The organism is Proteus hauseri ATCC 700826, from assembly GCF_001654965.1.
Lineage (GTDB): Bacteria > Pseudomonadota > Gammaproteobacteria > Enterobacterales > Enterobacteriaceae > Proteus > Proteus hauseri.
Genome location: NZ_LXEV01000028.1, coordinates 57672 through 100116, shown reverse-complemented (window position 1 = coordinate 100116; position 42445 = coordinate 57672). Strand labels below are relative to the sequence as shown.

33 protein-coding genes (1 of these 33 running past the window's edge) are annotated in these 42445 nt (G+C 39.6%); 24 read left to right on the top strand and 9 right to left on the bottom strand.

What is annotated here, in order from left to right:
- Positions 1–608: 608 nt before the first annotated feature.
- From hexA to nuoN, 14 genes are all read left to right on the top strand, one after another.
- A complete protein-coding gene (gene hexA, locus M997_RS12630) occupies positions 609–1523 on the top strand; it encodes a transcriptional regulator HexA (RefSeq protein WP_064720465.1) in 915 nt (304 codons plus the stop codon).
- A gap of 815 nt (positions 1524–2338) precedes the next feature.
- Positions 2339–2791, top strand: coding sequence for an NADH-quinone oxidoreductase subunit A (locus M997_RS12625; RefSeq protein WP_064720464.1), 453 nt, complete (start codon positions 2339–2341; stop codon positions 2789–2791).
- A 17-nt stretch (positions 2792–2808) separates the two neighbouring features.
- Entirely contained in the window at positions 2809–3483 is a 675-nt protein-coding gene (locus M997_RS12620) for a NuoB/complex I 20 kDa subunit family protein (RefSeq protein ID WP_064720463.1), read from the top strand.
- 76 nt (positions 3484–3559) lie between these two features.
- Positions 3560–5356, top strand: a complete 1797-nt coding sequence (gene nuoC, locus M997_RS12615) for an NADH-quinone oxidoreductase subunit C/D (RefSeq protein WP_064720462.1) — start codon at positions 3560–3562, stop codon at positions 5354–5356.
- A 2-nt stretch (positions 5357–5358) separates the two neighbouring features.
- Positions 5359–5904: an NADH-quinone oxidoreductase subunit NuoE gene (nuoE, locus tag M997_RS12610; RefSeq protein ID WP_064720461.1), complete on the top strand. Its 546-nt coding sequence runs from the start codon at positions 5359–5361 to the stop codon at positions 5902–5904.
- A complete protein-coding gene (gene nuoF, locus M997_RS12605) occupies positions 5901–7265 on the top strand; it encodes an NADH-quinone oxidoreductase subunit NuoF (protein WP_064720460.1) in 1365 nt (454 codons plus the stop codon). Before nuoE ends, nuoF begins: the two co-directional genes overlap by 4 nt.
- Before the next feature lie 62 nt (positions 7266–7327).
- Complete coding sequence (gene nuoG / locus M997_RS12600; RefSeq protein ID WP_064720459.1) at positions 7328–10051, top strand: NADH-quinone oxidoreductase subunit NuoG; 2724 nt, start codon at positions 7328–7330, stop codon at positions 10049–10051.
- Entirely contained in the window at positions 10051–11028 is a 978-nt protein-coding gene (gene nuoH / locus M997_RS12595) for an NADH-quinone oxidoreductase subunit NuoH (RefSeq protein ID WP_064720458.1), read from the top strand. Before nuoG ends, nuoH begins: the two co-directional genes overlap by 1 nt.
- A gap of 14 nt (positions 11029–11042) precedes the next feature.
- Complete coding sequence (nuoI, locus tag M997_RS12590; protein ID WP_036935576.1) at positions 11043–11585, top strand: NADH-quinone oxidoreductase subunit NuoI; 543 nt, start codon at positions 11043–11045, stop codon at positions 11583–11585.
- 12 nt (positions 11586–11597) lie between these two features.
- The gene (nuoJ, locus tag M997_RS12585; protein ID WP_064720457.1) at positions 11598–12131 is read left to right on the top strand and encodes an NADH-quinone oxidoreductase subunit J; all 534 of its coding nucleotides are present in this window, start codon (positions 11598–11600) and stop codon (positions 12129–12131) included.
- Positions 12128–12430: an NADH-quinone oxidoreductase subunit NuoK gene (nuoK, locus tag M997_RS12580; protein ID WP_064720456.1), complete on the top strand. Its 303-nt coding sequence runs from the start codon at positions 12128–12130 to the stop codon at positions 12428–12430. The genes nuoJ and nuoK overlap by 4 nt, the downstream gene beginning before the upstream one ends.
- Positions 12427–14262 (top strand): NADH-quinone oxidoreductase subunit L, encoded by a 1836-nt coding sequence (gene nuoL / locus M997_RS12575; protein WP_064720455.1) that lies wholly within the window; start codon positions 12427–12429, stop codon positions 14260–14262. Before nuoK ends, nuoL begins: the two co-directional genes overlap by 4 nt.
- Positions 14263–14281: 19 nt before the next feature.
- The gene (nuoM, locus tag M997_RS12570) at positions 14282–15811 is read left to right on the top strand and encodes an NADH-quinone oxidoreductase subunit M (protein WP_064720454.1); all 1530 of its coding nucleotides are present in this window, start codon (positions 14282–14284) and stop codon (positions 15809–15811) included.
- 6 nt (positions 15812–15817) lie between these two features.
- Entirely contained in the window at positions 15818–17287 is a 1470-nt protein-coding gene (nuoN, locus tag M997_RS12565) for an NADH-quinone oxidoreductase subunit NuoN (RefSeq protein WP_064720453.1), read from the top strand.
- Positions 17288–17423: 136 nt separating this feature from the next.
- Here the strand turns inward: nuoN and M997_RS12560 are convergent, their stop codons facing one another.
- Together M997_RS12560 and M997_RS12555 are read right to left on the bottom strand one after the other, a co-directional pair.
- Positions 17424–18431, bottom strand: coding sequence for an alpha-xenorhabdolysin family binary toxin subunit B (locus tag M997_RS12560; RefSeq protein ID WP_064720472.1), 1008 nt, complete (start codon positions 18429–18431; stop codon positions 17424–17426).
- Positions 18432–18444: 13 nt separating this feature from the next.
- Positions 18445–19656, bottom strand: coding sequence for an alpha-xenorhabdolysin family binary toxin subunit A (locus M997_RS12555; protein ID WP_064720452.1), 1212 nt, complete (start codon positions 19654–19656; stop codon positions 18445–18447).
- A 212-nt stretch (positions 19657–19868) separates the two neighbouring features.
- Between M997_RS12555 and M997_RS12550 the strand changes: the two genes are divergently transcribed.
- The 7 genes from M997_RS12550 to M997_RS12520 all read left to right on the top strand — a co-directional run bounded on the left by M997_RS12550 (position 19869) and on the right by M997_RS12520 (position 28214).
- Positions 19869–21200: an isochorismate synthase gene (locus M997_RS12550; protein WP_064720451.1), complete on the top strand. Its 1332-nt coding sequence runs from the start codon at positions 19869–19871 to the stop codon at positions 21198–21200.
- 348 nt (positions 21201–21548) lie between these two features.
- Positions 21549–23243: a 2-succinyl-5-enolpyruvyl-6-hydroxy-3-cyclohexene-1-carboxylic-acid synthase gene (gene menD / locus M997_RS12545; RefSeq protein WP_064720450.1), complete on the top strand. Its 1695-nt coding sequence runs from the start codon at positions 21549–21551 to the stop codon at positions 23241–23243.
- Positions 23218–23985 (top strand): 2-succinyl-6-hydroxy-2,4-cyclohexadiene-1-carboxylate synthase, encoded by a 768-nt coding sequence (gene menH, locus M997_RS12540; RefSeq protein ID WP_064720449.1) that lies wholly within the window; start codon positions 23218–23220, stop codon positions 23983–23985. The genes menD and menH overlap by 26 nt, the downstream gene beginning before the upstream one ends.
- 12 nt (positions 23986–23997) lie before the next feature.
- On the top strand, positions 23998–24855 hold the full coding sequence (menB, locus tag M997_RS12535; RefSeq protein WP_064720448.1) for a 1,4-dihydroxy-2-naphthoyl-CoA synthase: 858 nt from the start codon (positions 23998–24000) through the stop codon (positions 24853–24855).
- Complete coding sequence (gene menC, locus M997_RS12530) at positions 24855–25826, top strand: o-succinylbenzoate synthase (protein ID WP_064720447.1); 972 nt, start codon at positions 24855–24857, stop codon at positions 25824–25826. The genes menB and menC overlap by 1 nt, the downstream gene beginning before the upstream one ends.
- Positions 25814–27256, top strand: a complete 1443-nt coding sequence (menE, locus tag M997_RS12525; RefSeq protein WP_064720446.1) for an o-succinylbenzoate--CoA ligase — start codon at positions 25814–25816, stop codon at positions 27254–27256. The genes menC and menE overlap by 13 nt, the downstream gene beginning before the upstream one ends.
- 76 nt (positions 27257–27332) lie before the next feature.
- Entirely contained in the window at positions 27333–28214 is an 882-nt protein-coding gene (locus M997_RS12520; protein WP_064720445.1) for an AbaSI family restriction endonuclease, read from the top strand.
- 88 nt (positions 28215–28302) lie between these two features.
- Here M997_RS12520 and M997_RS12515 read toward each other — a convergent pair whose 3' ends face one another.
- Entirely contained in the window at positions 28303–29757 is a 1455-nt protein-coding gene (locus tag M997_RS12515; RefSeq protein ID WP_064720444.1) for a catalase, read from the bottom strand.
- A gap of 283 nt (positions 29758–30040) precedes the next feature.
- On the opposite strand from M997_RS12515, the gene M997_RS12510 reads away from it, so the two are divergent.
- Complete coding sequence (locus tag M997_RS12510) at positions 30041–30583, top strand: YfaZ family outer membrane protein (protein WP_064720471.1); 543 nt, start codon at positions 30041–30043, stop codon at positions 30581–30583.
- Between the two features lie 99 nt (positions 30584–30682).
- Here the strand turns inward: M997_RS12510 and tyrP are convergent, their stop codons facing one another.
- From tyrP to ubiG, 6 genes are all read right to left on the bottom strand, one after another.
- Positions 30683–31894, bottom strand: a complete 1212-nt coding sequence (tyrP, locus tag M997_RS12505; RefSeq protein ID WP_064720443.1) for a tyrosine transporter TyrP — start codon at positions 31892–31894, stop codon at positions 30683–30685.
- 182 nt (positions 31895–32076) lie between these two features.
- Complete coding sequence (locus M997_RS12500; protein ID WP_064720442.1) at positions 32077–32310, bottom strand: YgdI/YgdR family lipoprotein; 234 nt, start codon at positions 32308–32310, stop codon at positions 32077–32079.
- A 91-nt stretch (positions 32311–32401) separates the two neighbouring features.
- Complete coding sequence (gene yfaE, locus M997_RS12495; protein WP_064720441.1) at positions 32402–32680, bottom strand: class I ribonucleotide reductase maintenance protein YfaE; 279 nt, start codon at positions 32678–32680, stop codon at positions 32402–32404.
- 29 nt (positions 32681–32709) lie between these two features.
- Entirely contained in the window at positions 32710–33840 is a 1131-nt protein-coding gene (gene nrdB, locus M997_RS12490; RefSeq protein ID WP_064720440.1) for a class Ia ribonucleoside-diphosphate reductase subunit beta, read from the bottom strand.
- Positions 33841–33851: 11 nt separating this feature from the next.
- Positions 33852–36143 (bottom strand): class 1a ribonucleoside-diphosphate reductase subunit alpha, encoded by a 2292-nt coding sequence (nrdA, locus tag M997_RS12485; protein ID WP_064720439.1) that lies wholly within the window; start codon positions 36141–36143, stop codon positions 33852–33854.
- A 348-nt stretch (positions 36144–36491) separates the two neighbouring features.
- The gene (gene ubiG / locus M997_RS12475; protein ID WP_064720438.1) at positions 36492–37229 is read right to left on the bottom strand and encodes a bifunctional 2-polyprenyl-6-hydroxyphenol methylase/3-demethylubiquinol 3-O-methyltransferase UbiG; all 738 of its coding nucleotides are present in this window, start codon (positions 37227–37229) and stop codon (positions 36492–36494) included.
- 172 nt (positions 37230–37401) lie between these two features.
- Here ubiG and gyrA point away from each other — a divergent pair, with 172 nt between their 5' ends.
- Both gyrA and rcsC read left to right on the top strand, forming a co-directional pair.
- Entirely contained in the window at positions 37402–40038 is a 2637-nt protein-coding gene (gene gyrA / locus M997_RS12470) for a DNA topoisomerase (ATP-hydrolyzing) subunit A (RefSeq protein ID WP_064720437.1), read from the top strand.
- A gap of 184 nt (positions 40039–40222) precedes the next feature.
- Positions 40223–42445, top strand: the 5' portion of a protein-coding gene (gene rcsC, locus M997_RS12465) for a two-component system sensor histidine kinase RcsC (RefSeq protein WP_074379360.1). It continues 606 nt past the right edge of the window; only the first 2223 of its 2829 coding nucleotides appear in the window; its start codon is at positions 40223–40225; its stop codon lies off the right edge, out of view.

The window sequence follows — 42445 nt, the reverse complement described above, 5'->3', positions numbered from 1 at the left end:
CTGGTTTTTTTGAAAATATTGAAATATTTATCTGGTGAAAAGAGGGTTTTTAGTGTGCGGTTTGAAAATAATTCAGCGTAATACATAGGTTGATGAAATGTTGCATAATCAATTATTGAATAATTTTATTGAGTTTGTATTATCTGACTTAATATATTAAATTTTCAAATATTATGGTTAAATCTCCTTTATTCTATAGCAATCAAACAGTTTAAGTATAAATTAAATTTAAATCTTAAATTTAATTTATAGGGGAAGATACTTAAATGACGATGCATAGTTAAGATAATTTGAATTATTTTCAAAATGTTAAATTTTCTGGATAGAAAGGCAATATAGTATGATCCAAGTCTAACTTGTGATGACGGCTGATAGTTCTTTCTTGTTAATGCTTAAAATGATAATAAAATTTAATTTGTTACAAAAATATGCAATTCCTTTCTATCTAGGAGGTGTAAACCATAAGAAACAAATGTAAAGTATCCAGTATGTCTTTGCTCTCTTTTTCAGAGTAGAGTACTGTCTAAATCGGAAGTCTCTTTTAGACTTTTGATATAAAACACCAGGTATATGTAATTTAAAAATCAAAAATAAGTGAAGAATAAACAATGATTAATGCAAATCGTCCGATAATGAACCTCGACCTCGATCTGCTAAGAACGTTTGTCGCTGTTGCAGATTTAAACACTTTTGCAGCCGCAGCAGCAGTATGTCGAACTCAATCTGCGGTAAGTCAGCAGATGCAGCGTTTAGAGCAATTAGTGGGCAGAGAACTATTTGCCCGTCATGGTCGTAATAAACTTTTAACAGAACATGGCCTACAACTATTAGGTTATGCTCGTCAAATTCTACGTGCTAACGATGATGCTACGGCTTCATTAACTTATAGTGATGCTGAAGGTGAGTTACGTATTGGCGCTTCAGATGATTCAGTAGATACCTTATTACCATTTCTACTCAATCGTATCGCGTCAGTTTATCCACGTTTAGCAGTTGATGTACGAATCAAGCGTTCTCAGTTTATCGAAACAATGCTTGATAACCATGAAATTGATTTAGCACTGACAACCGCGCGTATTGGTCATCACCCACGTACCGCGTTACGTACCGCACCTGTTTTATGGCATTGTGCACCAGACTACCAAATACAAATGAATGAACCTATCCCATTAGTGGTGATGGATGAAACAAATCCATTCCGCCAATTGGCGACTAACACATTAGATGATGCTGGCATTCAATGGCGTATTGCTTATGAGGCCGCTTCTTTATCTGCGGTTCGTGCAGCAGTCAATGCAGAGGTGGGGATCACTGCGCGTCCACTTGAAATGCAAAATGCGGATCTACGTATTTTAGGTGAAAGTGAAGGTTTACCTCGTTTACCAGAAACACAGTATTGGTTATATCGTAATTTTGATGAGCAAAATGAAGCGGTATTAACCGTATTCAATGCTATCGAAAACAAGAAAACACCGTATACCGTAACAGCAGCAGAAACTGCAAGCTCAACCGAACTTGAGTAATCAATTAATGCCTAAGTGTGATTTTGAATACGAAGGCATAAACCAAGTTTGAAAATGCAGTATAAAGATTAAATAATAGTCAAATAAGACTAAATAGTGATGAATAAGATGAACGGAAATAAGTGCAATATTTTGCATTTGTTTCCGTTTTTTTATGGTCATTTTTTGTGGTAGTAACATAACTTTAATATTTATGTAAATTAATCTATTCATCTTTGTGACATAACTCTCTTTGGACCTCAGTTATATTTGTTAAAAGAATGTATACCGTTTTGCTCGGTTACACGCTTGTAGGATTTGTTAACAAATAAAAGGTTTGTCTAGGTATTCCTAGAATAAACTCACAAATCAAAATGGATATTTGACCTCCACCACATTATTGGAAAGTTAATTTGTTAAAATTTGGATAAAATTTAAACTGTTTATGCATTTTTTCGACTATTTTGTGAGTTTGATCAAGAAAATAAGGCACATTTGCCTATATTGAGTCAGGTTTTTCCTGAGATACTGGTGTAGTAAAATCGAATTATCGGTTAGACTAAGCGTGTTAGCAGAAAATTTGTAGGTTCACTGACACGTTTTAGCATTAGCCAATAATTGGCTGTTAAAATAGAGTGTGAAGTTTGTTAAAAAACGATGGGGAACTGAGTGGTTTGTCGCAAAGTTTTCCAAAAAATAAGAAAGGTTTGAATAGACTGTTATCATTTGTTTAATTAGCAAGTCTGTTCTTTAGGCCTTTTTTTTCGTAATTATAAATGTGGTGTAAACCGCCGGATAAGAGTTGGTTAATTGACACCACCTTTGATGAGTAAGCAATGAGTATGTCTACAACCACTGAAGTTATCGCCCATCATTGGGCATTTGCTGTCTTTCTGTTAGGTGCATTAGGTTTATGTTCGCTCATGTTGCTGGGGGCTCGCTATTTAGGCGGCCGTGCGCAAGCAAGAGCAAAACATGTTCCTTATGAATCAGGCCTTGATTCAGTTGGCAGCGCTCGTCTGCGCATGTCAGCCAAATTCTATTTGGTTGCTATGTTTTTCGTTATTTTCGATGTTGAAGCACTGTTTCTTTATGCCTGGGCTGTTTCCGTTCGTGAAGTAGGCTGGTTAGGCTTTATTGAAGCGGCCGTCTTCATCGCTATCTTATTAGCTGGATTATTCTACTTAGTTCGTATTGGTGCATTAAATTGGACACCTGTTCGCTCTCGTCGTGAAAGCGCAGGAAATACACACGTTAGATTAACCAGCGGCAAACATCCGCAGCAGTAATAAGCGAGGCATTAGAAATGGATTATACGCTCACCCGCATAGATCCGAACGGTGAGAATGACCGTTATCCCCTGCAAACACAGGAAATTGTCAGTGACCCATTAGATGCTCACGTTCATCGCAGTGTGTATATGGGAAAACTGGAACATGCGTTGCATGACGTTGTGAACTGGGGAAGAAAAAACTCTTTATGGCCGTATAACTTCGGTCTTTCCTGTTGTTACGTTGAAATGGTGACGTCATTTACTGCTGTACATGACGTAGCGCGTTTTGGTTCTGAAGTATTGCGTGCTTCCCCCCGTCAAGCCGACTTTATGGTGGTTGCTGGAACTTGCTTCACTAAAATGGCACCCGTTATTCAACGTTTATATGATCAGATGCTAGAGCCAAAATGGGTAATTTCCATGGGGGCTTGTGCTAACTCTGGTGGTATGTACGATATTTATTCAGTCGTTCAGGGTGTTGATAAGTTTATTCCAGTTGATGTGTATATTCCTGGATGTCCACCTCGTCCTGAAGCTTATATGCAGGCATTGATGCTATTACAAGAATCTATTGGTAAAGAGCGTCGCCCATTATCATGGGTTGTCGGCGATCAAGGCGTTTACCGTGCCAATATGCAGTCAGAACGAGAAAGAAAACACGGTGAACGTATCGCAGTGACAAATCTGCGTACACCAGACGAAATTTAAAGGCTTTTGCCTAAGACGTAACCAGAGCAATGTGTTGCGATCATAGTAACCCTGATCAAAGTTGTGGTGAATAGAAATGACCGATCAGATAGCGCAAAAAGGCGCTCGGCCAGCGTGGGAAACAACCGATCATATCGATGATCAGGTTGTTAATGAACTACGTCAAAAATTTGGGCCAGATGCGTTTACATTCCAGCCTACTCGCACTGGCATGCCAGTTGTGTGGGTAAAGCGGGAACAACTCATTGAGGTAATGCTATACCTCAAATCTTTACCAAAACCTTATGTCATGCTGTTTGATATGCATGGCTTTGACGAACGTCTTCGTACGCACCGTCAAGGCTTACCAGCAGCTGATTTTTCCGTTTTCTATCACTTGATATCAATTGACAGAAACAAGGATATCATGCTGAAAGTCGCATTAAGTGAGAACGATCTTAATGTTCCGACTATCACATCGATATTTCCTAACTCAAATTGGTATGAGCGTGAAGTCTGGGATATGTTTGGGATTGTCTTTAATGGCCACCCAAATTTACGCCGCATTATGATGCTTCCTGATTGGGAAGGTCATCCGCTGCGTAAAGATTATCCAGCTCGTGCGACCGAGTTTGATCCTTATGTGCTGACAAAGCAGAAGCAGGATCTGGAAATGGAATCGCTGACATTCAAACCTGAAGAGTGGGGAATGAAACGCGGTACTGAGAATGAGGACTTTATGTTCTTAAACCTCGGTCCTAACCATCCATCCTCTCACGGTGCATTCCGTATTATTCTTCAGCTTGATGGTGAGGAAATCGTCGACTGTGTACCTGATGTGGGTTATCACCATCGTGGTGCGGAAAAAATGGGTGAGCGCCAATCTTGGCACAGCTACATCCCATACACAGACCGAATCGAATACCTCGGCGGATGCGTTAACGAAATGCCTTATGTACTTGCAGTTGAAAAACTTGCCGGTATCGAAGTGCCAGAGCGCGTTAAAGTCATTCGTGTCATGCTGTCAGAGCTATTTCGTATTAATAGCCATCTGCTCTATATCAGTACCTTTATCCAAGACGTTGGTGCAATGACACCGGTGTTCTTTGCCTTTACCGACCGCCAAAAAGTTTACAACATTGTTGAAGCTATTACGGGTTTCCGTATGCACCCAGCATGGTTCCGTATTGGTGGTGTGGCACATGATTTACCGCGTGGTTGGGAGCGTTTATTACGTGAATTCTTAGACTGGATGCCAAAACGTCTAGATTCTTACGTAAAAGCGGCGCTGCAAAACAGTATCTTAAAAGGCCGTACTATCGGCGTTGCCTCTTATAACTCTAAAGAAGCGTTAGAGTGGGGTGTGACTGGTGCGGGTCTTCGTGCAACAGGTGTAGAGTTTGACGTACGTAAATGGCGTCCATACTCAGGTTATGAAAACTTTGAGTTTGAAATACCTGTAGCAAGTAACGGCGACTGTTATGACCGTGTGATGCTTAAAGTTGAAGAGTTACGCCAAAGTTTACGTATTCTTGAACAATGCTATAAAAATATGCCAGAAGGTCCATTTAAAGCAGACCATCCACTGACAACGCCGCCGCCAAAAGAGCGCACGTTGCAGCATATCGAAACCATGATTAACCACTTTTTACAGGTTTCATGGGGTCCGGTTATGCCTGCGAATGAATCATTCCAGATGGTTGAAGCCACAAAAGGGATCAACAGTTACTACTTAACCAGTGATGGCAGTACGATGAGCTATCGTACGCGTATTCGTACGCCAAGCTTTGCTCATTTACAGCAAATTCCAGCGGTTATCCGCGGTAGTCTGGTTTCTGACTTAATTGTTTATCTGGGTAGTATTGATTTTGTAATGTCGGATGTGGATCGTTAATCATGCAAAATGAATTAAACCAAAAAGAGCATGCATCGCAGATTGATATCGTAGATGTCACTCATTCACAGAAAGCGGCTTTTGTCTTAACAGAAGAAGAACGCACTGAAATTGAAAATGAGAAACACCATTACGAAGATCCGCGAGCTGCTTCTATTGAAGCACTGAAAATTGTGCAAAAGAACCGAGGTTGGGTCGAAGACGGTGCAATTTATGCAATTGCCGATGTGCTTGGGATCCCCGCGAGTGATGTTGAAGGCGTTGCTACGTTCTATAGCCAAATTTTCCGCCAACCTGTTGGTCGCCATATTATTCGCTTCTGCGACAGTGTGGTCTGCCATATTACAGGGTATCAAGGTATTCAGGCCGCTATTGAAAAACATTTAAATATCATTCCCGGGCAAACTACACCGGATGGTCGTTTTACATTGCTGCCGACCTGTTGTTTAGGCAACTGTGATAAGGGTCCTACCATGATGGTAGATGACGACACTCACAGCTTTGTCAAACCTGAAAATATTGAACAGTTACTGGAGCAATATCCATGACAGCAATTTCAGGAGTGAAACCGGTTATTCGCAGCGCAGAAACACATCCGCTTACGTGGCGTTTACGCGAAGACCGTCAGCCCGTATGGCTGGATGAATACCGTGCAACAAACGGTTATAAAGCGGCAGAAAAAGCATTAAAAGGTATGTCACCGACTGAGGTGACAAACGAAGTTAAAGATGCTGGCCTAAAAGGGCGTGGTGGTGCGGGATTCTCAACAGGCTTGAAATGGAGCCTGATGCCAAAAGATGAAAGCATGAATATCCGTTACATCCTTTGTAACGCAGATGAAATGGAACCGGGAACTTATAAAGACCGTCTTCTGATGGAAGAACTTCCACATCTGCTGATTGAAGGGATGATCATCGGCGCTCACGCACTGAAAGCTTATCGTGGTTATATCTTCCTGCGTGGTGAATATATCGAAGCAGCAAAGCATCTGCGCCAGGCAATAGAAGAAGCGAAAGCTGCTGGATTTTTAGGTAAAAATATCTTTGGTTCAGGTGTCGATTTCGAATTATTTGTTCATACAGGTGCAGGTCGTTACATCTGTGGTGAAGAAACAGCATTGATTAACTCCCTTGAAGGGCGTCGTGCTAATCCGCGTTCTAAACCACCATTCCCTGCAACATCGGGGGCATGGGGTAAACCAACTTGTGTTAATAACGTTGAAACACTGTGTAACGTGCCAGCAATTATTGAACACGGGAAAGATTGGTATATCGGTTTAAGCGCAGGAAAAAGCCCAGACGCAGGGACAAAGTTGATGGGTTTCTCTGGCCGAGTAAAAAATCCGGGTTTATGGGAACTGCCTTTTGGTACAACGGCACGCGAAATTCTTGAAGATTACGCGGGTGGTATGCGTGATGGCCTTAAGCTAAAAGCGTGGCAGCCAGGCGGTGCGGGTACTGACTTCTTAACTGAAGATCATCTCGATCTCCCAATGGATTTTGGCACGATAGCAAAAGCGGGTAGCCGTTTAGGCACTGCACTCGCTATGGCGGTAGATAATGAAATTAATATGGTTTCATTAACGCGTAACTTAGAAGAGTTTTTTGCTCGTGAATCTTGTGGCTGGTGTACACCATGTCGTGATGGTTTACCTTGGAGTGTCGAAATCTTAAGAGCGATAGAAGAGGGTAAAGGTCGCCCCGGAGATATCGAAACACTCGAGCATTTATGTCGTTCCTTAAGTCCAGGACATACATTCTGTGCTCACGCGCCAGGTGCGGTAGAACCACTACAAAGCGCCATTAAATATTTTCGTGAAGAATTTGAGGCCGGCATCATTCAAGAAGATTATACGAATGCCAACCTTATCAGAGGTATTCAGCCTAACTTGCTGAAAGATCGCTGGTAGTTTTTCACGATACATTCTAGGTTTAACGCCTGCAATGCAGGCCTTTGGGAAGCATGCTGACTATGGCTACGATTCATGTAGACGGCAAAGAATATGAAGTTAACGGGGCTGATAACCTGTTAGAAGCCTGCCTTACCTTGGGGCTCGATATTCCTTATTTTTGCTGGCACCCAGCGCTTGGAAGCGTTGGCGCTTGCCGCCAGTGTGCGGTTAAGCAATATCAAAATGCTGAGGATACTCGCGGTCGTTTGGTGATGTCTTGTATGACACCTGCGACTGATGGCACGTTTATCTCTATTGATGATGAAGAAGCGAAGAAATTTCGTGAAAGCGTTGTTGAATGGTATATGACAAACCATCCTCACGATTGTCCAGTTTGTGAAGAAGGCGGCAACTGCCACCTTCAAGATATGACGGTAATGACAGGTCATACTATGCGTCGCTATCGCTTTACTAAGCGTACACATAGAAACCAAGATCTGGGACCGTTTATTTCTCATGAAATGAACCGTTGTATTGCTTGTTACCGCTGTGTTCGTTATTACAAAGACTATGCTGATGGTACTGACCTTGGCGTCTTTGGTGCGCATAACAACGTTTATTTTGGCCGCGTTGAAGATGGCACCTTAGAGAGCGAATTCTCAGGTAACTTGATTGAGATTTGCCCAACGGGTGTATTTACCGATAAAACGCATTCATCTCGCTACAACCGTAAGTGGGATATGCAATTTGCGCCAAGTATTTGTCAAGGTTGTAGCATGGGTTGTAACACAAGCCCAGGTGAACGTTATGGTGAATTACGTCGCATTGAAAACCGTTATAACGGAACGGTAAACCGCTATTTCCTCTGTGACCGTGGACGTTTTGGCTATGGTTATGTGAATTTAGCAGACAGACCTCGTCAGCCTAAAAAACGTTTGGGTAGCAATTGGTTAGAAATTAATGCACTGCAAGCAACACAAGCCGCAGCAGAGATGCTGAAAAAAGGCCAACGTGTTGTCGGTATCGGTTCACCTCGTGCAAGTATTGAAAGCAACTTTGCACTACGCGAAGTGGTTGGTGTTGAAAACTTCTATAGTGGAATTTCAGCCGCTGAGCAAAAACGTTTAACGCTAATGCTTGATATTTTACAAAAAGGAGGGGTTCGTACGCCTTCTTTACGTGAAATTGAAAATTATGACGCGGTGCTTGTATTAGGTGAAGACCTAACACAAACCGGTGCTCGTATGGCGCTATCTGTTCGCCAAGCGGTGAAAGGTAAAGCACGTGAAATGGCAGCGGCGCAAAAAGTGGCTGATTGGCAAATTGCGGCGATTATGAATATCGGGCAACGTGCTAAATATCCACTGTTTGTCACTCACGTTGATGAAACTCGTCTTGATGATGTGGCTGCGTGGAGCTATTGCGCCCCAGTGGTTGACCAAGCGCGTTTAGGTTTTGCGATAGCAAACGGTATTAACGGTGAAGCGCCTGCGGTTGAAGGCATCGATGAGGCACTGAATAAACATATCGATATGATTGTTCAAGCACTGTCTCAAGCGAAAAAACCATTAATTATTAGTGGTAGCCATGCGGGTAGCGAAGATGTCATCAAAGCTGCTGCGAACATTGCATTTGCATTAAAAGCAAAAGGTAATGATGTTGGCCTTTCTTATGTTGCAGATGATGCAAATAGCATGGGATTGGCAATGATGAATGCGAAACCATTGGATGATGCATTAAAAATCATGCGCAGTGGCCAAGCTGATACCGTTGTTGTGGTAGAAAACGATTTATATCGTCATTTTGACGCTGATGTGATTGATGATGCGTTAGCTAAAGTAGATAACCTGATTGTTATCGACCACCAGCAAACCGATATTATGGCGAAAGCTCACCTTGTTCTTCCTGCCTCTAGTTTCGCTGAAAGCGACGGTACGCTGGTTAGCCAAGAGGGTAGAGCACAACGTTACTTCCAAGTCTTCGAGCCATCATTCTATAACAAAGATATTGTTATGCATGAAAGCTGGCGCTGGCTAAGTGGTGTTGATTCAATGTGGCACGAAAGAAGCTTAGATTGGACTCAGTTAGATCATGTCATTGAACTGTGTGCAGAGCGTCTTCCTCAGTTTGCAGGCATTGTTGATGCAGCACCAAATGCAGCATTCCGTATTCGTGGACAAAAACTGGCGCGTGAACCGCATCGTTATAGTGGTCGTACTTCTATGTTGGCGAATGTTTCTGTTCATGAACAACGTCAGCCAAAAGATATCGACACTGCATTTGCTTTCTCAATGGAAGGTAATAACAGCCCAACAGCGCCTCGTCAGCAAATTCCATTTGCATGGGCTCCGGGTTGGAACTCACCTCAAGCATGGAATAAATTCCAAGCAGAAGTGGGCGGCAGCTTACGCTTTGGTGATCCAGGTGTGCGTTTAATTGAAAGTGATGAAAATACACTTGGCTATTTCACTGAAATTCCAGCGGCATTTAATGTTGAGAAAAATCAGTGGAGGGTTGCACCTTATTATCGTTTATTCGGTAGTGAAGAGTTGTCACAACGCGCTGAAGTTATCCAATCTCGTATGGAAGCCGCTTATTTAACATTGAGTGAATCTGATGCTAAAGCATTAGCCTTAACTCAAGGGCAACAAGCGATGTTTACTTACGAAGGCCGTGAATTTACTTTACCGGTGAAAATCAGTATGCACCTAACTGAAGGTCAAATTGGTTTACCGTTAGGTATGGCGGGTATTTCCCCATCACTGGTTGGTGCATCGGTTCGTCATCTGCGGGGTATTGCATAATGAGCTGGTTATCTCCTGAAGTTACTGAGATTTTACTCACCGTCTTAAAAGCTGTTGTGATCCTTCTTGTTGTGGTCACTTGTGGTGCTTTTATGAGTATGGGGGAACGTCGCTTACTCGGTCTGTTCCAAAACCGTTATGGGCCTAACCGTGTGGGGTATGCAGGTTCTGCACAGCTAATTGCGGATATGATCAAAATGTTCTTTAAAGAGGACTGGATCCCGAAATTTGCTGACCGCTTTATCTTTACTATTGCACCGGTTATCGCGTTTTCTTCTTTATTACTTTCTTTTGCGATAGTCCCTGTTAGCTCAACTTGGGTTGTGGCTGACTTAAACATCGGTATTTTATTCTTCTTGATGGTGGCTGGGCTTGCGGTATATGCCGTGTTGTTCGCTGGTTGGTCAAGTAATAATAAATACTCGCTGTTAGGTGCAATGCGTGCATCAGCACAAACCGTAAGTTATGAGGTGTTTTTAGGACTCTCTATCTTAGGGGTTGTGGCACAAGCAGGGTCATTTAACTTAACTGATATTGTTAACTCACAATCCACTGTTTGGAACGTTATTCCTCAATTCTTTGGCTTTATTACCTTTGCGATAGCGGGTGTTGCGGTATGTCACCGTCACCCATTTGACCAACCAGAAGCCGAACAAGAATTAGCAGATGGTTACCATATTGAATATTCCGGTATGAAATTCGGTCTGTTCTTTGTGGGGGAATATATCGGTATCGTTGCGGTTTCAGGCTTAATCGTGACGCTGTTCTTTGGTGGTTGGCAAGGGCCTTTCTTACCGTCATTTATTTGGTTTGCACTGAAAACAGGATTCTTCATGATGATGTTTATCCTTATTCGTGCATCTTTACCGCGTCCGCGTTATGACCAAGTGATGTCATTCGGTTGGAAAATTTGCTTACCGTTAACTTTAATTAATCTGCTGGTAACTGCTGCAGTGATACTTTACAACGCTCAATAAGGGGTGATTGAACCATGACTTTAAAAGAGTTATTGACTGGTTTCGGCACCCAGGTACGAAGCATTTGGATGATTGGCTTACATGCCTTCGCCAAGCGCGAAACACAGATGTACCCGGAAGAACCTGTCAATGTTGCACCACGTTATCGTGGACGTATTGTATTGACGCGTGATCCTGATGGAGAAGAGCGTTGTGTTGCTTGTAACCTGTGTGCAGCAGTCTGTCCAGTAGGCTGTATTTCATTACAAAAAGCCGAGCACGAAGATGGTCGTTGGTACCCAGAATTTTTCCGTATCAACTTTTCTCGCTGTATCTTTTGTGGGTTATGTGAAGAAGCTTGTCCGACAACAGCATTGCAATTAACACCTGATTTCGAGATGGGTGAGTTCAAGCGTCAGGATCTGGTTTATGAAAAAGACGATCTGTTGATTTCTGGGCCGGGCAAATATCCTGAATATAACTTTTACCGTAAAACAGGTATGGCGATTAACGGCAAAGATAAAGGTGAAGCGGACGACGAAGCTAAACCTATCGATGTCAAAAGCCTGTTACCGTAAGGAGCGATATTCATGGAATTTGCATTTTACATAGCGGGACTGATTTCAATCCTTGCAACACTGAGAGTTATTACGCATACCAACCCAGTACATGCTTTATTGTATTTGGTTATATCGTTGATCGCACTTTCAGTGGTTTTCTTCTCACTTGGTGCTTACTTTGCCGGTGCGTTAGAGATCATCGTTTACGCAGGTGCCATTATGGTGCTGTTTGTTTTCGTGGTGATGATGCTTAACTTAGGCAAAGCCGTTGTTGATCAAGAAAAACAATGGTTACAACCTAAGTATTGGATTGGTCCTGCATTGTTATCTATTGCTTTGTTAGCGGTGCTTATTTATGCGATTAGTAGCGTGACTCATGGTGAGATTAGTGGCGAAGTCATTGGTGCTAAAGAAGTTGGTATTAGTCTGTTCGGACCTTATATTCTGGCCGTTGAGTTAGCGTCAGTACTCTTATTGTCAGGGTTGATTGTTGCTTATCATATTGGTCGCGATCAGAGCCATGATGACCTCGTCGAAAACGAAAATGTAGGGGAGCAAAAATGATACCTCTTCAACATGGTTTGATCTTGGCTGCGGTACTGTTTGTGTTAGGTTTTACCTGCTTAGTACTTCGCCGCAACCTGTTGTTTATGTTGATCGGACTAGAAATAATGATTAATGCAGCTGCACTGGCATTTGTTGTCGGCGGTAGCTTTTGGGGTCAAACCGATGGTCAGATAATGCATATTCTGGCAATCAGCTTGGCAGCGGCAGAGGCAAGTATTGGCTTGGCATTGTTGTTACAACTACATCGCCATCGTCAAAACCTTAATATTGATACAGTTAGTGAGATGCGCGGATGAATATACTCTATTTAACCATTCTGCTACCACTACTGGGATTTTTACTGCTCGCTTTCTCACGTGGTCGTTGGTCAGAAAATGTATCAGCATGGATTGGTACCGGTTCAGTTGGTTTATCAGCATTAACAACGCTTTGGGTTGGCATGGATTTCTTTGCTCAAGGGCAAGAAACTCAAGTACAAACTTTATGGACATGGATGGCAGTTGGGGATTTCAATATCCCATTTACCCTTGTTCTTGATGGTTTGTCACTAACTATGCTGGGTGTTATTACGGGTGTTGGTTTCTTAATTCATATGTATGCCTCTTGGTATATGCGCGGTGAAGAAGGCTATTCTCGCTTCTTTGCTTATACTAACTTATTTATTGCGAGCATGGTTGTATTAGTTCTCGCAGATAATATGTTGCTGATGTATATGGGTTGGGAAGGGGTTGGTCTGTGTAGTTACCTATTAATTGGTTTCTATTACAGCAATCCAGCTAACGGCGCTGCTGCGATGAAAGCATTTATCGTAACGCGTGTAGGTGATGTGTTCTTAGCTATCGGTATGTTTATTCTCTACGATCAGTTAGGTACATTGAGCTTTCGCGAAATGGCGGTGCAAGCTCCATTACTTATGGAGTCAGGCTCGACGGTGATTAACTGGGCAATGTTAATGGTATTAGGTGGTGCAGTGGGTAAATCAGCACAATTACCATTACAAACTTGGTTAGCAGATGCGATGGCAGGCCCTACGCCTGTATCTGCATTAATCCACGCCGCAACGATGGTAACAGCCGGTGTTTACTTAGTCGCGCGTAGCCATGATTTATTCTTAATGGCACCTGAAGTACTGGAATTAGTCGGTATTATTGGTGCAGTAACGCTGGTATTAGCCGGTTTTGCAGCGCTGGTACAAACTGATATCAAACGTATTCTCGCTTATTCAACCATGAGCCAAATTGGTTATATGTTCTTGGCTTTAGGGGCACAAGCATGGGATGCGTCAATTTTCCACTTAATGACACACGCTTTCTTTAAAGCATTACTGTTCTTATCAGCAGGTTCCGTTATTGTTGCCTGCCATCATGAGCAGAATATCTTTAAGATGGGCGGTTTACGTAAGAAGATCCCATTTGTTTATGCTTGCTTCTTAATTGGTGGCGGTGCGTTATCTGCATTACCACTGTTAACGGCAGGGTTCTTCAGTAAAGATGAAATCTTATGGGGTGCGTATTCAAACGGGCATTTTAATATGATGCTTGCAGGGTTGATTGGTGCGTTGTTTACATCACTTTATACCTTCCGTTTGATTTTTATCGTATTCCACGGTGAGACCAAAACCGAAGCACATCAAGTTAAAGGCTTTACTCATACTTTCCCATTAGCGGTACTGGCTGTGTTATCCACCTTTATTGGTGCGTTGATCACTCAACCTTTAGGTGCGGTTTTCCCAGAAAGTACAGCATCACATGATGGTAAGTATGTATTGGAAGCTCTTTCTGGTGTGGTAGCGATTGTGGGTGTTGCCATTGCAGCGTGGTTATATCTGAAACAGCGTCAGTTAGTTTCTCAGGTTGCCAAAACTCGTACGGGTCGTTTCTTCTCAACATGGTGGTTCCATGCTTGGGGATTTGATGCGCTGTATGAAGTGCTGTTTGTCAAACCTTATAAAGGTGCGGCATGGCTTATTCAAAATGATCCTGTTAATCAATTCTTTAATTCTTTCGGCTGCCTGTTTAAAGGGGCCAATAAAGGATTGAGTTTCAGTGAGAATGGATTAGCCCGTTGGTATGCGGCTTCTCTCGGTTTAGGTGCAGTGCTGGTTATCGCTCTGCTGCTTCTGGTTTAATTAAGGGACACATTGCGCCATGTTATTACCCTGGCTAATACTTATTCCCTTCATCGGTGGCCTGCTAAGTTGGCAGGCTGAACGGATCGGCTCGCAAATCCCTCGCTGGGTTGCGTTGCTGACGATGGGATTAACACTCGTTATTTCTGTGCAACTCTGGTTGCAGGGCGATTATCATCTTATCAGTGCGGACGGAGCACCACGTTGGACAGAGTTTTACTTTGTGCCGTGGATCCCTGCGTTAGGGATTAATATCCAGTTTGCACTTGATGGCATGTCATTGCTGATGACTGTATTAACAGCGATTTTGGGTATTCTTGCAGTACTCTCTTCGTGGAATGAAAATCAGCCATCACAAGGGGCTTTCCATTTTAACTTGCTGTGGATTTTAGCAGGTGTAATGGGGGTCTTCTTGGCAACGGATTTATTCTTATTCTTCTTCTTCTGGGAAATGATGTTAATCCCAATGTATTTCCTGATTTCTTTATGGGGACACAAAGGAAGTAGCGATAAGAAACACGTTAGTGCAGCGACTAAGTTCTTTATCTATACACAGGCAAGTGGTCTGTTAATGCTATTGGCAATTATCGGGTTAGCGGTTGCTTTTTACCGCGAAACAGGTATTTGGACCTTTAGCTACGACATATTATTACAAGCACACACTGTATTAGGTTCAGAGCTGCAATTTATCCTGATGTTAGGTTTCTTCGCTGCATTTGCGGTGAAAATGCCTATTGTACCTGTTCATGGCTGGTTAGCTGATGCTCACGCAGAAGCACCAACAGCGGGTTCTGTCGATTTATCAGGTATTTTGCTTAAAACAGCGGCTTATGGTTTATTGCGTTTCAATTTACCACTATTCCCTGAAGCGTCTGCATTACTTGCGCCTGTTGCAATGTGGTTAGGTTTAATTACCATTTTCTACGCGGCACTGTTAGCGTTCCGTCAGACTGATATTAAACGTCTCGCGGCTTACAGTAGTATTTCTCACATGGGCTTTATCGTTATTGCGATTTATGCTGGTTCTGTATTGGCTTATCAAGGTGCGATTATTCAAATGATCACCAATGGTCTGTCAGCTGCAGGTCTGTTTATCATGTGTGGCATGCTGTATGAGCGTTTAGGTACTCGTGATATGAACCAAATGGGTGGATTGTGGAAAAGCATCCGTTTCTTACCTGCATTTTCACTGTTCTTTGCGGTAGCCTCTTTAGGAATGCCAGGGACAGGTAACTTTGTTGGTGAGTTTATGATCTTATTTGGTACTTATGGTCAATTTAAACTGATCACGATTATTTCGGTCTTTGGTTTAGTCTTTGCTTCTGTTTACGCGTTGTGGATGATGCAACAGGCTTACTATGGTTCACCGAAAACCGCTGAAAGAACCTATAAAGGGTTAGATCTGAGAGAATTTATTATCCTGATGTCGTTAGTTGTCATGCTGGTTATTTTGGGCTTCTTCCCGCAACCGGTGTTAGATACTTCAATATCAGCGATGGAAAATCTCCAGACTTGGTATTCCGCTTCTATCTCAACAGTAAGGCCGTAATTCGCCATGACAATAACTCCTCAACAACTGATCGCAATGCTACCGCTGTTGATCGTCGGATTGACGGTGGTGGTTGTGATGCTGGCCATTGCGTGGCGACGCGATCATTTTACTATTGCCACTTTGACAGTCACTGGTTTTATCATTGCGCTAGGATCGCTTTATTACGTTAATGCATTAGGCGTAGTAGATGTTACAACGCTCTATCATGTCGATGGGTATTCCAGTTTCTTCACCGCATTAATTATTATTGCGGGGATTGGAACCATTGCTTTTGCTTATCCTTGGTTAGAAGGTTATCAAGATAACAAAGAAGAGTTTTATATGCTGGTTGCGATAGCGGTAGTGGGGGGGATTTTACTCTCTTCTGCACACCACTTCGCATCGATGTTTATTGGGATTGAGTTACTGACATTACCGTTGTTTGGTCTTATTGGTTACGCATTCCAACAACGTCCATCACTGGAAGCGAGCATAAAATATATGCTGCTTTCAGCGGCGGCATCATCTTTCTTATTATTTGGTATGGCACTTCTTTATGCCGAAGCAGGAAACCTGTCGTTTACTGCAATGGGTCAAAGCTTAAGTGATAGCAATATCCACAAACCTTTAGTATTAGCAGGTTTAGGAATGATGCTGGTGGGAATTGGCTTTAAGTTGTCGTTATTCCCATTCCAACTGTGGACTCCTGATGTTTACCAAGGTGCACCAGCACCAACGGGGGCATTTTTAGCCACGGCAAGTAAGATTGGTATCTTCGCAGTGGTTATGCGTCTATTCCTTGAAGCTCCCGCAGCAGACAGTGAAACGTTACGCATGATCTTAGGTGTAATGGCGATAGCATCTATCCTGTTTGGTAACATCATGGCGCTGACACAGAAAAACGTAAAACGTTTATTGGGTTACTCTTCTGTATCGCACCTTGGTTATCTGTTAGTTGCATTGATTGTGTTGCAATACAGCCCTATACTTGCGCAAGAAACTGCTGAAATTTATTTAGCGGGTTACTTATTTGCTAGCTTAGGTGCATTTGGTGCAATTGCCGTTGCTTCCAGCCCATACCGTGAAGGGGAGCTTGAATTACTCGAAGATTATCGTGGGTTATTCTGGCGTCGTCCGGTTGTTGCGTTGGTAATGTCACTAATGATGTTATCATTAGCGGGTGTACCAATTACGTTAGGCTTTATCGGTAAACTGTATGTCATTATTGCAGGTATCGACTCTAGCTTATGGTGGTTAACAGGCATGGTAGTATTAGGTAGTGCTATTGGTCTGTTCTATTACTTACGTGCTGCCGCGATAGTTTTCTTACGCAAACCAGACAACGACAACACACCTGTCATGACGACAACATCACAAAATATGGCTGCTTTTGTTGCGTTAATTTGTGCGATAATCGTTATTGCGTTAGGTATTTGGCCACAGCCATTAATTGAATTAACTAACTTTTCCATTATTTCACCTACTGTGAATTAATCCATAGTTTAGTTAACTTAAATAAAAGCCTGATTTTTAATCAGGCTTTTTTATATCTAACATTTTCTTTATCCTAACGTATTGTTATTTTCTGCTAAATAATTCAAGTTGTTAAGATAAAATAATTACCCGTTAATTAGTATTCATCTAAAAATTTACCTAAGAATAATAAGTGTGGTTCAATAATATTATTGGTATCTAATATATTGTTTTTTAACTGAGTTAATTGATAAATAAGAGAGCACCAATATTGTTCGAGTAATGTCAGTTGTTCTGCTAATAATTTAAAATAAAATTCAATATTAACTAATGAGTGATAATAGGTCTGAGTAAAAATAATCATGCGTTTTTGATTTTCTAGCACAGACAAATTTTTGATTTCAGCAAGGTAATCATCAATAAGTTGGTGGCGTGTCTCAATGAGATTTTGATATGTAAAACCTTTATCAAGTTGAGAAAGTAGATTATCTAATGAATCTATTAGTAGTTTTAATATGTTTTTTTCTGAAATATCTATATTTAATGATGAAATCGTTTCTTTTGAGGGAATACTGGCATTAAAAATATCAATGATACTCTCATTGTTAATGATATCCTCGCTTTTAGTAATAATGTCAATTTTTTCTTTAAGCTTAAAAATATTTTCTTTATTTAAAAGAATTTTATTGCCTACTTCTTCGGCATGTTTTTCTTCCGTAATAATTAAAGGATCAATATCTTTTTTTAAACTAAACTTACTTAAAAACTCTTTATTATTATTAATAAAAACTTGATAAAAATTGATAATATTAATTGACTCATCAATTTCTTCTTTTAAAATATCTTCAATTATTCTTCGTTCATTACTTAATTTTTTGACTATTTCTAAATTTTGCGATTTTTTTAATATTTCATTATCAATTTCACCAAGGGTACCGATTGCCCCCGTTAATAGTTTCTGTTTTAATCTACTTTTAATAGAAATGGAAAAACTAATAATACTATCTAATATTTTATTATTATTTATATAAATTGAGATAAGTTTATTATTAAGTTCATCATTATTCTTCGATAGATGAATACTAATTTGGCGAATGTTTTTTATAGCATTAAAAAAGACTGAATGTTCGAATTTTTCTTTAGTATCTATATTCATTTTATTCATAACAATTCCTTTGTTATTTAGAGGAATAAAAATCAGATAATGCTTCATCAAATATAGCAATCATCTCTTTTGAATAGCCTATAACCATATACCAAGGTGAAATCATTTTTTCCAAGTAAATACTAAAACGAATAAGTTCCATAGCATTATCTACTTTTTTTAAATTTATCAGTGAGGCATTAATTTCAGTTAATGTTGTCTGCCACATATATTCAAGATGTTCTAGTGCCATATTGGCATCTTCGATATATTGTTCAATCTCTCCTAAATCTGTTTGAAACCTTTGTAAACATAATGAAATATTAGAATGGATTTTTATATTGTTATTTACTTGATTAAGATTTTCAATAATAGCATTTTTTTTCTTGCGTGCTTCCTCTGCTTTAGCACCAAAAATACCACCTGTGATGATAACACCTACAATGCCAAAGGCTAAGCCTGTAAAAGCAAGTTTAACATATTGCTTATATTCTTCTTTTAAAGCTTCAATTTCATTTTCTAAGATACTTTTTTCTTCAATAAATGATGTGTTATTACTGCTAAGGTGTTCATTAATAATTCTTTTTTTATTAATAATGTCGTAGTAAATTGATTGTTGTAAAGCACCATTACTACTTTCGCCACCAGTTATTTTGGCTATAAAGTCACAAACCATATTCTTTATTTTTATTGTTTTTTGATACTCATCATTAATATCATTCTTCATACTTTCTAAAATAGTAATAAGTTGGGTTGTTACTTCTTTATCTTGTTGAGTATATTTAATTGTTGATGTTTCTTTTTCTGAAATGTCTTCTAATTTTATATTTATCTTATCGAGTAACGGCATTTGGCTAATAAATAATAAAATCTGTTCTCCAGTTGTTGTGATTTCTCTTCCTATAATTTCAAGATCTATTGCTTGTTGTTTAATCGCATATTCTATTTTATTCCACCCAAAAGCATGTTCTCTCATTCTTAAAAAAAGAGCTTGAATATTATCTGAAGAAATTTGAGAAATATGAATATCGTCATATCCAAGAAACTCAATTACTGTTTCTTTTTGATAAGGAAGTATTAATATTTTATCGATATAGTTTTTAATTTTTTTAAGATCATAAGAAGTAAAAATACCAGGGCTTCGACCTCCTTCAATATTTTTTCCGAGTATTAAACCTAGCGCAACTTCTGGAAGTTCTGTTTTTTCGATGATTTTATCAACATATTCAAAGATGGTTGTATCCATATAACCTCTCTCTTAGGTATAATAAATATTAATTCTATGGCATGATTTTGAAATAATGCATTTGTTATTTACAGATAGCTGGTTAACTCTTCTACTTTGTAACATGAAAAATACAAAACTTTGATAAATGACAAAGGTTATAATTAATCAGCTCTTTGATAATTCTTATAGAAACGTATAATCTCCTTTTTAATTAGTTGCGGGTATTTGGAGTGGAAAAGGTTAAACCTGTGTTTTCGACACTGTACGAAAAAGTTAAAAATATAAATCTGACAGCACAAGGTAATCTTTTACATCTGAAAGTCGCCTTGGCCTCAGACGTTTCATTTTCACTACTTTCTTGGCTTGCAGCACAAACGTATTACCCTCAGTTTTATTGGCAGCATCGCGATGAATATGAGGAAATCGCAGCTTGCGGACAATTATGTTGTTTTAATCATATTCGTGATGCGCGAGAATTTTTAAGTACTCATAAAAATGAATCTAATACTGATGATGTTCGCATTTGGGGATTAAATGCGTGGGATACCATTATTCCTGGCCGAATTGATCAACAAAGTGGTGATGATGCTTATCTTTTCTTGCCCAGAATTGAAATAAGACGTCAGCAGCAGCAACTCTCTGTGCATATCAATTTACTTGGTGAAAAAGATAGAGATGATGCATTAACTTTTCTAAGTACATTAAATGATGAGCTAGAAATTTCGCCGCTTTCTGTTTCTGTTATTTCAGTAAAACATTCATTAACTCAAGATCAGTGGGTTAACTATCTTGAGCTCGCTTTACATGAGATTGAGCAGGGAACCTTCGAAAAAGTTGTTCCTGCAAGAGCAACGTGTTTAACGCTTGATAATCCGCTTAAAGCTATTCAATTTATGAAAGCAAGTCGTGATGTTAACCATCATTGCTATCATTATATGTTGGCATTTTCTCCTTCAGATGCGTTTATTGGTTCGTCGCCTGAACGCTTGTATTATCGTGATGAAAAACAACTTTATACCGAAGCATTAGCAGGTACTGTAGCAAGTTCTGAGAATGAGCAACAAGCAATGGAACTTGCTGATTGGCTAATGAATGACAAGAAAAATCAGCATGAAAACTTAGTCGTAGTTGATGATATTTGTCAGCGCTTACAAGGTGGAATAGAAGGTATTGATGTTTCGCCTGCTGATGTAATTCGATTACGCAAAGTGCAGCACCTTCGTCGTTATATTCACGGTAAACTTATTGATACAGATGATGTTGATTGTTTAAAACGCTTACAGCCTACAGCGGCTGTGTGTGGCTTACCTCGTACTGTTGCTCGCGCATTTATTCATCAGCATGAACCCTTTAAAAGGCGTTGGTATGCCGGCTCCGCAGGTTATTTAGGATTATCTCATGCTGAATTTGCTGTTAGTTTGCGTTGTGGTGAATTGCATGATGATACATTAACGCTTTATGCTGGTGCGGGGGTTGTTGCCGGATCTTCACCTTTGCAAGAATGGGACGAAATCGAGAATAAAGCCGCAGGGTTACGCACTTTATTACAAGAAAAAAAATAATATTGTGCAGGAATTCCTTGAACGCAGTAGTGCTAATAGAGTGAAACATAATGGGGAGTATTATTTAATGCTGTTATTTAGTGCTACTCTTTAAATAACCTCTGCTATCAGCGAACTAATAAATGCTATTCTTGAGATAATTAGTGCTATTTATTTATACTGTTGACGAAAGAAAAACACATTAACTTAAAATATGTTGAGTACTTAGCCTAAATAATGCACTCCTATGAGTGTTTTCTTTCACTATTTATTTAACGAAAACTTCTGTTCATTGAACTAGGCTAAGGAAAAGTATTTAGGAACAGATATTATAATAGCAATTGTAAGTTTTCGTTGTTGGGATGATCAATGTCTAATAGTTCGTTTAATCGCCAATGGGCTAAAGTTATACTTGAAGCTTTGACTCGTCATGGTTTGCGCCATATCTGTATTGCTCCTGGATCTCGTTCAACACCTTTAACGCTTGCTGCTGCTAATAATAGCAAGTTGATTTGTCATACACATTTTGATGAACGCGGATTGGGGCATTTAGCGTTAGGTTTAGCTAAAGCAACACAAGAGCCTGTCGCTGTTATTGTGACATCAGGCACGGCGGTTGCTAATTTATATCCCGCTCTTATTGAGGCCGGATTAACCGGTGAACGCCTTGTTTTCCTTACTGCGGATAGACCACCTGAACTTATTGATTGTGGCGCGAATCAAGCCATTCGTCAGCAAGGTATTTTCGCAAGTCATCCATCAAAAACACTTTCATTACCAAGGCCAACCTCCGATATTTCAGCAAGTTGGCTTGTTTCTACGGTTGATAATGCCATGAATGAGCTTGTGCATGGTGCTTTGCATGTCAATTGTCCTTTTGCCGAACCTTTATATGGTGATGATGACGCAAATGCTTGCCCGTGGAGTGATGCATTAGGTGAGTGGTGGCAAAATTATCGCCCTTGGTTACAAGAAACAATGACGTTATCGGCAGCAACGCATCCTCAATGGCATAGATTATGCCAGAAAAAAGGCGTCGTTATTGCTGGAAGGATCAGCGCCCAAGAAGGTATTGAAGTTGCTAAATGGGCATCTCAATTAGGTTGGCCTTTATTAAGTGATGTACTTTCTCAAACAGGGCAGCCGTTACCTTGTGCTGATTTATGGCTAAATAATCCTCAAGCAAAATCATTATTAAACCAAGCTGAAATTGTTATTCAATTTGGCTCAAGTTTAACGGGTAAACGATTATTACAGTGGCAAGTTGGCTGCTCGCCAAAAAATTATTGGATAATAGATGCTATTGCGGGGCGTTTAGATCCAGGACATCATCAAGGTGAGAAATTTACCGTACCTCCATTACAATGGTTAGCGGCGCATTCTGCTGTAGATAATTTGCCTTGGGCAACAGCATTAACTGAAATAGCTAAACAGACGTATCAGCAAGTGAAACAAGCCACGCAAAATTTTGGTGAAGCACAAGTAGCTCATAAATTAAGTACATTACTTCCTAAAGATGGACAATTATTTGTTGGCAATAGTCTTATTGTTAGGTTAATTGATGCGTTAGGTGTTTTGCCTCAAGGTTATCCTGTAATGAGTAACCGAGGTGCAAGTGGTATTGATGGTCTACTTTCAACAGCAGCGGGTGTGCATAGAGCAACAGAAAAACCCACTTTAACCATTCTTGGTGATTTATCTGCATTGTATGACTTAAATAGTTTAGCCTTGCATCGTCAAATTTATGCGCCGAATGTTATTATTGTGGTGAATAATAATGGTGGACAGATATTCTCTATGTTGCCAACACCTGCGTTACAACGAGAGCGTTTTTATTGTATGCCTCACTCTCTAAACTTTAAGCACGCAGCCGCTATGTTTGGCCTGAATTATGCCTCACCTACTGATTGGGATGCATTATTTTCTACCGTTCAACAATGTTGGGCTGGTGGCGCAGAAACCACATTAATCGAATTAATTGTTAATGACACTGATGGTGCCCAAACATTAAATCAGCTAGTTAAACAGGTGACAGCTCATGACTTTAGCATGTCGGAGATATAATGCCCATAATGAAGGGCCTTGGTTAGTCTGGTTACATGGGCTATTAGGAGAGGGAGATGAATGGGCGCCAGTGATTGCTGCCTGTCATGAATACCCCTCTTTAGTGATTGATTTACCACGGCATGGTGATTCAGCGTCAATCGGTGCTAAAAACTTTGTTGAGGTGAGTGCATTACTGACTGAAACATTAAAAACTGAAGATATTACGCATTACTGGTTAATTGGTTACTCATTGGGTGGCAGAATTGCGATGTATCACGCATGTTTTGGTGATACTACAGGATTAATGGGACTTATTGTTGAAGGGGGAAACCCCGGCTTATATGATGCCAGTGAACGACAAAATAGAATTGCACATGATATGCGATGGGCTCAGCGATTTCGCGATGAACCAATAACCAAAATATTAGAACAGTGGTATCAGCAGCCCGTATTTGCAGATTTAAATGATGAAAAACGCCAGTTACTCATAGAAAAACGTAGCCGTAATGCAGGTTTTTGTATTGCAGAAAGCCTTGAATGCCTTTCATTAGGTCATCAACCTTGGCTGGTGGCAGAATTGCAGCAACTCACTTTACCTTTTATTTGGCTATGTGGTGAGAAAGATAAGAAATTTCAGACTATAGCGCAGCAGTATTCGCTGCCATTAACGACTATCCCGCACGCTGGCCATAACGCCCATCAGGCTCAGCCTGTTGCTTATGCTGCGGTGATAAACCATATTTTATCCCTCTTTGGTTAAAGGAACCTAATTATGCTTTATCCGAGCGAAGAAAAGCTGTATGCACCGATAGAATGGCAAGATTGTTCAGGCGATTTTGAAGATATTCTTTACCATAAATCGGCTGATGGCATCGCGAAAATTACGATTAACCGCCCACAAGTGCGTAATGCTTTCCGCCCTTTGACTGTCAAAGAGATGATCCAAGCATTAGCCGATGCACGTTATGATGATGGTATTGGTACGATCATTTTAACGGGTGCAGGCGAAAAAGCATTCTGTGCTGGTGGTGACCAAAAAATTCGTGGCGATTACGGTGGATACCGTGATGACAGCGGTACACACCACCTGAATGTATTAGATTTCCAGCGTCAAATACGTACTTGTCCAAAGCCTGTAGTAGCGATGGTGGCGGGGTATTCTATCGGTGGTGGCCACGTTTTACATATGATGTGTGATTTAACCATTGCTGCTGAAAATGCTATTTTTGGTCAGACAGGGCCAAAAGTCGGTTCATTCGATGGCGGCTGGGGTGCTTCTTATATGGCTCGTATCGTGGGGCAGAAAAAAGCGCGTGAAATTTGGTTCTTATGTCGTCAGTACGATGCAAAAGAAGCACTGGAAATGGGCCTAGTTAACACTGTTGTACCTTATGCAGATCTTGAGAAAGAAACGGTGCGTTGGTGTCGTGAAATGCTTGAAAATAGCCCAATGGCATTACGCTGCTTAAAAGCGGCATTAAATGCGGACTGTGATGGCCAAGCAGGTCTTCAAGAATTAGCGGGTAATGCAACTATGCTGTTCTATATGACTGATGAAGGTCAAGAAGGACGTAATGCGTTTAACGAAAAACGCCAACCTGATTTCTCTAAATTTAAACGTAATCCATAATGCGAAACGCAAAACTCTATTCATTCAGCCTGCCTATGGAGGCAGGCGTTGTTCTGCGCTATCAAAGGCTGAAAACCCGTGATGGTTTTCTTGTCTGTTTAGAGCAGGATGGTAAACAAGGCTGGGGCGAAATTGCTCCTCTTCCTGAATTTAGCCGCGAAACGTTACCTGAAGCTCAGGCTTGTGCTATCGCTTGGTTATCTGCATGGTGCAAGGGTGAAAACCCAGCAGAAAGTGAGTTACCTAGTGTTGCATTTGGTATAAGTTGTGCACTAGCTGAATTAGCTGAGACTTTACCTCAAGCAGCAAATTATCGTGCAGCACCATTATGTAATGGTGATCCTGATGACTTAATTTTAAGCCTGAATGAAATGGAAGGCGAAAAAGTAGCTAAAGTCAAAGTGGGTCTGTATGAAGCTGTTCGTGACGGTATTGTGGTAAATCTTCTATTAGAAGCGATCCCTGATTTAAAATTAAGACTTGATGCTAATCGAAGCTGGACCCCAGCTAAAGCAGAAAGTTTTGCTAAATATGTTAATCCACAATGGCGTGATCGTATCGCTTTTTTAGAAGAGCCTTGCAAAACGCCAGCTGAGTCATTGGCATTCTCTCAAGAAACCGGGATTAGCATTGCGTGGGATGAAACAGTACGAGATGACGGTTTTGAAATAAAGCCTCAAGCAGGTGTTACGGCAATTGTTATCAAGCCAACACTGGTTGGCAGCCTTGAACGATGCCAGTCTTTAGTATCACAAGCACATGCTTTGGGGTTAGAGGCTATTATTAGCTCAAGTATTGAAAGCAGTTTTGGTCTTTCTCAATTGGCTCGTATTGCTCAGTGGTTAACACCAAATGCAATTCCAGGGTTAGATACGGTTGATCTGATAAAACAGCAACTTGTTAAACCGTGGCCAAATGTTGATATCCCTCTTATCTCTCTTGAGCAACTTGAGATAACATGGCAGCAGTAGTTCAATTTAAGCTATCGCCGTGGCAATATTGGGCTGAATTATGCCCAAATGAAACGGCGATTATTGCTGACAATCAGCCAATATCGTGGCAGCAATTAGTATGTCATATCAATGTATTAGCACAAAAATTTTATAAACAAGGTGTTCGACCTCAACAAACTATTTTGTTAAGAGGTAAAAACCATATTCATTTTATCTTTGCCTTGTTAGCCGCTTTTCAGTGTGGTGCTAAAGTTTTACCGCTAAATCCCCAATTACCAGAATCATTGCTAGATGATTTACTACCTCATCTTAGTATTGATTTTTATGCTGATTTTAGTCTTCCTCAGCTTCAATTCGATGCAGTATTACTAGATTTAGACGGTATTGCCTATGATGAGAATGCATTTGAGCAGCAAGCAGCAATAACTCCAGCTGTTGAATGGGATGCTAATCGTATGGCAACTCTTATTCTTACCTCGGGTTCATCGGGGTTACCTAAAGCGGCTGTTCACACTTTTAATGCGCACCTTTGCAGTGCCGAAGGTGTTTTATCGTTAATGCCTTTTAATAAAGGTGATCGCTGGTTGCTTTCTTTGCCTCTTTTTCATGTATCAGGGCAAGGAATATTTTGGCGCTGGTTATTGCGCGGTGCCACACTCGTTGTTCGTGCTATGCATCCATTAACTGATGCTTTACAAGGTTGTAGCCATGCTTCTTTAGTACCAACACAGCTTTGGCGCTTATTACACCAAGACAATCATCAAAACAGTCATCAAGATAAGCCCCAACTTATTACCTTAAAATCTGTTTTATTGGGAGGCGCTATGATCCCTATTGAATTAACTCAAGCAGCAGAAAAATGGGGTATTCAATGCTGGTGCGGTTATGGTATGACAGAAATGGCATCGACGGTATGTGCTAAACGCGCTGATGGCAAAGCGGGAGTAGGGCTTCCACTTAAAGGTAAAGCAGTAAGATTAGTAGATAATGAAATTCAAATTAAATCAGATAGTGTTGCTTTAGGCTATTGGTTTGATGGAAAATTAAATCCCTTATCATTAACCGCCGATGATTGGTATTCAACAAGAGACAAAGGATGTTTTAGCGCAGATGAATGGTGTATTTTAGGGCGTTTAGATAACCTTTTCTTTAGTGCTGGTGAAGGTATTCAACCTGAAGATATTGAAAAAATTCTTAATACTCATCCAAAAATAAGTCAATCATTTATTGTACCTATCGATGATGCTGAGTTTGGGCAGCGTCCTGTCGCTGTGATTGATGCTGATATTGATACGGTTAATCAGTTGCCTCAATGGTATCACTCTCGTTTGGCCGGATTTCAACGACCCGTTGTTTGTTTACAACTCCCCGATAGTCTAAAAAATGGGGGAATTAAAATTTCTCGTAAGCAAGTGCAAAAATGGGTAAAAGATAGATTAATTTGTTGATAGATAAATATTATTGATCTTCTTTCAGTGTTGAATATTCTGTTCAATTTATCATAATTATTGGCGTTATAATTATATGAGTAAAACCGATTATATTTTACGTTCTCTTTCAAAAATTAATAAAAAAAGATGGGAACATTATGTTATTAATCGCATATTTCACAAACTAGATGATCTTGAAATTGAGTTTATTTGTCAGCAATGTATTCGAAAAGCAGATTCTTCAGATAAAATATATCTTGCTGATTTATTTTTTCCGCAATTTGATCTGTATTTGGAAATAGATGAAGAGCATCACGATAGTGACGAGGCTAAAAAAGCAGATGCAATGAAGCGATTTGATATTATTGAAGCGACTGGTTTTAGTGAAAAACGGATCTCTGCTAGCAACGTTACTATAGAACAGCTCAATGCCAGTATAGATGAATTTGTTAAGTTGCTTATAGGCACTAAAGAAAAGTTAAAGGCGCAAAAGAAGTTTATACCTTGGGATTATAGCGCACAATATACAGCTGATCGCCATATAAATGCAGGCGTTATGGAAGTTGGGCCACATACTATTTTTCGCTACCATCGCGATGCTTTAGAATGTTTTGGTTATATTAATAAAGGGCATCATCAATCGGGTAGTTGGAAATTACCTGAAAAGGTTGTAAAAGCGATAGGGTTATCTGGCCGTACAATGGTGTGGTTTCCTCGTCTTTATAAAGCCGGTGTTTGGGATAATGAGCTTTCTCTTGATGGTGAATGGATTATTGAGAAGAGTCTTGAAGCCAATAACAATTATGTCGAAGATTGGGATTATCGTATTGTTATGGCTCATTCTCGAGATGAACTTAACCGAGTGTTATATCGGTTTCTAGGGGTTTTTCAGATAGACAAAAATGAATCTACGACAGGAGAAAATGTTTTTAAACGAATTAATACTAAAGTAAAAGTCTTTAATTCACATAATTAACTATTTTCTTTTTAATATAAAAATATGCCCCTAGCTTTTAACTAGAGGCATAGGGGCCGAGTTGCTCACAGGGCTTCTTATTATTCTGTTATTTAGCGTCTTTTTTGACTAATGCTTTGATCGCTTTTTCAACGCCAGCACCATATTCAGGATGTACTTTCTTAAATAGGGCGATTTGACGTTTTTGAGTATCTTTGCTGGCTTGTGATAATTCGCCTGCAATACGAGCAAACATGCGTTGATGTTCTTCATCACTCAATAATTCATAAAGTGCACGAGGTTGGCTGAAATAGTCTTCATCTTCGCGATGATTCCAGTGATCTGCTGCACCTTCTAGCGATAATGGCGGCTCTTTAAAATTAGGTTGCTCTTGGAACATCCCACCATTATTCGGTTCGTAGGTAATTCCACTGCCACTATTACCATCAACACGCATTGCGCCATCGCGATGATAGTTATGGAATGGGCATTTTGGTGCATTAACCGGAATTTGATGATGGTTTACACCTAAACGGTAACGATGCGCATCACCATAAGAGAATAGGCGACCTTGTAACATTTTATCAGGAGAGAATCCGATACCAGGGACAATATTCGCAGGACTAAATGCTGCCTGTTCTACATCAGAGAAGTAGTTTTCTGGATTACGATTTAATTCGAAATAACCAACATCAATTAATGGATAATCTGCATGTGGCCATACTTTAGTTAAATCAAATGGGTTATAAGGAACAGTTGATGCTTCTTTTTCTGGCATAATTTGAATTTGTAAATTCCAGCGAGGGTAATCACCACGTTCAATTGCTTCATATAAGTCGCGTTGTGAACTTTCCCTATCAGTACCTACCAGCATTTCAGCTTGATCATCCATTAAATTTTTAATGCCTTGTTGGCAACGAAAATGGAATTTAACCCAGAAACGCTCATTATTTTTGTTGATAAAGCTATAGGTATGGCTACCAAAACCATGCACAAAACGATAGCTCTGTGGTAATCCACGGTCGCTCATATCAATAGTTAATTGGTGTAATGATTCTGGTAAATGAGAGAAAAAATCCCATTTATAGGCTGGATTGCGCAGATTGGTTCGAGGGTCACGTTTTACAACGTGGTTTAAATCAGGAAATTTTAATGGATCACGAAGATAAAATACTGGGGTATTGTTACCTACCATGTCCCAGTTACCTTCTTCGGTGTAAAACTTCAATGCAAAACCACGAATATCTCGCTCTGCATCAGCCGCACCACGTTCACCCGCTACAGTTGAAAAACGACCAAACATCTCTGTTTTTTTACCTACTTTAGAGAAAATTTTTGCGCGAGTATACTTGGTGATATCGTGAGTAACAGTAAATGTACCGAAAGCACCGGAGCCCTTGGCATGCATACGTCTTTCAGGAATAACTTCACGATCAAAATGGGCTAACTTTTCTAAAAACCAGACATCTTGTAGTAACATAGGACCACGAGGGCCTGCTGTCATTACGTTATTATTATCTACAACTGGTGCACCCGACGCCGTTGTGAGCTTTTTCTTTTCCATCACATTTCTCCAGTTTATGAAACTATGAACGTTCTAAAAAATAGCATGTGCGAATAAAACTAAGCGAACAGCCTTATATTTATTATGGTTAATTTCGGCTGGAATTCCACTTTAGCAACATCAAGATTATAAATAAAACCAATTAGACCAATACCATTGATAGTCGTAACTTATTTACATAGATTGAAAATTCTGGAGATTACCTTTCAAATTGAAGTAAATTAATTTTGTGTATTTATAGTATAATTATAAATTAGGATAATTATTTGCTGGAGTAATAATGATGAAAAAATATTTATTGGCCGGAGTGGCAAGTGTCTTCTTGATTACAGGAACCGCTAACGCGGCATCAATGAATATTCAAGCTGGCAAACATTACACTGATGTTCAGGCTGGATTAGGTGATGCTAATTCAGGGTTCTCTTTTAATGGAAACTGGGCACGTAGTGATCATGATGGTCAAATGGGTAGTTTAGGCGCAAAATTCGCATTGCCTTTAGGTCCATTCTCTGCAAGTGTCGGAGGTAAAGCGCTTTATTTATCGCCTAAGAATGGTGATGATGGGGCGGCTTTAGCTGGGGGAGTTGGACTTAACTGGAATGTATTCCCTTCTCTCAGTGTGTATGGCGAGGCTTACGCTTCTCCTGAAGGGTTAACGTCAGGCAGTAAATCGTATTATGAAGCTGATGTTGGCGCTCGATACACTGTATTTAAACCGTTACAAGTTAATGCGGGTTATCGTGTTATTGAGATTGAAAACGCGCATAACAGAGCAAACAATAAATTGGCCGATGGTTTCTATGTTGGTGCAGGTTTAAGTTTCTAATTAGACGTTATTTTTAATTAGTTCTTTCGCATTGATATAACAAAATAAAAAACAGGTGTTGATAGCAACACCTGTTTTTTTATGGGCATAATTTAGCAATTAACCTACTTGTGGTAATAAACCAAAAGTAATTGCAATTTGGATACCAATAACAATCAAACCACAGATAAACACGATAGTAAGGGCAGGTTTTCCGCCTTTCACTCTATATTGCTTATCCGCGTGTTGTTGTTGTCTTACTTTCCAAACTAATAATGCGGGCAACAAAAGTGCTAAAATAGAGAGTGCAATAGCAGCATAAGCTAATGCTTGTACAAAGTTAGGGAAGTAAAGTGCGCAAAGTAACGGTGGCACAAAAGTAAGTAAACCAGACTGTACGCGGCCAGTGGCACGATTGCTGCGCTTAAAGAGGTCTGCTAAGTAGTCAAATAAGCCCAGAGCAACACCAAGGAAAGAGGTCGCTAGCGCTAATGCAGCAAATAAGTTTACTGCAATATTAACACGAGGCGTTGCAACAACATCTCGGATCGCAGTTAATAGGCCATTTAAGCCAGATTGTTGCGCCATAATTCCCATAAACGTATTTGTAGGAATGGCACCCAGAGTCGCTAGCTGCCATAAAATATAAGCAACTAATGGAATAGCACTACCAATAATAAAGATAATGCGCAGCTTTTTAATATCACCATTCATATAGCTAACAATACTTGGCACGCTGCCATGAAAGCCAAACGAAGTAAAAATAACGGGGATAGCCGATAAAATTAACCCATGAGCAACAGGCATAGAGGTTAAATTGACAGTTTCTACATGAGGTAGCATAACCACTAGCATAAAGATTAAAAAGATTACTTTAGCGGTAAATAGCAGGCGGTTAATCATATCAACAGATGTTGTACCAATTCCTACTACAGCCCCCCCAATCACTGTAAAGATAATAATACCTTGTGTAACAGAAACCGGTTTGCCAATCCAAGAGGATATTGTTGCAGAGAGTAATTCCCCCGCACCACTGATATAGGCGGTTGTTAAGGCATACATCAACAGCAGTAGTGCTAAGCCTGTGACCAATTGCCCACCTGTACCGAGATAGCGTTTAGCAATTGAGCCAAGACCCGTATGAGGATCGTTGTGTTGATAAACTTCAACAAGTAACAGTGCGGTGTAGCTCATTAAAAGCCACAAGCCAATAAGTAATAGTATGATGGTGCTAAAGCCAATACCCACAGCAGCAAGTGGCATTGCTAGCATCCCAGCCCCTATTGTTGTTCCTGCGACAATAAAGACACTACCTATAGTGCGATTTTTCACAAAATCCTCTGTTATTCCAACTGTTTTATTTATTTGAAATGAAGAGTATAAGAATGGTAAATTTCTGTCAAATTTTAATTACGACAACTGTAAAATTATGTTTACAAAAAAGAGAGGGGAAATAAAAAACGCCAATATTAATTTTTATTGGCGTTTTTAATGGAGAAGACTCGTCAAAGAGATTAATCGTCAAGCTCTACCATACGTCTTATCTGATCACGGTTAATTTGTTGTACTTTGCCTGTTTCTGCATCTTTATACGTAATTAACCCAGTGGCTTCATTTATCTCAACTTTGTCTGTGGTTAGGATAGTTTGACCATTAACCGTTTCTATTTTTTGTGGTGATGAACAACCCGCAACGAGTAATAGTGACGCTGAAATGGCAACAACTGAGATAATAGAATTGAATTTCATAATATTTCTTCCTTTTTTAATCCTGTAATTTAACTTTAGTCAAGGATATATAAGAGTGTTAGAAAAAAGTGGAAAATTAAGATAATTCAAATTATTCAGAGCAAATTTCGATTTCAATATCACTAATAGGGTGGCAACTACAAGGCAGGATTTCATCAGCCTGAATAAATGCTAAAGGTTTATTACGATAGCAAACTTTTCCTTTAACTAATCGCAAGCGACAAGAGCCGCAATAACCTTCTCGGCATTGATATTCGACTTGAATTTTTCCGTGTTCTAATGCTTCAAGTAAAGAAGGATGAGAATCAGAACAGAATTCTAGCGGTGTTGAAAGACCCTGCTGATGCAGGGTCACTTTATGAGATGCCATAACGTTATCAGTGTTAATTCTCAGTGTTATTACAGCTCAAAACTACTTAAGTCGTCAGTGTCAACTTGTGAGTCGATTTGACCAACAAGATAAGAACTTACTTCGACTTCTTGTGGTGCAACTTGTACGTTGTCTGAAACTAACCATGCATTAATCCATGGAATAGGATTTGAACGACCTTTGAAAGGTAATTTTAGACCGACAGCTTGCATACGAATATTGGTAATATATTCAACATACTGACAAAGAATATCTTTATTTAAACCAATCATTGAGCCTTCAGAGAATAAGTATTCAGCCCATTCTTTTTCTTGCTCTGCGGCTTCAACAAAAAGATCATAACACTCTTGTTCGCACTCAGCCGCGATCTCCGCCATTTCAGGATCATCCTGACCAGAGCGTAGTAGGTTCAGCATATGCTGAGTTCCTGTTAAATGTAAGGCTTCATCACGAGCAATCAATTTAATGATTTTCGCATTACCTTCCATTAATTCACGTTCTGCAAACGCGAAAGAACAAGCAAAGCTAACATAAAAACGGATTGCTTCTAACGCATTAACACTCATCAGACACAAATAAAGTTGTTTCTTTAATTTGCGTAATGTCACATTAACGACTTTGCCTTTTACTTGATGATCGCCTTCACCATACATGTGATAAAGGTTGGTTAAGCGAATTAACTCGTCATAGTAAGAAGAAATATCGCGCGCACGTTTTAAGATTTCTTCATTTTCAACAATATCGTCGAAGACAACAGAAGGATCGTTAACAATATTACGAATGATATGCGTATAAGAACGTGAGTGAATAGTTTCAGAGAAAGACCATGTTTCAACCCAAGTTTCCAATTCAGGAATAGAAATCAGTGGTAAAAATGCCACGTTAGGACTTCTACCTTGAATGGAATCAAGCAATGTTTGGTATTTCAAATTACTAATAAAAATGTGTTTTTCATGATCGGGCAACGCATTATAGTCGATACGATCACGAGAAACGTCTACCTCTTCTGGTCGCCAGAAAAAAGAGAGCTGTTTTTCAATCAATTTCTCAAAAATAGGGTATTTCTGTTGATCATAACGGGCTACGTTAACAGGCTGCCCAAAAAACATGGGCTCCTGAAGTTGATCATTTTTAACTTGTGAAAAAGTAGTATAAGACATAGCTTCCTCAATTAAATTTTACACGCGCCGCCTTCACAATCTGAATCTTCAGCCTCAACGACTTCTTCCAGATCACCCTGTACATCATCTGCACCATCGCGGGTATTGTGATAATAAAGTGTTTTCACTCCATATTTGTAAGCGAGCAGCAAATCTTTCAGCAGTTGATTCATTGGAACCTTACCGCTTGGGAAACGAGTAGGATCGTAGTTAGTGTTTGCTGAAATTGCTTGGTCAACAAATTTTTGCATAATACCAACTAACTGTAAGTAACCCTCGATACTTGGCATTTGCCATAGTAACTCGTAAGAACCTTTTAAGCGTTCATACTCAGGAACAACTTGGCGCAAGATACCATCTTTTGATGCTTTGATGCTGATGTAACCACGAGGTGGCTCAATACCATTGGTTGCGTTTGAAATCTGTGATGATGTTTCTGATGGCATCAATGCAGATAACGTTGAGTTACGTAAACCGTGAGTTTTAATCTCTTTACGTAAACCTTCCCAATCGTAATGTAATGGCTCGTTAGTGAGTACATCTAATGATTTTTTATAGGTATCGATAGGTAAGATACCTTCTGAATAAGTTGTCTCATTAAACCACGGGCATGCGCCTTGTTCTTTCGCTAATTCATTTGATGCTTTTAATAAATAGTATTGAATGGCTTCAAACGCACGATGTGTAATGTTATTTGCACTACCATCAGAGTAACGTACGCCATGTTTTGCTAAATAATAAGCAAAGTTAATAACACCAATACCTAATGTACGACGACCCATTGCCCCTTTTCTTGCGGCTTCAATTGGGTAGTCTTGGTAATCTAACAGCGCATCAAGTGAGCGAACCGCTAAACGAGCTAACTCTTCTAAATCATCAAGATTTTCAATTGCACCTAAGTTAAATGCCGAGAGCGTACATAATGCAATTTCACCATCAGGATCTTTAATATCATTTAATGGTTTTGTTGGCAGCGCAATTTCTAAACATAAATTAGATTGACGAATTGGCGCCACAGCCGGATCAAATGGGCTATGCGTATTACAATGGTCAACGTTTTGCAGATAAATACGGCCTGTTGATGCACGTTCTTGCATCATTAACGAGAATAGCTCCACCGCTTTAATTTGTTTTTGGCGGATGCTTTTATCTTTTTCATATTGTACGTATAAACGTTCAAATTCGTCTTGATCAGCAAAGAAGGCATCGTAAAGACCTGGCACATCTGAAGGGCTAAACAGCGTAATATCCTGACCTTTGATTAAACGTTCATACATTAATTTATTTAATTGCACGCCGTAATCTAAATGGCGAACACGGTTATCATCAACACCACGGTTATTTTTCAGTACTAATAAACTTTCGACTTCTAAATGCCATAATGGGTAGAACAGTGTTGCAGCACCACCACGGACACCACCTTGTGAACAAGATTTAACCGCTGTTTGGAAGTGTTTATAGAATGGAATACAGCCGGTATGGAATGCTTCACCATTACGAATAGCACTGCCTAATGCACGAATTCGACCCGCATTAATACCAATACCTGCACGCTGAGAGACATATTTTACTATTGCACTTGACGTCGCATTAATAGAATCGAGGCTATCATCGCATTCAATAAGTACACAGGAGCTAAATTGACGCGTTGGTGTTCTTACACCGGCCATAATTGGTGTTGGTAATGAGATTTTAAAGGTTGAAATCGCATTATAAAAACGCTCGATATAGTCCATACGTGTATTTTTTGGGTAACGAGAGAATAGGCACGCTGCCACTAATACATAGAGAAATTGAGCACTTTCGTAAATTTCACCAGTAATGCGGTTTTGAACGAAATATTTACCTTCTAATTGCTTTACGGCAGCATAAGAGAAGTTCATATCACGTTGATGAACAATAAAGGCGTTCATCTGTTCAAATTCTTCTTTTGTATAATCTTCAAGAAGATGACGGTCATATTTGCCTAAATTAACCAACTTTGTAACGTGGTCAAACAGTGCTGGTGGCTCAAATTGGCCATAAGCTTTTTTACGCAAGTTAAATACAGCAAGGCGAGCAGCTAAATATTGATAGTCAGGTGTTTCACCAGAGATCAAATCGGCAGCAGCTTTGACTAGCGTTTCATGGATATCAGCGGTTTTGATACCATCATAAAACTGAATCTGAGAACGTAATTCAACCTGAGAAACTGAGACATTTTCTAGGCCTTCAGCAGCCCAAGTAATAACACGGTGAATTTTGTCTAAGTCAATGCGTTCTTTGTGACCATCACGTTTTGTGACGAGCAGGCTATGATTCATGAGCGATGTACCTTTCTTGCATAAGTGTTACCTGAAATTTTATACCGCAAAAAAACGCTCCCGATGACAATTATTGTCAAGGAGTCTTGTGGTGTGAAATTTAAGGAAACACAATATATAGGGGTTGGTTCAAATGGTGATAACAAGATAAAGGTAATTGCGCGATTGATCAAGTGCACAAATCTGATTGTTTCTGTGGATAAATGGGGGATAATTTTTTTAACAACTGCCTGTACCCTGCATAAATACAGGCAGTAAGAAACGCAATTCACAGTGATTATGAGACAAAGTCAATTTTTAAAAATGTGATCGTTTGATGTTTTATTAAACCAAATCAAACTTTCTGTTTCATAAATTCGAGTTATATGTCGAATGTGTGTGCACCATATAGTTAACATCAACGTTAGGCGCTAATCGGAATTTGTTAGAAATCGGATTATAATGTAACCCAATCATATTTTGGGTACGTAATTGTGTATCATCGACCCAACTTAATAACTCTGATGGGCGAATAAATTTATTAGCATCATGTGTGCCCTTAGGTACCATATTTAGAATATACTCCGCACCTACTACGAGCATAAACCATGCTTTTTTATTACGATTAATGGTTGAGAAAAATACATGACCACCCGGTTTAACGAGTTTTGCGCAAGCTCTTACAACCGATGAAGGGTCAGGAACATGTTCTAACATCTCCATGCAGGTGACAACATCATAAGTCTGTGGGTTTTCATGGGCATGATTTTCAACCGTATCCTGTATATAGGTAACGGGAATACCTGATTCAAGCGAGTGTAAACGAGCAACTTGTAGCGGTTCGGCACCCATATCAAGGCCGGTGACTTCAGCACCTACACAGGCCATACTTTCAGATAAAATTCCACCACCACAACCGACATCAAGCACTTTTTTACCAAATAAGCCATCTGCACGTTCTTGGATGTAATTGAGCCTTAATGGGTTAATACGGTGTAGCGGTTTAAATTCACCTTCAAGATCCCACCACCGTGATGCGACACTTTCAAACTTGTCGATTTCATGCTGATCCACGTTAGCATGTAAAGAGGTTGTTTTATCATTCATCAGAAAGCATTACTCCTATTTTCATATTGATCTGATTCTATCAACGTTAGAGAGTGAAATCGAAGAGAATAGAGAAAGAATCACTAATTTAGTTGTTTCAGTTTTCCTAAAATTGGCGATTTGTGGTATAGTTCTACACCTTTGAATCCGTAGTATGAGGGACAGTGGCTCCATGAGCGACATTGCCAGAGAAATCACACCAGTTAATATCGAAGAAGAGCTGAAAAGCTCATATTTGGATTATGCGATGTCTGTTATTGTCGGACGCGCATTACCCGATGTTCGAGACGGACTGAAGCCAGTACACCGTCGCGTTCTTTTCGCGATGAATGTATTAGGAAACGATTGGAATAAACCTTATAAAAAATCAGCCCGTGTTGTTGGGGATGTTATCGGTAAATATCACCCGCACGGTGACAGTGCTGTTTATGAAACGATAGTTCGTTTAGCACAGCCTTTTTCTATGCGTTACATGTTGGTTGACGGGCAGGGTAACTTCGGGTCAGTTGATGGTGACTCGGCGGCTGCAATGCGTTATACCGAAGTTCGTATGGCGAAAATCGCCCATGAACTGCTGGCGGATTTGGAAAAAGAAACGGTTGATTTTGTTCCTAACTATGATGGAACAGAGCATATCCCGGCAGTCATGCCAACCCGTATTCCAAACTTATTAGTCAATGGTTCTTCAGGTATCGCAGTCGGGATGGCAACAAACATTCCTCCGCATAACCTAGGTGAAGTTATCGACGGCTGTCTTGCTTATGTTGATAACGAAGACATCACTATTGAAGAGTTGATGGAGCATATCACGGGGCCTGATTTCCCAACTGCCGCTATTATTAATGGCCGCAGAGGAATTTTAGATGCTTACCGTACTGGGCGCGGAAAAATTTATATTCGTGCACAAGCTGATGTAGAAACCGATGAGAAAACTGGTCGCGAAACAATTATCGTGACGGAAATTCCTTATCAGGTGAACAAAGCTCGCTTAATTGAAAAAATTGCAGAGCTTGTTAAAGATAAACGTATTGAAGGCATTAGCGGATTACGTGATGAGTCAGATAAAGATGGTATGCGCATTGTTGTTGAAATTAAGCGTGATGCTGTTGGTGAAGTTGTACTAAATCACTTATTTTCTCAGACTCAGATGCAGGTTTCTTTTGGTATTAACATGGTTGCACTGCATCAAGGTCAACCGAAAGTGTTAAACCTGAAAGAAATTATTTCAGCCTTTATTCGTCACCGTCGTGAAGTGGTGACTCGTCGTACTATTTTTGAATTACGTAAAGCGCGTGATCGTGCTCATATCTTAGAAGCACTTGCAATAGCGTTGGCAAATATTGACCCGGTTATTGAAATGATCCGTCAAGCGCCAACACCAGCAGAAGCAAAAGCCGCTTTAATTGCACAACCTTGGGCTTTAGGCAGCGTTTCTGCAATGTTAGAACGTGCTGGCGATAGCAATGTTGCTCGCCCTGAATGGCTAGAACCACAATATGGTGTGCATGAAGGAAAATACTATCTAACAGAACAACAAGCACAAGCTATTTTGGATCTGCGTTTGCAGAAACTAACGGGTCTTGAGCATGAAAAACTGTTAGATGAATATCGTGATTTATTACTTCAAATTGCTGAATTATTACATATTCTGAAAAGCCCAGAACGTTTGATGGAAGTTATTCGTGAAGAGCTAAATGCGATTAAAGATCAATATAACGATCCTCGTCGTACAGAAATTACCGAAAATACAGCAGATATTAATATCGAAGACTTGATCAATGAAGAAAATGTTGTTGTGACACTTTCTCATCAGGGCTACGTGAAATATCAACCACTGACTGACTATGAAGCGCAACGTCGTGGCGGTAAGGGTAAATCAGCTGCGAGAATTAAAGAAGAAGACTTTATTGATCGTCTACTTGTTGCTAATACTCATGACACAATTCTTTGTTTCTCAAGCCGTGGTCGCCTCTACTGGATGAAAGTTTACCAGTTACCAGAAGCAAGCCGTGGTGCACGTGGTCGTCCTATTATTAACTTACTGCCTCTTGAACAGAATGAACGTATTACTGCTATCTTACCTGTAAGAGAGTATGAAGAAGGTAAGTTTGTCTTTATGGCAACCGCTAGCGGGACTGTGAAAAAGACACCATTAAAAGATTTCAGCCGTCCTCGTAGTGCGGGTATCATCGCTGTTAATTTAAATGACGGTGATGAACTGATCGGTGTTGATTTAACCGATGGTACTAATGAAGTCATGCTGTTCTCCGCAGATGGTAAAGTTGTACGCTTTGCAGAAGATTGTGTTCGTCCTATGGGACGTACTGCGACGGGTGTTCGTGGTATGAAACTGAACAACGACACTGTCGTTTCACTGATAATCCCACGTGGTGAAGGTGATATCTTAACTGTCACTGAAAATGGTTATGGTAAACGAACTGTACAGAGCGAATACCCAACGAAAAATCGTGCAACACAAGGCGTTATCTCAATTAAAGTGAGTGAACGTAATGGTAAAGTTGTTGGTGCGATCCAAGTTGAAGAGACTGACCAAATAATGATGATTACAAATGCGGGTACTTTAGTTCGTACACGCGTTTCAGAAGTCAGCATTGTTGGACGTAATACGCAAGGTGTTACCTTGATCCGTACTACAGAAGGCGAGCTGGTGGTTGGTTTGCAACGTGTTGAAGATGAAGATGATGCGCTAGATGATGATGAAGTTAATGAAGTGATTGTTAATGAGGGTCTATCAGAAGCACTAGAATCAGATTTAGAAGACGATGCAGATATTGACGACGAAGAATAATCGTTATTATTGTGCTGTATAAAGAAAAAAAAGCAGGCATAATTGCCTGCTTTTTTTGTGTGAATAATTGCCTGCATTAGCAGAAAATTTATTCTTATGGTAAAAATCATATCATTCAGACATACAGTAACTTCTGCTAGAATAGAATAAGTTTCTTGTGTGGTTTATCGATTAGGGTGGTTGTTTGAGATATCTCTCGTCCTTTAAAACGTCGTTAAAAATTTCCCGCTACCTTTTTCGTATATTAGGTGTCATGTTGTGGGCTATGGGCGCATTGTTGACTATGTTTTATCTCATCAACATTTTTAACGATACAAAATCAGATATCAGACAAGAATATAGTAACAACTACACTAATTTACTTGGTTTCTTTAGGCAAACCTCAGGAACCATTCGTGATTTACAATATCTCGCCGAACGCCATCAAGAGCAGCTCAATTTAAATCCTAATATCAAAAATTTACCTTTTTATGAAGGGGCATTTTCCTTACACAAATTAAATGACACTGCGGATTGCGAACTTTTTAAAGGTCAAACGAATAACTATTTCCGTTCATTTAATAGCATTCTTTATTATTGGAAAGACAATACACCTGCATTACAGGGAATAAACCAAGTTTTTATGGTGGGTTCTCATAGTATGTGTATGATTAATTTTCCATTGCGTGCATCACCGATTGATACCGAAATGCTGAAAAAAATGGTTTATGAAAATACGCGTAACTATATTAATCAGCGAGCTCAGGGTAAGGAAGTTAATCAATATTGGATAGTACCTGATGCAAAAGGGGATAGCGGTATTTTGTATGTGATGTCTCCAGTTTATGCTTCCGGAAAGTTTATTGGATTGATTGGTATTGAAAGAGCCATTCGTCTTGAATACTTTTCTCCAACTAAAGATCGCGTTATTTCTATTCATCTACTTAATAGCAACAATACAACAATTTTAAATTATCCGGCTGAGAATAATTATCGTACAGCAAGACAAGCACCTGAAGTTAATGCGCCTTATTTTGGTTTTGATGAGGACTTTAGTGATTTAGTTTCTAAGCGGAAATTATTGCCTTCATCATTCAGTGTGGTTTATTCGTTACCACTAAAACAAATTCTCAATGAATTTAAATTTACTATTTTTAATGCGCTGATTTTAAATACGATATCGGCCATTTTTGTCTTTATTTTTGTTTGGATCTTTGAACGGAAAATATTCTCACCAGCAGAAAATAATGCATCACGTTTAGAAGAGCATGAGCAATTTAACCATAAAATAGTAGCATCAGCGCCAGTTGGCATCAGCATTCTTCGTATTCGCGATGGCATGATTATTTTAAGTAATGAATTAGCGCATAATTATTTCCGGTTACTTAGCCATAGTGATAAGCAAAATATTTTATCTATCATTGCTGAGAAAGGCAGCAATATGGTGGATGTAGTGACTAATAACCGTAACCATTTACAAATTAGTTTTGTTAATTCACGTTATCAAAATGAAGATGTTGCTATCTGTGTTCTCGTGGATATTAGTTCCCGCGTTAAAATGGAACGTTCTTTACAAAATATGGCAACGGCAGCAGAACAAGCAAACCAAGCAAAATCGATGTTCTTAGCCACGGTTAGCCATGAGTTACGCACACCACTATATGGCATTATTGGTAATTTAGAGTTATTGCAATCTTTTACTCAAAATAATGAAACCGCTCGATTGCTTAAAACAATGGATAACTCATCATCTTTATTGCTTAAAATTATTAGTGATATTTTAGATTTTTCAAAAATAGAATCTAAGCAATTAAAAATAGAGATTAAACCGTTTAATTGTCGTCAAGTGGTCTCATTTGTTATTTCTAACTATTTGCCCTTGATAGCTAAAAAAGACCTTGCTATTTACTGCTTTATTGAACCTGATGTGCCTAAAATCGTAAATAGTGACCCTGTTCGTGTACAACAAGTTATTTCTAATTTATTAAATAACAGTATTAAATTTACTACGACAGGTTGTATTACGTTACATCTTTATAAAGATGATTATTATCTCTATTTTGATATTCATGATACAGGTAAGGGAATAAGTGAAAAAACACTTCACGAGCTTTTTGAACCCTTTTTCCAAGTTTCTCAAAATACAGAGAGTGCATCTGAAGGTACAGGGCTTGGGTTAGCTATTTGCGAGAAGCTCATTAATTTGATGGATGATGATATTAGTGTGGTATCACAGGAGAATATTGGTAGCCGATTTACGGTACGGATCCCGTTATATGGTGCGTTAGAAAATAACGAAAATAATGATAAAAAGAATATTTACGCACAAAGCGCTATTCGTTGTTTTCTTGATGTAAGAAATCTTTGTTTAGAAGGTTTTATTGAGCGTTATCTTAGTTACTTTGGGTTAAAGTGTGCAGAGTTAACA

Bases quoted from the DNA above. Each gene is read 5' to 3' on its own strand.
- hexA (WP_064720465.1), top strand. From the start codon at position 609: ATGATTAATGCAAATCGTCCGATAATGAACCTCGACCTCGATCTGCTA.
- M997_RS12625 (WP_064720464.1), top strand. From the start codon at position 2,339: ATGAGTATGTCTACAACCACTGAAGTTATCGCCCATCATTGGGCATTT.
- M997_RS12620 (WP_064720463.1), top strand. From the start codon at position 2,809: ATGGATTATACGCTCACCCGCATAGATCCGAACGGTGAGAATGACCGT.
- nuoC (WP_064720462.1), top strand. From the start codon at position 3,560: ATGACCGATCAGATAGCGCAAAAAGGCGCTCGGCCAGCGTGGGAAACA.
- nuoE (WP_064720461.1), top strand. From the start codon at position 5,359: ATGCAAAATGAATTAAACCAAAAAGAGCATGCATCGCAGATTGATATC.
- nuoF (WP_064720460.1), top strand. From the start codon at position 5,901: ATGACAGCAATTTCAGGAGTGAAACCGGTTATTCGCAGCGCAGAAACA.
- nuoG (WP_064720459.1), top strand. From the start codon at position 7,328: ATGGCTACGATTCATGTAGACGGCAAAGAATATGAAGTTAACGGGGCT.
- nuoH (WP_064720458.1), top strand. From the start codon at position 10,051: ATGAGCTGGTTATCTCCTGAAGTTACTGAGATTTTACTCACCGTCTTA.
- nuoI (WP_036935576.1), top strand. From the start codon at position 11,043: ATGACTTTAAAAGAGTTATTGACTGGTTTCGGCACCCAGGTACGAAGC.
- nuoJ (WP_064720457.1), top strand. From the start codon at position 11,598: ATGGAATTTGCATTTTACATAGCGGGACTGATTTCAATCCTTGCAACA.
- nuoK (WP_064720456.1), top strand. From the start codon at position 12,128: ATGATACCTCTTCAACATGGTTTGATCTTGGCTGCGGTACTGTTTGTG.
- nuoL (WP_064720455.1), top strand. From the start codon at position 12,427: ATGAATATACTCTATTTAACCATTCTGCTACCACTACTGGGATTTTTA.
- nuoM (WP_064720454.1), top strand. From the start codon at position 14,282: ATGTTATTACCCTGGCTAATACTTATTCCCTTCATCGGTGGCCTGCTA.
- nuoN (WP_064720453.1), top strand. From the start codon at position 15,818: ATGACAATAACTCCTCAACAACTGATCGCAATGCTACCGCTGTTGATC.
- M997_RS12560 (WP_064720472.1), bottom strand. From the start codon at position 18,431: ATGAATAAAATGAATATAGATACTAAAGAAAAATTCGAACATTCAGTC.
- M997_RS12555 (WP_064720452.1), bottom strand. From the start codon at position 19,656: ATGGATACAACCATCTTTGAATATGTTGATAAAATCATCGAAAAAACA.
- menD (WP_064720450.1), top strand. From the start codon at position 21,549: ATGTCTAATAGTTCGTTTAATCGCCAATGGGCTAAAGTTATACTTGAA.
- menH (WP_064720449.1), top strand. From the start codon at position 23,218: ATGACTTTAGCATGTCGGAGATATAATGCCCATAATGAAGGGCCTTGG.
- menB (WP_064720448.1), top strand. From the start codon at position 23,998: ATGCTTTATCCGAGCGAAGAAAAGCTGTATGCACCGATAGAATGGCAA.
- menC (WP_064720447.1), top strand. From the start codon at position 24,855: ATGCGAAACGCAAAACTCTATTCATTCAGCCTGCCTATGGAGGCAGGC.
- menE (WP_064720446.1), top strand. From the start codon at position 25,814: ATGGCAGCAGTAGTTCAATTTAAGCTATCGCCGTGGCAATATTGGGCT.
- M997_RS12520 (WP_064720445.1), top strand. From the start codon at position 27,333: ATGAGTAAAACCGATTATATTTTACGTTCTCTTTCAAAAATTAATAAA.
- M997_RS12515 (WP_064720444.1), bottom strand. From the start codon at position 29,757: ATGGAAAAGAAAAAGCTCACAACGGCGTCGGGTGCACCAGTTGTAGAT.
- M997_RS12510 (WP_064720471.1), top strand. From the start codon at position 30,041: ATGAAAAAATATTTATTGGCCGGAGTGGCAAGTGTCTTCTTGATTACA.
- M997_RS12500 (WP_064720442.1), bottom strand. From the start codon at position 32,310: ATGAAATTCAATTCTATTATCTCAGTTGTTGCCATTTCAGCGTCACTA.
- yfaE (WP_064720441.1), bottom strand. From the start codon at position 32,680: ATGGCATCTCATAAAGTGACCCTGCATCAGCAGGGTCTTTCAACACCG.
- nrdB (WP_064720440.1), bottom strand. From the start codon at position 33,840: ATGTCTTATACTACTTTTTCACAAGTTAAAAATGATCAACTTCAGGAG.
- nrdA (WP_064720439.1), bottom strand. From the start codon at position 36,143: ATGAATCATAGCCTGCTCGTCACAAAACGTGATGGTCACAAAGAACGC.
- ubiG (WP_064720438.1), bottom strand. From the start codon at position 37,229: ATGAATGATAAAACAACCTCTTTACATGCTAACGTGGATCAGCATGAA.
- gyrA (WP_064720437.1), top strand. From the start codon at position 37,402: ATGAGCGACATTGCCAGAGAAATCACACCAGTTAATATCGAAGAAGAG.